This is a genomic window from Granulicella sp. S156, assembly GCF_009766105.1.
Taxonomy (GTDB): domain Bacteria; phylum Acidobacteriota; class Terriglobia; order Terriglobales; family Acidobacteriaceae; genus Granulicella.
The window spans coordinates 137,746-195,416 of the sequence record NZ_LMUH01000018.1 but is presented as its reverse complement, the minus strand read 5'-3'; the positions used below and the strand labels follow the sequence as shown (position 1 = coordinate 195,416).

At 55.4% G+C, this 57,671-nt stretch carries 41 protein-coding genes (2 of these 41 only partly in view); 32 read left to right on the top strand and 9 right to left on the bottom strand.

The features are described 5' to 3' along the window. Nucleotides 1–600 carry the 5' end (the start) of a hypothetical protein gene (locus GSQ91_RS14565; RefSeq protein ID WP_158822494.1) on the bottom strand. 654 nt of this gene lie to the left of the window's left edge, so 600 of the gene's 1,254 nt are visible here — the first part of the coding sequence; its start codon is at nucleotides 598–600; the stop codon falls past the left edge of the window. Between the two features lie 413 nt (nucleotides 601–1,013). On the opposite strand from GSQ91_RS14565, the gene GSQ91_RS14560 reads away from it, so the two are divergent. The 4 genes from GSQ91_RS14560 (at nucleotide 1,014) to GSQ91_RS14545 (ending at nucleotide 8,186) form a co-directional block, all read left to right on the top strand. Next, a complete protein-coding gene (locus GSQ91_RS14560; protein ID WP_158822493.1) occupies nucleotides 1,014–4,505 on the top strand; it encodes a TonB-dependent receptor in 3,492 nt (1,163 codons plus the stop codon). 54 nt (nucleotides 4,506–4,559) lie between these two features. Then, nucleotides 4,560–6,065 carry a hypothetical protein gene (locus tag GSQ91_RS14555; RefSeq protein ID WP_158822492.1) on the top strand — a complete coding sequence of 502 codons (1,506 nt, stop codon included), beginning with the start codon at nucleotides 4,560–4,562 and terminating at the stop codon, nucleotides 6,063–6,065. Between the two features lie 16 nt (nucleotides 6,066–6,081). Then, nucleotides 6,082–7,218, top strand: coding sequence for an endo-1,4-beta-xylanase (locus GSQ91_RS14550; protein WP_158822491.1), 1,137 nt, complete (start codon nucleotides 6,082–6,084; stop codon nucleotides 7,216–7,218). Between the two features lie 158 nt (nucleotides 7,219–7,376). Further along, the gene (locus GSQ91_RS14545; protein WP_158822490.1) at nucleotides 7,377–8,186 is read left to right on the top strand and encodes a glycoside hydrolase; all 810 of its coding nucleotides are present in this window, start codon (nucleotides 7,377–7,379) and stop codon (nucleotides 8,184–8,186) included. Between the two features lie 414 nt (nucleotides 8,187–8,600). On the opposite strand, the gene GSQ91_RS14540 is transcribed toward GSQ91_RS14545, so the two are convergent. After that, nucleotides 8,601–9,029: a DUF6640 family protein gene (locus tag GSQ91_RS14540; protein ID WP_158822489.1), complete on the bottom strand. Its 429-nt coding sequence runs from the start codon at nucleotides 9,027–9,029 to the stop codon at nucleotides 8,601–8,603. 86 nt (nucleotides 9,030–9,115) lie between these two features. After that, a complete protein-coding gene (locus GSQ91_RS26255) occupies nucleotides 9,116–9,373 on the bottom strand; it encodes a helix-turn-helix transcriptional regulator (protein ID WP_371417116.1) in 258 nt (85 codons plus the stop codon). On the opposite strand from GSQ91_RS26255, the gene GSQ91_RS25930 reads away from it, so the two are divergent. From GSQ91_RS25930 to GSQ91_RS14510, 6 genes are all read left to right on the top strand, one after another. Then, nucleotides 9,269–9,538: a hypothetical protein gene (locus GSQ91_RS25930; RefSeq protein WP_254064597.1), complete on the top strand. Its 270-nt coding sequence runs from the start codon at nucleotides 9,269–9,271 to the stop codon at nucleotides 9,536–9,538. The genes GSQ91_RS26255 and GSQ91_RS25930 overlap by 105 nt on opposite strands. A 493-nt stretch (nucleotides 9,539–10,031) precedes the next feature. Then, a complete protein-coding gene (locus GSQ91_RS14530) occupies nucleotides 10,032–13,430 on the top strand; it encodes a glycoside hydrolase family 6 protein (protein WP_158822487.1) in 3,399 nt (1,132 codons plus the stop codon). A gap of 664 nt (nucleotides 13,431–14,094) precedes the next feature. Further along, on the top strand, nucleotides 14,095–14,637 hold the full coding sequence (locus GSQ91_RS14525) for an RNA polymerase sigma factor (protein WP_158822486.1): 543 nt from the start codon (nucleotides 14,095–14,097) through the stop codon (nucleotides 14,635–14,637). Continuing rightward, entirely contained in the window at nucleotides 14,634–16,484 is a 1,851-nt protein-coding gene (locus GSQ91_RS14520; protein WP_158822485.1) for a hypothetical protein, read from the top strand. The genes GSQ91_RS14525 and GSQ91_RS14520 overlap by 4 nt, the downstream gene beginning before the upstream one ends. A 14-nt stretch (nucleotides 16,485–16,498) precedes the next feature. After that, nucleotides 16,499–19,828, top strand: a complete 3,330-nt coding sequence (locus GSQ91_RS14515; protein WP_158822484.1) for a TonB-dependent receptor — start codon at nucleotides 16,499–16,501, stop codon at nucleotides 19,826–19,828. A gap of 241 nt (nucleotides 19,829–20,069) precedes the next feature. Further along, complete coding sequence (locus GSQ91_RS14510; protein WP_158822483.1) at nucleotides 20,070–21,791, top strand: hypothetical protein; 1,722 nt, start codon at nucleotides 20,070–20,072, stop codon at nucleotides 21,789–21,791. 427 nt (nucleotides 21,792–22,218) lie between these two features. Here GSQ91_RS14510 and GSQ91_RS25925 read toward each other — a convergent pair whose 3' ends face one another. Beyond that, on the bottom strand, nucleotides 22,219–22,809 hold the full coding sequence (locus tag GSQ91_RS25925) for a TetR/AcrR family transcriptional regulator (RefSeq protein ID WP_254064596.1): 591 nt from the start codon (nucleotides 22,807–22,809) through the stop codon (nucleotides 22,219–22,221). Between the two features lie 168 nt (nucleotides 22,810–22,977). Between GSQ91_RS25925 and GSQ91_RS14495 the strand changes: the two genes are divergently transcribed. The 9 genes from GSQ91_RS14495 to GSQ91_RS14455 all read left to right on the top strand — a co-directional run bounded on the left by GSQ91_RS14495 (nucleotide 22,978) and on the right by GSQ91_RS14455 (nucleotide 34,421). After that, entirely contained in the window at nucleotides 22,978–24,522 is a 1,545-nt protein-coding gene (locus tag GSQ91_RS14495) for an FAD-dependent monooxygenase (protein ID WP_158822482.1), read from the top strand. Between the two features lie 387 nt (nucleotides 24,523–24,909). Next, nucleotides 24,910–25,926 carry a carboxypeptidase-like regulatory domain-containing protein gene (locus GSQ91_RS14490; protein ID WP_158822481.1) on the top strand — a complete coding sequence of 339 codons (1,017 nt, stop codon included), beginning with the start codon at nucleotides 24,910–24,912 and terminating at the stop codon, nucleotides 25,924–25,926. A gap of 707 nt (nucleotides 25,927–26,633) precedes the next feature. After that, complete coding sequence (locus GSQ91_RS14485) at nucleotides 26,634–29,015, top strand: sigma 54-interacting transcriptional regulator (RefSeq protein ID WP_158822480.1); 2,382 nt, start codon at nucleotides 26,634–26,636, stop codon at nucleotides 29,013–29,015. Nucleotides 29,016–29,443: 428 nt separating this feature from the next. After that, nucleotides 29,444–29,896 carry a response regulator transcription factor gene (locus GSQ91_RS14480; RefSeq protein WP_158822479.1) on the top strand — a complete coding sequence of 151 codons (453 nt, stop codon included), beginning with the start codon at nucleotides 29,444–29,446 and terminating at the stop codon, nucleotides 29,894–29,896. Between the two features lie 277 nt (nucleotides 29,897–30,173). After that, on the top strand, nucleotides 30,174–30,428 hold the full coding sequence (locus tag GSQ91_RS14475; protein ID WP_158822478.1) for a PqqD family protein: 255 nt from the start codon (nucleotides 30,174–30,176) through the stop codon (nucleotides 30,426–30,428). A 28-nt stretch (nucleotides 30,429–30,456) separates the two neighbouring features. Then, nucleotides 30,457–31,836, top strand: coding sequence for a phosphotransferase (locus GSQ91_RS14470; RefSeq protein ID WP_158822477.1), 1,380 nt, complete (start codon nucleotides 30,457–30,459; stop codon nucleotides 31,834–31,836). Next, complete coding sequence (locus GSQ91_RS14465; protein WP_158822476.1) at nucleotides 31,821–32,285, top strand: lasso peptide biosynthesis B2 protein; 465 nt, start codon at nucleotides 31,821–31,823, stop codon at nucleotides 32,283–32,285. Before GSQ91_RS14470 ends, GSQ91_RS14465 begins: the two co-directional genes overlap by 16 nt. Nucleotides 32,286–32,298: 13 nt before the next feature. Next, entirely contained in the window at nucleotides 32,299–34,242 is a 1,944-nt protein-coding gene (locus tag GSQ91_RS14460) for an asparagine synthetase B (protein ID WP_158822475.1), read from the top strand. A gap of 41 nt (nucleotides 34,243–34,283) precedes the next feature. Continuing rightward, nucleotides 34,284–34,421 (top strand): hypothetical protein, encoded by a 138-nt coding sequence (locus GSQ91_RS14455; protein ID WP_158822474.1) that lies wholly within the window; start codon nucleotides 34,284–34,286, stop codon nucleotides 34,419–34,421. A 456-nt stretch (nucleotides 34,422–34,877) separates the two neighbouring features. Here GSQ91_RS14455 and GSQ91_RS14450 read toward each other — a convergent pair whose 3' ends face one another. The 4 genes from GSQ91_RS14450 to GSQ91_RS14435 all read right to left on the bottom strand — a co-directional run bounded on the left by GSQ91_RS14450 (nucleotide 34,878) and on the right by GSQ91_RS14435 (nucleotide 42,585). Then, nucleotides 34,878–37,232 carry a hypothetical protein gene (locus GSQ91_RS14450; protein ID WP_158822473.1) on the bottom strand — a complete coding sequence of 785 codons (2,355 nt, stop codon included), beginning with the start codon at nucleotides 37,230–37,232 and terminating at the stop codon, nucleotides 34,878–34,880. A gap of 74 nt (nucleotides 37,233–37,306) precedes the next feature. Next, on the bottom strand, nucleotides 37,307–40,423 hold the full coding sequence (locus tag GSQ91_RS14445) for a TonB-dependent receptor (protein WP_254064594.1): 3,117 nt from the start codon (nucleotides 40,421–40,423) through the stop codon (nucleotides 37,307–37,309). A gap of 123 nt (nucleotides 40,424–40,546) precedes the next feature. Then, on the bottom strand, nucleotides 40,547–41,857 hold the full coding sequence (locus GSQ91_RS14440; RefSeq protein ID WP_158822471.1) for a hypothetical protein: 1,311 nt from the start codon (nucleotides 41,855–41,857) through the stop codon (nucleotides 40,547–40,549). Next, nucleotides 41,854–42,585 (bottom strand): RNA polymerase sigma factor, encoded by a 732-nt coding sequence (locus GSQ91_RS14435; protein WP_158822470.1) that lies wholly within the window; start codon nucleotides 42,583–42,585, stop codon nucleotides 41,854–41,856. Before GSQ91_RS14435 ends, GSQ91_RS14440 begins: the two co-directional genes overlap by 4 nt. A gap of 157 nt (nucleotides 42,586–42,742) precedes the next feature. On the opposite strand from GSQ91_RS14435, the gene GSQ91_RS14430 reads away from it, so the two are divergent. The 7 genes from GSQ91_RS14430 (at nucleotide 42,743) to dinB (ending at nucleotide 48,725) form a co-directional block, all read left to right on the top strand. Further along, entirely contained in the window at nucleotides 42,743–43,057 is a 315-nt protein-coding gene (locus GSQ91_RS14430; RefSeq protein WP_158822469.1) for a helix-turn-helix transcriptional regulator, read from the top strand. 112 nt (nucleotides 43,058–43,169) lie between these two features. Next, nucleotides 43,170–43,451, top strand: a complete 282-nt coding sequence (locus GSQ91_RS14425) for a helix-turn-helix domain-containing protein (protein WP_158822468.1) — start codon at nucleotides 43,170–43,172, stop codon at nucleotides 43,449–43,451. Between the two features lie 436 nt (nucleotides 43,452–43,887). Beyond that, nucleotides 43,888–44,766, top strand: coding sequence for a helix-turn-helix domain-containing protein (locus GSQ91_RS14420; protein WP_158822467.1), 879 nt, complete (start codon nucleotides 43,888–43,890; stop codon nucleotides 44,764–44,766). A gap of 229 nt (nucleotides 44,767–44,995) precedes the next feature. Further along, nucleotides 44,996–45,919, top strand: coding sequence for a LysR family transcriptional regulator (locus GSQ91_RS14415; RefSeq protein WP_158822466.1), 924 nt, complete (start codon nucleotides 44,996–44,998; stop codon nucleotides 45,917–45,919). After that, a complete protein-coding gene (locus GSQ91_RS14410) occupies nucleotides 45,873–46,601 on the top strand; it encodes a hypothetical protein (RefSeq protein ID WP_174240691.1) in 729 nt (242 codons plus the stop codon). Before GSQ91_RS14415 ends, GSQ91_RS14410 begins: the two co-directional genes overlap by 47 nt. A 347-nt stretch (nucleotides 46,602–46,948) precedes the next feature. Then, entirely contained in the window at nucleotides 46,949–47,419 is a 471-nt protein-coding gene (locus tag GSQ91_RS14405) for a DUF3085 domain-containing protein (RefSeq protein ID WP_158822464.1), read from the top strand. Nucleotides 47,420–47,630: 211 nt separating this feature from the next. Then, complete coding sequence (gene dinB / locus GSQ91_RS14400) at nucleotides 47,631–48,725, top strand: DNA polymerase IV (RefSeq protein WP_174240694.1); 1,095 nt, start codon at nucleotides 47,631–47,633, stop codon at nucleotides 48,723–48,725. A 38-nt stretch (nucleotides 48,726–48,763) separates the two neighbouring features. Here dinB and GSQ91_RS14395 read toward each other — a convergent pair whose 3' ends face one another. Further along, nucleotides 48,764–49,429 carry an SOS response-associated peptidase gene (locus GSQ91_RS14395; RefSeq protein WP_158822462.1) on the bottom strand — a complete coding sequence of 222 codons (666 nt, stop codon included), beginning with the start codon at nucleotides 49,427–49,429 and terminating at the stop codon, nucleotides 48,764–48,766. A 266-nt stretch (nucleotides 49,430–49,695) separates the two neighbouring features. Here GSQ91_RS14395 and GSQ91_RS14390 point away from each other — a divergent pair, with 266 nt between their 5' ends. The 6 genes from GSQ91_RS14390 to GSQ91_RS14365 all read left to right on the top strand — a co-directional run. Beyond that, the gene (locus tag GSQ91_RS14390) at nucleotides 49,696–50,733 is read left to right on the top strand and encodes a recombinase RecA (RefSeq protein WP_158822461.1); all 1,038 of its coding nucleotides are present in this window, start codon (nucleotides 49,696–49,698) and stop codon (nucleotides 50,731–50,733) included. Beyond that, complete coding sequence (locus GSQ91_RS14385; RefSeq protein WP_158822460.1) at nucleotides 50,730–52,238, top strand: DNA polymerase Y family protein; 1,509 nt, start codon at nucleotides 50,730–50,732, stop codon at nucleotides 52,236–52,238. The genes GSQ91_RS14390 and GSQ91_RS14385 overlap by 4 nt, the downstream gene beginning before the upstream one ends. Further along, entirely contained in the window at nucleotides 52,231–55,446 is a 3,216-nt protein-coding gene (locus tag GSQ91_RS14380) for a DNA polymerase III subunit alpha (RefSeq protein WP_158822459.1), read from the top strand. The genes GSQ91_RS14385 and GSQ91_RS14380 overlap by 8 nt, the downstream gene beginning before the upstream one ends. 289 nt (nucleotides 55,447–55,735) lie before the next feature. After that, complete coding sequence (locus tag GSQ91_RS14375; RefSeq protein ID WP_158822458.1) at nucleotides 55,736–56,494, top strand: hypothetical protein; 759 nt, start codon at nucleotides 55,736–55,738, stop codon at nucleotides 56,492–56,494. Continuing rightward, nucleotides 56,494–57,057: a hypothetical protein gene (locus tag GSQ91_RS14370; RefSeq protein ID WP_158822457.1), complete on the top strand. Its 564-nt coding sequence runs from the start codon at nucleotides 56,494–56,496 to the stop codon at nucleotides 57,055–57,057. Before GSQ91_RS14375 ends, GSQ91_RS14370 begins: the two co-directional genes overlap by 1 nt. After that, nucleotides 57,057–57,671, top strand: the 5' end (the start) of a protein-coding gene (locus GSQ91_RS14365; RefSeq protein ID WP_158822456.1) for a 7-cyano-7-deazaguanine synthase. The gene runs 666 nt beyond the window's last position; 615 of the gene's 1,281 nt are visible here — the first part of the coding sequence; the start codon lies at nucleotides 57,057–57,059; the stop codon falls past the right edge of the window. Before GSQ91_RS14370 ends, GSQ91_RS14365 begins: the two co-directional genes overlap by 1 nt.

The window sequence follows — 57,671 nt, the reverse complement described above, 5'->3', positions numbered from 1 at the left end:
AGGAGAGCGTGGCTGCTTCCAGATTCGCTGTATCAAGAAGCCGGCTGCCACGACCAAAAGAGCGCAAAGCACCCCAGCAATCAAGGGCCAAGGCATGGCTCGGCGGCTGGAGGGTGCCTGGGGCTCCGGCGTGTTCTCCACAACAGCGTCAAGTGGTATCTCCTCCGTGGTGACGACGATCTCGGGTAGTGCTGACTCTAAACTCTGGGCTTGATCAGCTACCTCAGCATCCTCCTTCAGCGACCTGCGGAATCTGGGCAGGTAGGAACCGGGCGGCAATTCAATGCGAATCTCGTCGCTGTGACCATCCTCGTAATAGTACTGGGCCAGTTTCTTGCGTAACTCGGTTGCGGTGACACGAACGATTGGGTCCGAATTGTTGTCATAGTCCGGCTTGCGACCGAAGACCTCAATTCCGACAGTTCGCTCCTTCGTCGATCCCTGACCGCCCTGGTTGAGGGAAGTGTCGACGATGTAGCGCAGAAAGATGGGAAGACGCTTGCTCTGGTGGAAGAGCGGGTGTTGCAAGATGCGCTCCACCTGCCGGTCGATATCGTGCCGGTCCTTCGTACTGATCTGTTCCAACTCGACCGCCATCATCGCCGCTATCCTCCTGCTCCCCAGAATCATTCAGCTTATGTTGAAGCTGCTTACCTTGTATCCGACATATGGATATCAAGCACGCAGTCAGTCGACACTGTCATGGCCTGAACTATCAATGCACTGGAACGAACTCTGCGTTTCAGCGCTTGAAGGACGTATTATACAGGCCCTTGCCACCCACTCGTCGCCGCAAAAAGTCTTTGAGAATGAGCAGCTTGCTGGGAGTTGAGGGGGGCTGGCGGGGTACGTACTGTAACGCACGCTTCGCGTCGTTATTTCCAACGCGTAGAGTGTGTCGCGTTGCTTAACCAAACCGAAACGCTTCAGCGAAAGGCACCGGCCTGAGCTAAGAGCGAACGAATAGAACCGCTGGCATGTGTGAAGCGCGCTGGCACCCTTGGAGGCTTTTTGTGAGAGAAATCGTTTGGAGTTTACTGCGGCAGGCTCGTGGCCCGCTCAAGTTGCATGCAGTTGCAATGGTGCTGATTGGAAGTCTCTGGTTCGTGACCGGCTTCCTTACCGGTACCGGAATTGCCTTGGCACAGAACACGAATGCGACGATCCGGGGCCAGGTATTGGACCCATCGGGAGCATTGGTTCCGAACGCTGCCGTCGTCATCGTGAACAAGAACACCGGAGTCATCGCGTTTCGTGGTCCTACGGACTCGGCAGGCGCCTTTGTCGCTCCACAAGTCATCCCGGGAACCTACAAGATCACCGTGACCGCCAACGGACTCAAGGAGGCGGTCATCGACAATTTGGTCGCGAGCGTTGCTCAGGTTGCTGCGGTGAACGTCAATATGCAGATTGGAGAGGCCTCCGAAGTCGTCACCGTCCAAGCTAAGGGCGAACAGTTGGACCGTAGCACGTCGGATATCTCGACCGCGATCTCGCCCGAAGACATCCAGAACATTCCGCTTATCGGTCGCACCCCGGAGTATCTTTTCGCGTTGGTCCCTGGCGTCACCCACGGTGGTTCGGCCGACACACCGTCGAGTTCGGCGCTCTCCTTCAATGGCAGCCGTTCTCTCAACTCGGAGATACTGCTGAACGGTGTTTCGACCATCATCGCGTCTACAGGTGCGCCAGTCACCCTTCCATCGCCGGACGGTATCGACCAAATCCGCATCTTCACCTCGAATGCCCCGGCAGAATATGGTCGCACCTCAGGTGGTGTGGTGACGGTGAACACTATCTCGGGCACTAATGTCTATCACGGCAATGCTTACTTCCTCATTCAAAATGAGGCCCTCAATGCCAACTCTTACTTCAACAAGCTAACTGTCAACTCCTCGACGGGCCAGGTGACTCCCCGCGGCCGCGATCGATTCTTCCAGGCAGGCGGCTCCCTCGGCGGTCCGGTGTGGATTCCGCACGTCTACGATGGGCATAACAAAACCTTCTTCTTCGTCAACTACGACTACACCATCACCAATACCCCAACGTTGCTGAGTCTGACGGTTCCTACGACCGCCCAGCGTACTGGCGATCTCTCGAACGCACTCGCCACGACGGACGCGACCGGCAAGGCCCGTAAGGCACAGCAGATTTACCAGGCAACCGGGGTATCTTCTCCAGCGTTTACCAATGATCAGGTTGGTCCGATCGATCCTGCGGCAGCCAAGATCCTGGCTCTCTTACCTCTACCGAACACGACTGGAACGTATGATGCCGCGGACAACCGCTACACCGGGAACTGGACCTCACAACAGGCGCCGGTGAGCGACACCCTTCGCCTGGTGGTTCGCCTCGACCAGGAGATTACGGCTAGTGACCGCGTCAGTCTGAACCTCTACCGCTACAATCAGTCGGCACCGAACCCGATCTATTACAGCAGCCCGCTGCTCAACTCAACCTACGATTGCACGTGCACCAATGCCTGGTTGCCTTCTATCGAATACACCCGTGTCTGGAGTCCCTCCTTGGTGATGGATCTGAACATGGGCTACTTCCGGAATGTGGTCATCCGAAACCCGCCGGGTGCAGGCATGAATGCCTCCCAGCAGACGGGCATTGCTTCGTTGCCGTTGGATCAGATGCCCGAGTTGACGTCTCCGGGTTTCAGCAACATCGGATCGGATGAAAACACAGATCAACTCAACATCACCAACACATTCACGCCTTTCGGCTCCATTACAAAGACAGTGGGGCCGCATACCTTCAAGTTCGGCGTGTCGCTGCGCCGAAATCAGTTCAACTCGTTCAATCCATCCGGTAATCCGGAAGGAACCCTCGCCTTCAGCGGAACTCTGACAAATCACGGCACCACGGGCAATGCCAACACGGGCCTTGCCGATTTCCTTCTGGGCAAGATCACGACCGGCAACTATCAGTTGCCAATGCCCGAGACTGGTCGGCGCAACTTCAACGTTGGTGTATTTGCCCAGGACGATTGGAAGGCCACTCCCAGGCTAACGATCAACGCGGGGCTGCGCTATGAGTACGAGTCCCCGATGACGGTCGCGAACAACATCTACACCCGCTTTGACCCGAATACAGGCGGGTTGCTCGCCGCAGGCATCAATGCGTCCCCATCGTTGGACATCGTGACACCCAAGGCCGATATTTCGCCGCGCGTCGGACTGGCCTTCAGTATTGACGACAAGACCGTCATCCGCGCCGCGTTCGGCACCTTTTACGGGACCTTGTTTCAGAATCTGGGCGGACAGGTCGCCTTTCCCGGATATGACGTGGTGGACACCTATAACAGCCCAGGCACAGCAATCCCTCAGCCGTTTTCGCTCTCCCAGGGTTTTCCTCTCAACGCAGTTCGTGATCTAAGCAATCCATTCGCTGCGCTAGTAGGCGCATCAGCTAAAAACCCTTTCACGATTTCAGGCGTTTCATTCGATAAACAGAGCCCGCTGTCCCTGGTCCAGCAGTGGAATTTCGGCATACAGAGGAGACTTCCGCTCGCTCTGACTCTGGAGGTCAACTATGTCGGCAACCACGCTCTTCACCTTCCGTATGTAATACCGGTGAACATCGTGCCGTTGTCGCAGTCCGATGCGGTCACCCAGGCGAACACAACATCGGCTTCGCAAAACGCCAAGCCGTTCCCGACGCTAGGCAGTTTTACTGTCACTGATAATGTGGGCAGCGCGAATTACAACGGTCTTCAGGTGACGTTGAGGCGTCAGTTCAACACCCAGCTTGCGGTGCTTTCGAACTACACGTTTTCCAAAAGCCTCGATGATGGCAGCAGTATCTTCGCCAATGGAGTTCCGAACGGAACTGCAAACGCCCAATACGCCGCGGTTCCGTCGCTGCGCGAGCAGGACTATGCGGTCAGCAACTTCGATACAAAGCATGTTCTGAACATCGCCCTGGTATACACAACCCCAGGTCCCAAGTGGCTGCACAGCATCGTGATCTCTCCCATCTTTTACGGCCATACCGGTCTGCCGTTGAACATCACGCAGAGCAATGAAATTCCAAACGTCTCGCAGCAACGGCCTAACGGAGACAGCACGCATCTGAAGCTGACCCACCCAACCGTGAATGGCTCTGCTCTTCAATATCTGGACAGCCCGGTCACGGACACTACCGCGTTTCCCCTCACGCCTTCCGGCCCCATCTACTCCACCATCAGCGGGGTTCGGACCCGCATCGTCGAGACAGGTCTGGGCGATGTTCCACGCGACTCGATCCGTGCTCCAGGAGAGGTTGAATTCGACGCAACTGTTTCAAGGTCCTTCACGCTCTACAAAGCGCTCAAGTTCCAGCTCCGCATGGACGCCTTCAATGTCATCAATCACACGAACCTCTCTCCGCCCAATACGGCGCTTTCGGTCACTGCGGTGGGTACAGCGGCTAGTTTCACGAACAGTTCGAGCTTCGGCCAAATTACAGGCGCGCGTCCGAATCGCAGACTGCAGGCGCTAGCACGGTTCACGTTCTAGCCGCGCAGCCTCCAACAAATACTCAGAGCAAGTTCATCCAAACAGGAGATAGTGTTGACGGGAAAATCATTGAAGCCAACGATCACGATGTGCGGCACGCCGAGTCGCCGAACAGCCGTAAAACAAATGTTAGGTGCCGGTATGGCGCTTGCATCGCCAGGCATCCTCTTTGCCAAGAGCCCGATCCCAACCATTCGCGTGACTTCTGAGGAGGTGACGCGACTCCCCGATGATTTCACCGGCCTAAGCTACGAATCCTCGCAGCTCTCTCACCCCGAATTCTTCAAGGCCGACAATCACGATCTGGTCCAGTTCTTCCGCACTTTAGGGGATCGTGGCGTTCTTCGGCTTGGCGGGAACATGAGTGAGTACACCGTATGGGACCCGATGAGTTCGGCCGTTGTTGCACTGGGCGAGACGGAAGGCCCCGACCCAGGAAACGGATCGGATCGGGTTTTTCCTGTCACTCCTCGCTCCATCGATAACCTTGTGGGCTTTCTAGATGCCACAGGCTGGCGACTGATCTACGGTCTGAATCTTGCCCGGGGCAAAGTGGACTCCGTTGTAGAGGAAGCGGAATATGTTGTGAAGGCCGTTGGCGATCGACTCATCGCCCTGCAGTTTGGGAACGAGCCTGATCTCTTCAAGCACTCTGACAATCACAACCAGAAATGGACTTACGAGGAGTTCATCACGAGGTGGAACGAGTTCTACGCAGCAATTCGCGCCAAGCTTCCCGACGTGCCGATCGCCGGTCCTGACACCTCCAATCCAAAGTGGAATGCACAATTCGCCGAAGACGTAGGCCACAAGACTGTCCTCGAAACTAGTCATTTCTACGCCGAGGGTCCGCCTAGCGATCCGCGCATGACGATCGATTACCTGCTTTATCCAGGGGAACGTCTCCAGTCCTACGTGATGCAGGCAATCGCGGTATCAAAACGAAGTGGTATCCCATACCGGATGGCGGAGGGAAACACTTGCTATGCCGCCGGGAAGGCCGGAGTCAGCGATACATTCGCCGCAGCTCTCTGGGTTGTCGATTTCATGCTGACTGTCGCTCAGGCCGGTGCGACGGGCGTCAATCTACATGGCGGAGGGAATGGACTCTATACGCCGATAGCAGGCTCTATGAGCGAAGGCTACACCGCCCGCCCTATCTATTACGGCATGCTTCTGCTCAAACCACTCCTCGACAGCACTCTTCTTCGTACAGATGTCGAACACGCAGATAAGAATTTAGCGGCCTACGCTGTGCGAACAGATCATGCATATCAGGTCGTTGTAATCAACCGTGATTCCCAAGCGCTCGCATGCCAGATTCTTGTCCCGACTCCGCAGCCGGTTACAAGCGGAAGTGTGTGGCGGCTAGAGGCACCCTCCGTTTCGAGCACCAGTGGGGTAACACTCGCGAATGCAACCATCACGCCGGATGGACGATTTCGGCCGGCTGCGACTGAGTTGCTGCGACTTCGGAAGAACAGCGCAACGTTACAGCTTGGTCCCTACAGTGCCGCCCTCGTCACAATCCCGACTATAGCCAACAATCCTGTTATGTAGCACGACCGGAGACACGATGTTCATTCCTCAGCCCACCCTCGATCGGCGAAATTTTCTGCTGCATGCAGGCGCTGGACTTCTTGGATCTACCCTGCCTTCCCCACTCCTTGCGCTCGGTGGAGACGAGCACACATTGAACTGGACACCGCTCGGCCACCTGGCCAAAGAGAAGAACATAGCGTTCGGCTTTGCCCTGAACTACAGTCTGCTTTCCACCAACGCGGACTATGATGCCCTGGTCGCACGCGAGTGCACCATCGTTACGCCCGAAAATGCCATGAAATGGGAAGCAGTGCATCCAGAACCTGATCGCTACTCGTTCACGCAGGCCGACGCGATTGTGGCGTTCGCGGGGCAACACTCGATGAAGGTGCGGGGCCATGCGTTTTGCTGGCATCGTGCGTTGCCGCCCTGGGTGACTCGCGATGTGACCAAGGGCAGTGCGGAAGCCGTGCTGCGACAGCACATCGCCACGGTAGCCGGTCGCTACAAGGGAAGACTGCACTCTTGGGACGTAGTGAACGAAGCGATACAGCTAAAGGACGGTCTGCCCGACGGCTGGAGAAACTCTTTCTGGTATGGTCTGCTTGGACCAGTTTATGTAGATATTGCATTCGATGCTGCGAAGCAGGCCGATCCGTCCGCGATCCTCACCTACAACGATTTTGGTCTGGAATACGAGAATCAGTCTGACACTGCCAAACGAAAAGCTGTACTCACAATGCTGCGAGATCTTAAGCGACGAGGCGTGCCGATCCATGCGCTGGGTCTTCAGTCTCATCTGCGAGCAGGCACGGGAGAGAGCTTCGGCGCTGACTTGCCAAAATTCATAGCGGAGGTGCGCGATCTCGGCTTGGAAGTTTTTGTCACCGAATTGGATGTGGACGACAGTCACCTTACGGTAGAGGGAGGCGCGCGGGACGAGGCGATCGCCGACGTTTACAAACGATATCTGGACCTTGTCCTTGCAACGGCCTCGGTCTCTGTCGTCATCACGTGGGGAGCATGGGACATCGCGAAAGTTACAGGAGCAGTGGCGACAACCGGTCCAAACGCGGAGCGACCCCTGCTGTTTGCGCCAGGCGGATCTCCGAAGCCCGATGCCATTTCAGCTGCCCGGAGTTTTCAACGTGCGCCGCTGCGACTCAACTAGCCCGTGCAGATTGCATCGGCGTGTCAAATTCACGCGCTTGGAGACAGCTTTCTCCGGGGGAATCGCTACGCGCTTGCGCGCTCTCCAGATTGCGCCTAACCCGGTTACACCAAAAGCGGCGCCGCATTGACAACCCAACAGGTAAGAAAGAGAGAAGTATGAGAGAAAAATATCTTCGCTTCACGTTCGGGACTAAGTTTGGATCAGCCCTGGTCTTGTCGGTCATTCTTGTGGCTGTTGTCTCTTGCACCTCGGCGGTCCGTGCTCAGACGTGTCTCGACGGGCAATACAGCAACCTGTCTCAGGGATACTACACTCTGCAAAACGACGAATGGGGCCTGGCCGGCGATCCAGGCGGATGGCAGGAAATATGCTCCGGCAACTCCAGCCCAACAATAAATAGTTGGAGTTCCACCTGGTTCTGGTCTACAGGGACCGGTGCGATCAAGGCGTACCCCAGCATCTATCGGGGATGGCAGGACGGGGGCAGTTGGTCCCCCAGTGCCGGCGGTTTTCCCCAGCAGATTTCAGCGCAGGGATCGATGCCGACTAGCGTCACATTCGCTATGACTGGAGACAATAAGTACGATTGCGCCTACGATCTTTTCTTCAGTCCCAGTGGTAACCCAACCTCTCCGTCGGAGGAGATGATGGTGTGGCTCAGCTACTCGGGAAATCAACCCGCCGGTACGAAGATCGCTTCCGGAATCAGCTTGGCCGGAGTGAGCGGAACATGGGACGTTTGGTCGGGAAATGTTGGCTGGCCTGTCTATAGCTTTGTGCGAGATACACAAGTGACAAGCTTCACCAGCAACCTTCAACCGTTTGTCTACTATCTGAGCTACACGAACGCGTGGCTGGACAGTAGCTGGTATGAACTTGGCATCCAATTCGGCGCTGAGATCACTCAGAGCAACAGCGCCAATGGGTCCATCACGGTTTCGGGCTTCACCGCAGCGGCCAATTGAGATTCGACACTTCATGCCCCGCGCTCAACGAGTGTTTTGTCCTTCTGCGGCTCACCGAACCTGTCAGCACTCAATCAGTGACTCGGCATGTTCGCTATCCGTGTTTTCTTTGAACGTCCACAGCACAGTTGCCATCTCGAACTTCACAGGCGCTGCTGCCAGTGGTTTTATTGGAAATGCATACCTCCCATCCGGTTTTGTCGATGTAACCCACTCGGGACAGAGATCAGTAATAGTTTTCGGAGGCATGGCCGCCCAAAATATTGCCCAGGAGTTCGCACCAGAACTAGGACGATTTCTGGAGAAAATACATCTGATACATATACCGTTGCCCCCGTTTGGTGGACAAGAGACAAGTAGCAAAACGAGTGCTGAGGATGAAACCGGTCTCGGATGCCGATATAGCGGGACTTGTCACCCGCCCGTCGAACGAACGGCAATAACGACCGCAACGATCAGAAGTAGGCAAAGCATATACGTCAGGAGCTGTTGCGGACTGAATCCAAGCGGGCGCTTCGTTTCGTGCTGAAATTCCGGGTCGAACCAAGCAGTCCCGGGAAAGAACGGCGAGAACACCATCGAGACCCAATACATTCCTGCAACGGCTGCTGCGATGAGCAGGAGCGGAAGCGTGAGCGGACGGAAGTAGAACAAGATGAACAAAGAGAGAAAGCCGCCCAGAATACCCATCGTCATTGTCCGCCCATTATGAAACTTGGCGTGGGGCGGCCATCTTGGATTCCAAAGGTGTTGCTTCGATACCGATGGAGCAATGGCGTCCGCGACAAATCCGCCGAAGCCGTATAGCGCGACGAAAGCGACGATCCACTTTGCGATAACCATAAAGCACCTCTTCCACAGAGGGTATGGGCTTGAGTCGTCTTACCGGTATCAAGAAATAGCGATTTTTGTGCACCGTCCGTGCGGCGTTAGTTCCGCAAGAGCGCCGCATCCCGGACGGCGCCAGGAGTTACTCCGAGATGCTTTCGAAAAACACTGACGAAATGTGAAGGTGACGAGAAACCAGTCTCCTCCGAGGCCTGATCGACTCTGACATTGCGGCCAAGCATCAGGTCCAGCGCATGCGCAAGACGGAGACCGAGAAGGTGTGCGTGGGGCATTTGCCCCGCTGCTCGCCGAAAAGCCTTGATAAAGTGATGCAGGCTGAAACCAGCTCCGGCAGCCAACTCATCGAGTTTCGGAGCCGGTTTCGAGCAATCGCGAATCCGCTCCTCCATGCGCGCGCAAAAGCGTCGCAGCCGAAAGAATGGTTCGACGATCTGCTTGGGACGGATAGAGCCCGCGCGAAGGAGTACGCTCGTCGCGATGAAGGTGACGAGCGATCATTTTAGGAGAAGTGCGATGGCGAACAGCTCCTCTCTTTCTGGCGTGAATCTCTACGACGCCTAAGAGTGGTCCGTTACGTCACCATCCGAGGATTTATTGGGCGTGACGGCCCGAGCTCTCCAAACTAGATGAAGCCTCCTACCCTCAAGGACTGTACAGTACAGGCCCTTTGATCCAATCGGACGCTTCAGAAGTCTTTCCAGATGAGTTGATTGACGAAATCGGTTTCCGCCAACTCACGTTTATACCGTTCAATACGCTTCGCATGGACAACTTCGATGATTAGAGTTCTCGGCGCTGATCGGTTGAGCTATTTTCGGTCTTCCAAAAACGCTCCACTGAATCGCCCGTTGCAAAGAACCTCTCAGAGAGAAACGAGCTGATCGCTGCATCTAGCGATAACTGCAAGAACTTCCGCAGCAACAAACATCCCGGCTTTCACAACGGCCAGCGTGTGGCCCATATGCAAAGAACGGAACAGATTTTAGGAGGCACACAATGCCGGAAATCTCATCGAACTACCCATCCATTCGACGTGTCCTCACCAGTCTCGTCGCGGTAGTGGCCCTGCTGTCAAGCATCACTCCAGGCAAATTCGCGAATGCGCAGACATCAACAGACAGAACCATCTCCACCTCCACCCTCTTGTTCGTCCCACAGCCCCAGGCAGGTGCTGTCCAGCAGGAGGTCGGTCTGCTCCAGAGTGGTCAGTCCAGCAACGCTCTTCTGATCAACGCGATGGAGTTTACCCCACAGTCCGTGTGGCTTGCCAGCAAGACTCCCAGCGAAACCGCCGCCATCGTTACCCAGACTCTTCTCGCAGCCAACGCCCAAACTGCAGTCCCCGTCTTTGTCCTGTACAACATTCCTGGCCGTGACTGCGGTAGCTATTCTGCCGGCGGGGCCCAGAATACCCCCGATTACGAGGCTTGGATCAACGCTATAGCTGGCGCGATCGGCAACGAGCAAGTCGTCGTCCTTGTGGAGCCAGACTCCCTTGCCCTTCTGCCGAGCGACTGTGGATATGACCCTACCGTGGTTGATATTCCCACTGCCGTGACTAACCGGTATTCCCAGATCAACTATGCCATCACTCAACTCGAACAGCAGCCCCAAGCCAGCGTCTACATTGATGCTGGCAACAGCCACTGGCAGGCCGTCCCCGTCATAACCCAGCGATTGATAACCGCCGGCGTCCAACAGGCCCAAGGATACTTCTCGAATGTTTCGAACTTCCACCTCTCCACCTATGAATCCAAATATGACACCTGGATTTCCGAATGCATCGCCTTTGGCACGAATTCGGCTAACGGCGGCTGGCGCCTCGGCCATTACTCCTACTGCGCTAGTCAGTATTACTCGCAATACGGCACGGTGAATCCTGACGACATCACCACCTGGAGCTACACCGACGAGTGGTTCGAAAACAATTTGGGTACCGCAGTCCCGACGACCCACTTCGTCATCGATACCAGCCGCAACGGATTAGGCCCCTTTGACGCCTCCAGCTACGCAAATTCTCCCTATAACCAGCCCGCTTCCGTGATCACCACCCTGGACGGTGGAGATTGGTGTAATCCGCCCGCACGCGGACTTGGCGTCCTCCCAACGGTGAACACCGGCACACCACTACTCGACGCCTACCTCTGGGTCAAAACGCCCGGCCTGTCCGATGGCACTTGCGATTCGGCCGGCGGCGCACGCGCATGGGACTATGCCGACTACCAACCAACCGGATGGCCCACCACCACTCTGCAGGCCACCTTCGATCCGCTCTGGAGTACTTATGATCCCACAGCAGGGGTTTGGTTCTCGAACGAGGCGCTCGACCTTGTTCAACGCGCGAATCCTGCAATCACTGGAATCGTTCCCGCAGGGACGAACACTCCTGCAATTACCACGCAGCCCACGAGCGAATCCGTGGCTCTCGGAACAACGGCTACCTTCGTAGCCACGGCTACGGGCAGCTCTCCGTTAGCCTATCAGTGGTTTGAAAATGGCGTTGCCATTCAGGGCGCCACCTCCGCGTCCTTTACCACCCCCGTGCTTGCCGTTACCGACAACGGAGAACAATATAGTGTCGCGGTGACTAATGCGGCCGGCATCACCATCTCGACGATGGCGACACTCACGGTCTCTGCCCCTGCAGTCAATAACACCAACGTCAGCGACACCGCGATACCAGGCTATGGTTCGGGTCCCGTCCCGGCAGGAGCGAACCTTGTTATTGGCCAGACTGCCACATCAAGCAGCAACCAGGCCGGGTGGCTTGGCGTTTCCAACGCTGTGGATGCTAACCTCACCACGCGGTGGTCCTCGGCGTTTATAGATCCTTCTTGGGTTCAGGTCGATCTCGGTTCTGTCCAATCGATAGGACAGGTTGTCTTGCGCTGGGAACGCGCCTTCGGCATTGTCTACCAGATTCAGGTTTCATCCGATGCGGTGAACTGGACCACTGTATTCACACAAACGAACGGTTCAGGCGGTACTGAAAATCTGGTTTTCTCTCCGATAAGTGGACGCTATGTTCGCATGTATGGAACGCAGCGTGCTACGCAATACGGCTATTCACTGTGGGAGTTCGAGGTATACGGCCCCGGTGCAACCGCTGCCTCTACACCGACCGCCCCCACAATCGACATTCAGCCGGGCAGCATGACCTCAACTGTCAGTTCCACAGCGATCTTCTCGGTCACTGCCTCGGGGACTGCACCCTTCACTTACCAATGGTTTGAAAACGGCGTCGCCATTCCAGGCGCTACCAACGCCATCTTCACTACGTCTGTGCTGGCCGCTACGGACAACGGAGACCAGTTCGACGTTACTGTGAGCAATGCGTTGGGTACGGCCAATTCGACTGTGGCTTCGCTTACCGTGAACCCCGCCGTTGCCGGTGAGTCGTCGGCTCCAGTGATCACCATTCCGCCCAGCAGCCAATCGGTGGCAGTCGGAGCGACCGCCACGTTTACTGTCAGTCAAGCTGGTACAGCTCCTTTCAACTACCAGTGGCTTGAGAACGGTCTCGCCATCTCGGGGGCGACCTCGGCGATCTTCACCACGCCTGTACTGGCTACCTCGGACAATGGGGAACAATACAGCGTCACAGTCAGCAACGCGACTGGAAGCACTACTTCGGTCGCAGCTATTCTCACGGTGAACGCCAGCGGGTCATCCGCTCCTGCGTTTACGACTCAGCCTACAAGTCAATCTGTGGCTATCGGAACGGCAGCCACCTTCACGGTCACCTTCACAGGCACACCTCCGTTCACCTACCAGTGGTTCGAAAACGGGGTAGCCATTTCTGGCGCTACTTCTGCCTTCTTCACCACACCTGTACTAGCTGCGGCCGACAATGGCGAGGAGTTTAGCGTCACCGTCAGCAATGGTGCCGGCGTCGCCAGTTCGACTACGGCCTTCCTCACTGTCTCCGTCACTGGAACGGACAACACCAACGGCAGCGATACTGCGATATCGGGATATGGCACAGGCCCCCTTCCAGGCGGATCAAACTTGGCTCTCGGCCAATCTGCGACCTCAAGTGGCAACGAGTCTGGAGGGCTTAGCGCATCCAACGCTGTGGATGGTGATCTCACCACGCGGTGGTCGTCGGCTTTTGTCGATCCTTCCTGGATTCAGATCGATCTTGGCTCTGTGCAGACGATCGGACAGGTAGTTTTGCGCTGGGAGCGCGCGTTCGGGGTTGTCTACCAGATCCAGGTTTCATCCGATGGGCTGAACTGGACCACTGTCTTCACCCAAACCAATGGCTCGGGAGGGTCTGAGAATTTGGTCTTCTCCCCAATAAACGGTCGCTATGTCCGTATGTGTGGGACACAACGCGCCACGCAATACGGGTATTCGCTGTGGGAATTCGAAGTATATGGTCAAGTAATCTGACCTTGGACTTGCCGTTTTGTCTCACAACATCTGGCCAGCCCGTACCAGTTGGACGGGCTGGCGCTACGCCGTACTAAAGGGCCCAGTTCTGCCGTAGCAAAACTCGCTGCGCTAAACAAACAAGCTAGCTCGTACAAAAAATCGGGTAGAGCACTTTCAGCAGAAAGTCACGGCTGTCAGGCTTTGACACGCACGACACGGCCGATACGCGTCTTTAGGTTTGCTCCCAGATGAGCCGGATTATGCGCTGTCGGCTGCGTCGAGAGAGGAAGAACGCTCAAATCCGAGAACAATTACGAGAATTGTGCTCTCCGTTTTTGGCAATGCATGCAGAAATCCGGACCAAGAGCGAACTGTGGGTGAAATCAGTCCGCCGCGCGGGGACAGCGACACGGGTATTGATACCCAATGCCCTCTTCCGATCTCACCCGTCCGAGCACCTGGACGGATGATCAGACAATATCTGAAATATTTTTCCAGAACTAAGCACAAAAGGAGGTGCTGAGTTGTTTTACATACAGCAGGAAGATTGGTCTCTCCGGGATAGGACATATCGCTGGAACAGCTGGGTACAACACGAGACGCTTGGAATCGATCCCAGCAGGGGTGTCTCTGTTTTTCGGCGCACTTAAATGCAACCTCGAGCGGCTTTGTTGGACTACGTTTGAACATCGCGAGGGAAGACGCCGCCAACCGGAATGCGGATGGTTCGGAGCAAAGGATCGTTCAGCTATACGACACGCTTCGCCCGTCACTGTACCGATACCTGATCAATATCGGCATATCACCACAGGACGTCGAAGAGGTCGTTCAGGAAACTTTTCTTCGACTCTATCGCCATATGCGCGGTGGAGGCGACGAAGAGAACCTTCGTGCCTGGATTTACCAAGTGGCTCACAATCTGTCTTCTAACTTCCACAAGAGCAGGCGTCGTCTTGTCGACTCCACGCCCGAATTGTGGGAGCAGTTGAGCCAGTCTACCGTTGACAGCGCCCCCGATCCTGAGAAGCAACTACTCCACCAGGAACGGCTCCTTCGCGTCCATGACGGCCTCGCCAAACTGACGCAGTTACAGCGGGACTGTCTCTACCTCCGCGTGGAGGGATTCCGCTACAAAGAGATCGGCAAAATGTTGAATGTCGGAACCTCAACCGTTTCCGGTTCACTGAGAAATGCAATCAACAGACTCATAAAGGGGTGCGCATGAGGAAGAGATACATCAACCCCACAGACGCCGTGCATGAAAAGCTCTTTTTAAGGAGCCATCTGACCGATGAAGCTATCCTTCTGGCGCTCGACGGGGAACTCTCAGCCAAGGAAGCGACGGAGGTTGATACACACGTTCAATCCTGTTGGTCTTGTCGCGGCCGAAAGCAAGCGACCGAACAAGGTATTGCAGATTTAGTCGACTATCAGAATGCAGTAACGGCGCCGTATCTCCCGCCACCCTCGGACAAAAGAGCAATCTTCCTTACCCGACTGGATGCGTTGGCTGTTGAGATGGGCCAGCCGTCGCACCTGAATCGGCTACGCAATGGAGCAATCAGGCTTCTTAGGTTGGCTCGAATAGACCAATTAGTCTGGATCACAGGTGCCATAGCGCTGATCGCTTTAGTCCCCTTCTACTACTTCCTGCGCACTCCTCCCGTTGTATCCGCAGACGAGCTGCTGAATCTCACAGCTGCATCCGAGGTCAGATCGACAAAAACAACCATCGAGCCGGTTGTCGTCCAGAAGGTTCGCATCACCTTCGGCAAAACATCGCTGACGCGAACCATGTATCGCGATGTTGCGCATAACCGGATTACGAGTCGAACGGATGCGAACAGGCTTGGAGAGGCACAAGTTAAAGCAGCCTACTTCAAATCTTCGCTCGACTGGGATTCTCTGCTGGATGCGAATACATACCGTCGCTGGCGAGCGACCCGCCCGGCAAGCAGCAATAGAGTAGTGCGGCTCGGAAAGGATGAACTCAAGGTGGAAACAACATCCTCCGCAAGTCCGGTCACCGAGGCAGATATAACCGTTCGCGTTGCCGACTATCATGCGGTTTCGGAGAGTTTTCGCCTACAGGATCAGAGCGAAATCGAGATTACAGAACTCTCGTATGACGTCATTCCCTTCGCGTCTCTATCAGCAGACATCTTCGGAGCGCCAACCCAGATTGCGGTAGTCCAGCTTCCCTTAACCGCCATACTGCGACCCACGCTACCGAGCGGCGCCGAATTGGCTGAGGCAGAAGTCGAGGCAGACTCTATACTTCATAGACTCGGCGCAGACCTTGGCGAACAAATCAGTCTCACCAGTCAAGATGGGCATGAAGTATCTATTGACGGTATTGTTGACGACGACACTCGCAAGCAGCAGGTGGTTTCGGCCCTGCAAAACATTCCGCATACGCGACTGCATATATTGACGATCGAGGAGGCACAGCGAGTGCCATCTTCTATCCCTAGTCATGTGGATTCTTCGGCCCCCTCCGTCGCGGCTATGGTTGCAACTCCGCCTCTGCTTGAGGCCGAGCTTAATGCTCGCTTTACGGACAGAGACCAGCGGATCTCGTATGTCAACCAGACCCTATCGCTGGCACAATTAGCCTCGGCGCGCGCGTGGGCTTTGAATCGGCTGGCTGATCGCTACCCGCCTAAAGGAGTTGCCGTACTCGACAACGAAGCACGGCGAAAGTTACAGGTGCTGCTCACAGATCACGTATCCGCCCTACGTGAAGACCTCAGTTCCCTACAGAATTTGGTGGCTGAAATTCTCCCTGGATCTTCGAACACTCCCGCTGCCAACACGTCAGTCGCGACACGGGTGGAACCTAAGACCACTAACGCGCTTGAATCGTCAGAAGACTGGAGAGACCGAATCCGTCGGATTCACTCCTCAACAGAAGCTGTTCACGAGTCCGTGGTTGCCCTGCTTAGCAGTTCACAGCCAAGCGATCAGAACGATGCGAACGCTATAGAAGTCAACGTTCGAACGTCTTTGACCCAGTTACAAAATGAGCTGCAGGCCCTTGATCAAAAGGTACATGAAACAGATTTGAGATGAGGAGAACCATTCTTATGAGGCTATCAACGAAGCGTTTTCTACTATACGGACTTTGCGCGGGCGCACTGCTCGCAAGTTCCGCTTCTCCCGTTCACGCGCAAGAGTCCTCTGCACAGATTACCGGCACAGTCACAGATGCCTCGGGTGCAGTGCTCCCGAACGCGAGTGCATTAATAGTCAGTCAGGATACGGGCACAACTCGTCAGGTAAAGACGGACAAATCTGGAGAATTTCTTGCTCCGGCACTCGAGCCGGGACACTACCGCATCACGATTGCTTCCCCTGGATTTGAAACCTTCGTTACTGAGGGCGTTGTGCTGAGCATCGGAGAAAAAAAAGGTCTCAGCTTTCGGCTAACCGTTGGCGAGTCCAAGCAAACCGTAACCGTCTCCGGAGACTCAGAGTTAATCAACACGACATCTGGAGAGGTCAGTGAGGTTATTAATCAGCAAGCTATTACTGAGCTGCCTATAAACGGAAGAGACCCGGCGAGCCTAATATTCTTGAGTGCCGGTGTCACGAACGTCTTGCAATCTCCAATCGGGCTCGCTCCGGGAGGGACGGCGCTTCCTACGGAAATCAATGCTTCGGCAGGAGGTGGACGCCAAGGAAGCACTTTTTTCCTACTGGATGGCTCGCCCAACATGGATACCTACATGCCGGAGACGGCACCGTTTCCGAATGCAGACGCGACTGAGCAGTTTCGGGTGAGCACTAACTTCGACGCCCAGTATGGATATGCGCCCGGCGCAGTCGTAAGCATCAAGACGAGGTCCGGAAGCAATCAGTTTCATGGCGGGCTCTTCGAATTTATTCGAAACAATGATCTGAATGCTAAGGACTATTTCGCCCAGACCGTTGACACGCTGAAGCGGAATCAGTTCGGCGGCTACCTTGGCGGCCCGATCGTGAGGGACAAGTTGTTCTTTTTCACTAACTATCAGGGCACCAGACAGCACTATGCGGCTCAGTATAACCAACAGTCGACTCCTACACAGGCCATGTTGAACGGCGACTTTAGCGCGGTAGGTGCGGCCCTTCCTGCGGGCCAAACATTGAGTACGACTCCGTATACCAATAAACCGAATTTGTTTACGACCATCAATGGAGTACCAGACCAAATCAATCCCGCGCTCTTTTCTCCCGCAGCAGTCAAGATCGCAACGACAGCTTTGCCTCTCGGCCAGGTCGCTGCTACCGGGCAGGTAAATTTTGCGAGTCCCGTGTTGGTCCAAAACTATGACGAAGGAACGGCACGACTCGACTTCACACTCAACGACAGTCAGCGGTTCTACCTGCGCAGTTTCACGCTTTGGGAAGAAGAGCCCGCATCCTCTATTAACGGCAATCTCATGGCGATCCAGGATGCTCAGCAGGGCAGAGACTACAACGTCGTTCTGGGGCACGACTGGATCATCAATAAATCGACGGTGAATGAGGCTACCGTGTTCTGGACTGAGGTTTATGTGACCTCCTATGCAGAGCCCAAAGATATAAACGGTAATCCGGTCTGCATGTCGAAGTACATCGCCGTAAATGAGATCCCAGGCCACTGTTATTTAGAGGGCTTGAGCACCAGCGGTTTCGGTTCTGGATACAACGCGCTTCAGACTGAAAATCGCCATTCCTACGGATTGAACGATACCCTGAGTAAAACCATAGGCCTACACACCATCAGTGTAGGCGGTAATATTTGGAAGCAATTCGCGCAAGAGAATGCCGATTATCCGGCCGCGCCGATTGCAGGATTCTCGAATTACACAGGTTTTGGCCTGGCGGATTATTTGCTGGGTTACTTAAACAACTTCACGCAAGGCGGTGGAGAAATCGCCAGCGTAAAGGGATGGCAACTCGGACTCTTCGCACAGGACGAATATCGGGTACTACCGAATCTCACCATTACAGCCGGGCTACGTTGGGATCCCAATCTTCCACCCTCTACTCCCGGAGAGGGGAGAGGTGCTGCATTTCGTCCTGGCCAGCAGAGCCAAAGATTCCCGAATGCACCACTAGGGCTTGTCTTTCCAGGGGATGCCGGCGTCAACGCTGCGCTTATGCCAACGAGCTACGGATACTTTCAACCGCGAGTCGGTTTCAGTTGGCAGCCTAAGAGCCTCCCGCGGACTGCTATACGAGGCGCATTTGGGATGTTTACCGGACCTCTGCCCTATTCAACTTATAACCACACAGCCGATATTGCGCCGTTCAGTCCCGTGTACAACCTGAACGCGGCCCCAGGTGCCGGATATACGATCCCCTTCGACAGTCCATGGTCGACCTATGCGACAACGAATTATGCAAGCCCGTTTCCGCCATTTGCAACGACCGGCTATAAGCCTCCGGCGAATTCCCCATTTTTGCTGCCGGTAAGCGTCGAGGCCGTCTTTGCCAGCAACTTTCGTGCGATCATGACCCAAAGCTGGGATTTAGCGGTCGACCAGCAACTCTCAAAAGATATAGCTCTGCACATTGCCTATGTCGGCAAAGAGTCCTACCATCTTGGAACCATCCTCGATCGGAACCCTGGAATTTACTCGACAAACCCTGCCCTTAGTGGGCAACGCTTGACCTATCCGAACTTCAACCAAATCGAAGAAGAGACAAGCCTCGGAACCTCTCCTTATCAGTCCCTGCAGATTGGATTGGAGAAGCGGATGTCGCATGGCTTTCAAGCCAGGTCAAACTTCACATGGTCCAAGGTACTTGATCTATCAGCCACCGGAAATATTGCTGTTCAGGGTGGTCTCCCCAATCCATTCAACATTCGATACAACAGGGGTGTCTCACAACTCAACGTTCCTTATGTGTCGACCTCTTACTTTGTATACACCGTGCCCTCTCTCGAGAACTGGAATGCTATTGGAAGAAATACCCTTGGAGGCTGGGAAATCAGCGCAATCATCAATGCTTATAGTGGTTCTCCGTTTGGCATCTGCGGATGCGGGAACGGGCAGAATGCCTCAGGTTCTGACCAGTATGGTGATCGTGCTGACGTAGTGCCCGGCGTGCCACTCCATGTGCATCAGGGTAGTCAGCAAAATTGGCTGACTCACTACATCAATCCGGCGGCATTTGTGACGAATGCTCTTGGTACGTTCGGCAATTCGGGGCGGAACCCGTTTATTACTCCTACGGTCAACACCACTGATGCCGCGTTAATGAAGAACTGGACCTTGAAGGAGCGATATGGCGTTCAGTTTCGTTGGGAGATGTTCAATGCCTTCAACCATCCCAGCTTCGGAGGCCCAAACACTGATCCGACCTCTGCAACATTCGGGCAGATCACGAGCACCGGGGCAATCCCTCCTCGGGTGATGCAAGCAGCACTGAAGCTGAAGTTCTAATTTAGATGCCCTCTCGCGCTGCCAAGACCAGGCTCTACGATGGTATTTCCCGGCAGAACGAGTGGGCGTTGTTTTTTACGATATACGAGTCGCAACGTGAGCATTTGGAACTTGTCTGTTGCTTCTCATCTCCGCTCGAGACATGATTCGGTGGTTCTGGTGTATCCAAATAACAAGTGCACGTGTTGCAACTGCTGATTCTTGGATATAGGGAGAAAGGCGCGCAGGGAGAAAGATTTATATGACGAAGATATTGGCTGCGACGGGTGGGATTGGTTTTACTAGGCGAAAGGTTATCGCTGGCGCCGTGAAGATGATGGTTGTTTCGAATGTCCTATCGTCTCTTCCGGCAGAAGCGCTTGGGGCAAGTGCCTCTCAACGTGTTATCAACATCATGAATTTTATTCGCGCGGAGGAGCCGCGCGAGAGCATGGATCTGATCCTGCCGGTGCGAGAGCAGATGGCGCTGATCAAGGCACACAAATGCCCTGCTACGTGGCTGCTGCAATATGACGCGCTGGTCGAGGGGCCGTTTGTTGAGTTCCTTAAAGCCGAGATGCCACCCGATCATGAAACGGGCATCTGGTTTGAGATGAATCGGAGGATCTGCGACGATGCGGGAGTTGCGTGGCGCGGGAAACCCAACTGGGAGTGGGATTATCATGTGCCGGCGGCTTATGCCATAGGCTATACACCAGATGAGCGTCGCAAGCTTGCCGACACTGCTATGGCGACCTTCAAGCGTGTCTTCGGCCACGATGCAAAAACAGTGGCTTCATGGAATCTCGATGCGGTTTCGATTGCGCATCTCTCAGACCACTATGGCATCGATGCCTTTGGCAATTGCCGTGATCAGCTGGCTACGGACGGCTTCACCATTTGGGGTGCGCCTATTGCTGCTTACTATCCGAGCCGGAAGAACGCATGGAGCCCAGCGTTGGAGGCTAAGAATCAGATTGCTTCTCCGATGTTTCGCCTGTTGGGGCAGGACCCGGTCTACTACTATGACAATCAGCTTCCGTATCCGGATACCATGGAACCGGTCTGGACGTCGGGCCAGTCGCCGATATTTGTCGATAGATTCTTCGACATGATGACTCATGGACCGGCGCAATCTCTTGCGTATGCGCAGCTCGGCCAGGAAAACAGCTTTGGATGGCCGATGATGAGCAAAGCGTATTCGATGCAGATGAATAAGCTCACGCATGTGCAGAGCGAGGGCGGCGTGATCGTCGAAACGATGGGCGAGACGGGACGTCGCTTCAAGCGCTCCTTCAAGTCAACGCCAACACAAGCGCAAGTGATGCTGAAAGATCCATTTGACAGGGATCAGACACCACAGCGCACAGTCTGGTATCAGAGCAAGTACTTCCGCGCGAATTTACATTTTCGAGAGGCTGCGTTCTACCTGCGAGATCTACATGTTTATGATGACCGCTTTGCTCAGCCTTATCTGACGGAGCCTGTGCGGATGCATGGTATCGAGCAGCGCATGCTGGCGATACTCGACGGCTATCATTGGAGCGATGACGAAGTGCATGCTGGCCGCGACGGTATGCGTGCCATGGGGCGATTTGTCTTGATTGGAGAGGATGGTTTGGACACGCCTCTCACCATGGTTGGGACACCCACTGTCAGCGAGTCGGGACTTGCGCTACAAACGAGTGTGCCTATTGCCGGCGGCGGCAGTTTGGTGTCTGTATTTCACGAGACGGAGATAGCATTTAGCGTGGCCGGCGTAGCATCGTCTTCGCTGCTCGGTCTGAAGTTCGAATGGGTTGAAGCGCGCAGCGCACTTCGAAGCGTTTCGCTTGACCAATTGAACTATCGTTTCCGTGATTTCGATTATGCTGTTCAGGTCGTGAACGGCTATGCAAAGAAGGCAGTTGATGGTGTGCGCATTACGTCGAATCGTCGCGGCGCCTTACGATTGATCATGGCGCAGTCATTATTGGGGGGTTGAAAGTTGATTGTGGCAGAAGCCGTGGGAAGCTAAGCGTTCTTGTCCTTCGAAGAGATTTTATTCGACTGATGTGGCTTGCTGTGGGAGCATTGCCTTTCGTTGGGTTGGAAAATTGGGAAGGCAGTTCGAGTCCTGTGCGCCAGATCGCGAGCACGGATACCAGCCTCTATGAAACTTTCCGGAGCCGGCGGCGTCATGGCAATCATCGGCGAACTCGTCCGAGTCGGATTGATTGACATCAGTGTGCCTACGGTCCATGCCGCCACGCTCGGAGAGGCTCTTGAGGACTGGAACATCCTGCGAACTCACGAGGCTTCAATTCGTATGCCTTATTGCGCGGCTCCTGGCAATATTCCCACTCAGACGGCTTTTTCGCAGTCGGCTCGCTGGCCTGAACTCGGTGCGAATATGCATACACCTAAGATGCCTACTGTTGCCACCCATCCTTCAGAATTCCGAATAGTGAGACGAGAGAAGGTTTTGGATTCGATGTTTCAATGGATCGGCGGAACGCATCTAGAACGCAGTGAGAGATCATTTCGGCTTCAATCCTTGAAAGTTTTGGCTCAGATTCCTTTGAAATCGCCTGCGCCAAGGACTGCTCAGAGCGTCTCCAAAGTTCCCGGTGCTCTCTGGCAAGATCGGGAGTCGATCTTATCAGTCGGATGATATCCTCATGCTCCTTTGTATTCCTTTGAGACATAGGTAGAAGACGCAAGAAATGAGCCTGCAGAGCATCCAAAATAGAGGTTCCCTTGACTCTCGTGTGAACAGCGTTGACAAGAGCCTCCTCACGGTCGTGGCTTTCGTCGAATATTAAGGACTCTTTTGTAGGGAAATAATTGAACAGCGTTGTAACGGCAACCTCGGCGATTTCGGCGATTTCGGCGACCGTCACATTGTCGTAGCCTCTCTCAATAAAGAGCCGGGTAGCGAGATCAGAGATAGTCTTTCGGGTTTTGGCTTTTTTCCTTTCTCTGAGTCCCACAGCAAGACGCCCCTTTCCCTTGAACCACACTATAAATGGCCTTTCTATATATCGCTAGCAACAAAATTATTGTATTTACTTCATATTTGTATTGCATACGGTTTACGATTGAGAAGGCACGGATTGCGAGCAGAGGTCAGAAACGCAAACCGTGATGGAAATCGTCGCGTTGCCGCGCAGGCAAGAGAGGAAGGCACTATGAATTGTGACGTTGTCATCGCCGGTGCCGGGCCAGTGGGACTGTTGCTCGCTGCAGAGTTGAAGCTCGCGGGAGTTTCCGTGATCGTGCTGGAACGGCTGACTGAGTTGGACATGACGATCAAAGCAGGCGGGATCAGAGGCAACAGCACTAAACTGCTCGCCCGCCGTGGACTATGGCCGCTGCTTCAGGCCGAAGCGGCAAAGTATAGCAATGGGTTCGCCTCAGTTACGAGTCAGCGCAAAGACCCAGCTGACCGCTCGATGAAGCGTTTCGGAAGCGACCGCTCGGCGGGCCGCTTCGCGGGACATTTCGCGGGATTGCTCTTTCCGCTCAGTCCAAAATCTCCGATGCCATCCAATACGCCAATGCCGCAACAAGCGCTCGAGCAAGTTCTTGGCGCTTGGCTGGAAGAGCTTGACGTTACCGTACTGCGCGGTCACGAAATCACTGGCTTTGCTCAAGATCAGAAAGGGGTTGACGTATACTCAGTTACCGCCGAGGGCGCGTTCGACGTACATGCCTCCTATCTCGTCGGATGCGACGGCGGACGCAGCACAGTGCGTAAACTGGCGGGGTTCGACTTCCCTGGCACAGACCCCCTGACCACCGGGTATCAGGCGATCGTCTCAATGGACAATCCGGACCTACTTCCTCTCGGATGGAATCTGACCGAAACCGGTCTCTACCATTATGGGGCGAAGCCCGGATGGCTCTTTTTTTTGGAGTTCTGTGGCCCTCCGCCCAATCGCGATGCGCCGCTAACGACAGAAGAACTTGAAAGCAGCCTCCGGCGCGTCAGCGGTAAAGATGTGACTATCACCGGGATCGAGGCTTCGACTCGCTTCACCGACAATGCACGCCAGGCAGCAACCTACCGCATGGGGCGTGTCCTACTGGCCGGTGATGCCGCACACATTCACCCGCCCCTTGGAGGACATGGCATCAACCTCGGCTTGGAAGATGCCGCCAACCTGGGATGGAAGCTCGCTGCAGTTGTGCAAGGCTGGGCACCGGAAGGATTGCTGGACAGCTACACCACCGAACGGCATCCGGTAGCGGCAGCCGTATTGACGAACACCCGGGCGCAGATCTCGATCATGCGACCGGACGCACACAGCCGCGCAATGCGTGAGCTGTTTGGCGAGCTAATCCAGACAACACCGTGGATGCCCGTACGGCTGGGGAACATGATGCAGGGCCGCGGCATCCGTTATGAGATGGGCTCAGATCAACATCCTCTGGTCGGCAAGCCTGTGCCGGATATCTCCGGCATAGACGACGCCATGCGGCTTCCTCGTCCAGTCCTCTTCGACCTATCCGGGAGCGCCGGTCTTCGCACTGCCGTTGATGGCTGGACTGACCGGGTTGATGTCCGCGCCCTGACGGTCTTGACCAATCTCGGCGCATTGCTGGTACGCCCGGATGGATTCGTTGCTTGGGCTGTAGATGGCGAAGTAAAGGCCGGTGATCTTATTAGTCTGCGCGAAGCGCTGACTCGGTGGCTCGGAGAGCCAAAGGGTCAAAGCCTAGCGAGCGAATAAGGTGATTTCGACACGTGAAGCTATGCTCCTGCTCCACTCGGTGGACTTTTCTTAGCTACATCTGTACCGAGAACGATCTTCTCGCCGGCAACGGTCAACTGCGAACAGTGTTCTCAATTTTTTGAAAGGCGGACTATGCGACTGTTCATTTGCGGTCTCTCGATCATTGGCGTGGCTGCTCCTCTCCATATGCCTTGCGTGCTTGCCAGAAAGAGCTTCCCAGGAAGTGCTCGCCCACACGCTACTCGAAGGCATGGCCATAGGGCTCTCGCATACGCATTCATTTTGCTCTTTGTCACACCTGCGGCTATGGTCGCGCAGCCGCAAATTGCAGGACTATCTGCCGAAAGCAGTTCCCTCCCGGATGCCCCCTTACCGCAACCAGATGTGCAGAACTCAACTGACCAGGCATTCTCTGCGAAGAGAACCGCCAGCGTCTCAGGCACCGTGCAGGACACAACCGGAGCTGCCATTCCCGGTGCGAAGGTCACCCTGAAGCTAAGAGATGGAACAGAGCTGCACCAAGTACCCTCGGGGCCTAACGGCGAATTCACTTTCACCAGGTTGGTCGCCGGATCCTATTCGGTGGCTGTGCACGCCAATGGCTTCACGCCGTTCACCTCTGCAGAGTTCACCCTTACCGAACACCAGGCTTACCTGGCCACTAACATCACTTTGTCCGTTGCATCTGCAATAACGGAAGTAACCGTCCGCCCAATAGAAGTGATCGCCGCCGAGCAGATCAAACAAGAGGAGAGGCAACGCTTGCTGGGTGTCATCCCCAACTTTTACGTCAGCTATGTTCCTGACCCAGTTCCGATGACAACCAAGCAAAAATTCTCACTCGCTGCACGCGACACGCTCGATTGGACTTCCTTCGTGGGCATTAGTTTTGCGGCAGGAATTGAGCAGGCAAACAACAACTTTGCCGGATACGGTCAAGGGTCCGCAGGGTATGCGAAGCGTTGGGCAGCACAGTTCGGTGATGGGCGCTCAAGCGATTTCTTCGGCCATGCAATCTTTCCCTCGTTGTTCCATCAGGACCCGCGTTATTTTTATCAGGGAACCGGAACTAAGAAGTCGCGTCTCATGCATGCGCTAAGTCACGCCTTCATTGCGCGGGGTGACGACGGCCATACGATGCCGAACTACTCCTATCTCTTTGGCGATATGGTGTCCGGCGCACTCTCGAATGCGTACTATCCCCATGCGAATCGTGGTGCGAAGTTGGTCTTCACCAATTCTTTGCTTGGTATCGCAGGGTTAGCGGGTTCGACGGTAGCCCAGGAGTTCATCGGAAAACGCGTGACGAAAAACGCGTCTACATCGACTCAACCTGCAACACCGCCCCCGCCTCGGAACAGCGAGCCGCATGCGCCTGAGAGTGAACACCCCTCTAACTAGCGTCGAAGAGACTCTCCAAACGCCGGTCGGTAATCCGTCCCGGTAAATTCATTCCAGAAAAGACCGCATTTGAAGGAGGTCCGCCCCATGTCTATTCCATCCGCGAACGGCCCACCCTAGGTCTGACGACAAATCTCAGACAATTCTCCCTGCCTTTTGAGGGAAGATTTTGATACAGGGATTCTTTTGATCTGTCTCCGAACAAGTTGGAGACATGCAACGGTCGGATACGTCGACGGACGCAATGGCATTAACGCGCAAGAGGTGGTTCCGGTTCCCACATTCCATATGGTTTACTCCCAAGATCATACGGGACGTATGCTCTGCTGACCGGCAATACCTCCTCAAACCAAGATCAAGTCAGCGCTACGATTTCGACGTGCCAGCAGAGAACCCGTCGGACTGCAAGAGGCTCCTCTATGCTGAGATCAGTTGCCTGGTTATACGTATGTCGGCCGTTTCCCGCTATGGTCCGTTATGGAATTGCGGCCTCATCCTTTGCGGCGGCATTCGCCGTTGTGTTTTTCTTTCAAGCTCTCAAGCTGCGCGATCCCTACGCATTGATCTTCCTGGCTGCCTTGTGGGTAAGTGCTTGGTATGGAGGGAACGGCCCGGGATATCTAGGACTCGTCCTGGGTACATTGGGACTCACTGCTCTCCTTCATTCCCAGGACAGGTGGAATTTGCTCCTCCAGCATAATGTTGCGGTGTATGGAGTCTTCTTTTTCTTCGCGTTTCTGATCTTGAGATTCAGCCGGGAGCGGCGCCGCATCGAATCTTCACTGAAACAGTCGCGGGCTCGTCTTGAGGCGGAGGTACAAGCCCGCACTACCGATCTGACCAGTGTGAATGCGCAACTGGCTCGCGTGAACATTGAGTACAAGACGATTTTCGATGCGCTACCTTTCGCCATCGCGCTATTTAGGCCCGGCCGCGTGGTGCGCCGTTGCAATCCGGCGTACGAAGCGCTGACGGGTTGGAAAGCCGAAGAACTCATCGGGAAGATTGCGGCGCTTCCGGAGAGCGAAATAAGGACATGGCGAGAGCAAGAAGAAGGTCTGCGCGCCGGACGCCCATTCTTTGACTATGAAGGACCTCGTCTTCGAAGAGACGGTTCGGAGTTTCCTGCCAGCATTTCCGCTATCCCCCTCTTCGAGGAAGAAAGAGCCTACGTTGGACTGGTTGGTTGGATACTAGACACCACACAAAGTCGGCTTCAGCAGGTTGAGCGACAGATGCTTACCGTGTTGGTGCAACACACTCCAGGATTTATCGGCGTCGCCGACATGGAAGGCGCAGCCGTATTTGTGAACCCTTTCGGGCAGAAACTGTTTGGACTAGAAGGTGACGATCACGTCAAGCGCACAAACGTGCTCGAGTTTTTCGCTGACAGCGAACGTGTCCGCGGCCAAGACAAAATCATTCCAATGATAGTGAGTCTTGGACATCTGGAATTCGAGACGATTGGGAGGAATTTCACGACCGGGGAAACCTTTCCGCTCCAATGCACCGGGTTTGCGATTCCGGATGCAAAGACCGGAGCACCCGCTTTCATCGCCACCGTGGCTCAGGACATCACGGAACGCAAGAGGAGTGAGGAAGAGTTAAGTCGACGGGACGTCTACTTGACCGAAGGACAGAGCATCAGTCACACAGGCAGTTGGGCATGGCATGCGGCAAGTAAGAGAGGCTTTTGGTCCAGCGAACTCTTTCGTATTCTCGGCTATGGGCCAAATACGGTGCCTCCGACGCCTTTCACCTTTCATGAGGCGGTCCATCCTGAAGACCGAGATGGTGCCGAGGTCGCGTGGCAACAAGCCGTGACTGGCAGAACCTCTATCGATCATAAGCACCGCATTGTTCATCCCGACGGTTCTGTCCGGTATGTACATAGCCTCGGCCACCCGGTCGAAAGCGTTACTGAAGGTGTCGAGTTCATTGGCACGGTTATGGACGTGACTGAACAGCAAAAGGACCGCGAAGCTCTACGTAAGTCTCTCAAGGACAATGAATCGCTTCTTGAAGAAAACAAGGTTTTGCAGGACAAACTGCGTAGGGAAAACATCTCCCTACAGGAACTCAATCGAGCACTCCAAGGCGAACTCGCCGATATACAAAAGACTCGCTTCGAGCAGATTATCGGCGGGTCCCCTGCCCTGCAACGGACGCTCGTTCGAGTAGACCAGGTAGCCTCGACCGACGCCACTGTCTTGATTACGGGTGAAACCGGCACCGGCAAAGAGCTGATCGCTCAGGCAATTCACGAGAATTCAAAACGGGCACGCATGCCATTTCGCAGCGTGAATTGCGCGGCACTCCCTGCCACGCTCATGGCAGCAGAGTTATTCGGCTACGAGAAAGGAGCCTTCACTGGAGCCGATCGGCAACGGGTGGGCCAGTTTGAACTAGCTGCCGGCGGCACCCTCTTTCTCGACGAGATCGGGGAACTTCCAATCGACACTCAAGCTATGTTGCTCCGAGTGCTTGAGGAACGCACCTTCGAGCGCCTCGGCGGGTCAAAACCGATTTCGGCCGATGTACGTGTCATTGCCGCCACCAATCGGGATCTTCAGGTGGCGATGCGAGCGGGCGACTTCCGTCCCGATCTCTTCTATCGGCTCAGCGCATTTCCCATCGAGGTGCCACCGCTCCGAGAACGGAGGGATGACATTCCCATGCTGGTCACTCACTTCATTGCACTCTCGGCGGCCCGGCACGGAAGAACGATACGGAACATTGAAAAGCGCGGAATGGAGTTACTGCGATCATATGACTGGCCAGGAAACATCCGCGAGCTGAGGAATGTCATCGATACCTCCGTGATCGTTGCAAACGGCGAGTTACTTTCAATCGACGAGGAGCAATTGTTTGCGGCTCGCTCTTCTGAGGAAGCCCCGATGGGTTCGCTCCAAAAGGACATGGCGAATCACGAGCGGATACTCATTGAACGCGCGCTGGTGGAGACGCAAGGCAAAGTCTACGGGCCGTCCGGCGCGGGTGCCATACTTCACCTTCCTCCAACTACCCTTTCCGCAAAGATGAAAGCTCTCGGCATTGATCCGTCGAAATTCAAAGAACGCTCGACCTGAATCATTCTTGACGCGATCCTCAATCCTTGAGGTGCCTTTCCGCCACAGCCACAATCTGGAAACCACGAATTGCCCTTCCACATAGCCGGGCTCGACGAGCACCAGTTGCGAACTCATCCGTCCGGAGCTGCCTCAAAGGCCCGACTTGCTTGGCCGAATGAGCGTCGTCATTGCGAACGCACCTATCGAGTATGGCCTGAATGGCTGTGGCGAATCCTCTACAGCCAGAGAAAGTTCTTGCACTCTTGCATTTCGGCCCTATGCTGCTGAGATGGTTTGCGGACTATGGCAACTCACGCCTTGTCCAACCTCAAGAGTTGCGGTGACCTCGGATGAAACACTCAGCTCTCCCTAGCCAAGCTCAGATTGGAACCGATCGAGAGGGCGAACTTCGACTGAAGACATCTGGGGCGAAAGCGGAGCATCGTATGCGGGTGCTACTGTTCGCCTGCAATGCGAGTGATGCGCAGAAAGCATTGAAGTATGGAGACCGTATGGAGATCGCCTTTCTTCCCAGCTACGATATGGAGGAAATTCGGCGGGAGATCGCACGATTCAAGCCAAAACTGGTGACCTGCCGCGCAGATGTCTTCCTCAGCGTCTCTTCCACGCGCCCTCCAGGTGTCTCCGTAGGCGACCAAGCCAGTGATGCCACCATTCCTGGCGGGATCGCAACTACTTTCGTCACGCCCAGGGAGAAGAAGCTTTTGGCGATGCTCGCGAAGGGTAAGACAAACGGTGAGATTGCGAGCACACTGCAAGTCAGCGCTCGTACCGTGAAACGCACTCTGAGTGGCCTATTCGAGCGACTGAGAGCGGCCAACCGGACAGAATTGGCGAGCCGTGCGGCTCAGTTGCGCTTGCTTAATAATGATCGCTGATCTTCCTCCGCGTCATTGTTACGATCCCATACTCTCCGTGAAACTCACGGACCCTACGGAACCTTGGGTGTTGTGTTATTTCGTGTGCCGCAACTTCGGCCCTGGGAGATTCATCGGCCTTAGAGGGACATAAAAAATAATGGTCCATCCGGACCTTGTTGTGCGGTCTGAATTCACTCATCCTTGAACACATTCTGTAGGGGGCGGACACCTCTTTCTCCTGCACAGAAGGAATCAGGCCCGTGTTAGGCGATATGAGGTTTCCTGAGGTACCAAAATGTCGTTACCCCTCTCCGAACTCAGCACCGTCGTGAATCAGGATGGCGCCGCCATTCTCGATGTCTCACGCAATCAGATCACAACCCTGAACTCCACCGGGGGCTTTATCTGGGACAGACTCCAGAAAGGGCTGACGGCAGAACAGGCTATTCAGGAGCTCGCGACCGAGACCCAGACCGATCCGGCCATCGTGGAACGAGGAGTCCGCGCGTTCCTGGAGCAGTTGAAGTCGGAAGGTCTGTTGTCGCGCTGAACCGGCAAGACCAGGATTGGAGGATGTGATGATGAGCGTGAACGGTCAAAACGCGGAACAAGAAGAGTTTCGAGTGGCTCTGGTTTTGCCGTGGTCGCGGATGGTGTTGGTCGACAAGCATGGCGAAACGAACCGATTGCCGCGCATCAGCATCCCTAAGCAGTTTCGCGTCGCGGAACAACTCACCGGAGTTCTCCAAGCGATTTGGGCCGTGCGACTGATCGTGCTTGATCTTTTGCCCAAATCTGAGGAACTGCCTTCATGCGCAGTGATCGAGGTCCGCGGGCTAGAGTCGCGCGTTCTTCCTGAAGGCTTGATGGCTGTATCCGTCGAAGATGTGACTGCGCAGGACCTGACCCAGTTGGAGCGTTCCACGGTGCGGAGCATCCTGGCAGGTGATCCGCAAGACCGCGGTCCTTTCTCAAGAGTTGGATGGATTGAGGAAGCTCAAGCATGGATTCGAGAGAGCGTCGTCGATCGTGACGTTGAGTTCAACGGGAACATCCAGCAACTGAGCGCCGGCCGCTCCTCCGCACTGGTGTGCTTTGAGACGATGGACGGTCCTACCTATTGGCTTAAGGCGACAAGTGGTCGAAACACTCATGAGCTTTCGACTACTCGACTTCTTTCTCGTTACTGTCCTCAATGTCTGCCTCCTTTCATCGCAGCAAGAGCGGATTGGAATGCCTGGATTACGGAAGAAGCGGGCCAGCCACTCTATGACGCTCTCAGCTTCAATGCATTCGAACAAGCGACGCACTGTCTAGCTGAACTTCAGCTCACTAGCGCCGCCCAGGTCGAGGACCTGCTTGCCTGCGGCTGTTTTGATCAGAGGATGCCTATTCTTCGATCGCATCTGCCCGCAACGATGCAGTACCTCGAAGATGCGATGGCGAGACAGACTTCAACGAAGGTCCCGCCCCTGAGCACCATACGGCTCCGAGAACTTCGACGCCTCATCGAAGAGGCTACGTTCGCTCTAGAGGCGCTCGGCATTCCCGATGCCCTCGTTCATAACGACCTCAATCCAGGCAACATTCTCGTTGACGGAACGAGAGCTGTCTTTACGGATTGGTCCGAGGCATGCATCGGTTGCCCTTTTCTCACGTTTCGGAACCTGCAGGTTCAAGCGTTCGAGGCCGATGAAACACAAACCTGGGCGCGCCGGATTCGAGAGATCTACAAAAAACATTGGGAAGCCTGCCTCAGCGAGTCGCAGATCGAGAGGGCGTTCGCTCTGAGCCCTCCTTTGGCCATCGTCTCCTATCTGTGTGGTCGCGATCCGTCGTTCACTTCCATGCACCGCGGCCTCGATTCCGTTCAGAGCTACGCTCGGAGTTTAGCTCGCCACCTGGATCGCTTCGCACAGTATCCGGAGTTTCTGGAGGCTCTATGCAGTTACGTCTAATTGCTCAACAGGTCTCCTCGCTGTCACATCCGATCCGCGTGCGATGGCAGTCGGTCCGTTTGCTTGTCGAGCGCACGCATCCTGTGATGCACAGCTGGCTGATGTTATTTCGTATGGAACTCATCATGCGTTTTCGCAGTTCGGCGGCGTTGCGTCGGGCCGTGCGCAATCAACCTGTCAATCTTTCCCAGCGTTCGAGGCTCGCTACCGCTGAAGAGTTGTCACATGCGATGGACCTCGCATGCGTCTTCTATTTCAAGAGAGTGTTGTGCCTGCAGCGCTCCGCGGCAACAGCCATTTTGCTGCGACGACATGGATGGAAGCCAGAGATGGTGACCGGTGCACAGTTGCTGCCTTACGAGTTCCACGCGTGGGTCGAGATCGACGGCGTTGTCGTCAACGACAAACCCTACATGCAGGAGATCTATCAGGTGCTGGAACGCTGCTGAAAGGGAGGCTACCTTGAGCATCATCTTTGGAATTCGAAAACCGCTGGGGGCCTCGGCTCGGGAGGAAGAACTCCTTCACCTGGCGAACGCCACGGAACGCTATGCCCTCGACGGGGTGACTGTTCAAGTGGAGGGACGGGTAGGAATGGGATTCCAACCCTGCCACACACATCTGCGGTCCGAACTCGAATCGGGTCCTGCGAGCGATGCGCAGGGAAACCTGTTGGTTGTCGACGGCCGGATTGATAACTATCGAGATTTATGCCGAGAGCTTGAGCTGGACGAAGTTTATACGGCGGACTCGCAGTTGATATTGGCTGCCTATCGACAGTGGGACGAGGCGTGCTTCTCGCGGTTCGTTGGTGATTGGGCGCTGGCACTGTGGTCGACGAGAGATCAAGTGCTCTACCTGGCTCGAGATCACGCTGGTGCGAGGACGCTCTATTTCGAGAACAAGAAGGGCACCCTTCGTTGGTCGACATACCTCGACAGTTTCTTTACTGACCCCAGAAGCCTAGATGTCGATCAGGACTATGTGGCCTGCTACCTAGCGGCTCAACCGCTGCGAGACCTAACGCCGCATAATGGCATCCGTGCCATCCTCCCGGCACACTACGTTGCCGCAAGGGAACGGACACTCCATCAAAAACCACATTGGCAATGGGTGAGCAAAGCAAAGACGCGATATCAATCGGACCAAGACTACGAAGACCATTTTTTCGAGCTATTCCGACAATCGGTCGAGCGCCGGACCGGTCCTGGCACCCCGATTCTTGCCCAACTCAGTGGAGGCATGGACTCGAGCTCCATCGTGTGTATGTCGGACCATATTCGCAGATCGCAAAACCAATCGACTGAGCTCCTGGATACGATCTCTTTCTACGACGATGCAGAGCCCAATTGGAACGAAAAGCCCTACTTCTCGACAGTGGAAGCCAAGCGGGGAAAAGCGGGTACGCATGTTCGCGTGTCGTCCCTGCAGCAGACGTTTGAGCTCCCTGGGGCCGAAGCGGGAATGCAGTTGCTTCCAGGCCTTGATCATTCCAGATTCGAACGCGAGAAAGGCATTTATGAAGCAACGAGTCACCAAGGATATCGCTCCATCCTTTCGGGCATTGGGGGCGATGAGGTACTGGGAGGCATTCCGACCCCCCTTCCGGAATTGGCCGACCATCTCGTGTCCGGCGAACTCGGGCGGTTGTTAGAGCGCACCACTCGTTGGTGTCTCATCGACCGAAGTCCTCTCTTGCACACGCTGTACGCCACCGCCAACTACGCGTTCAGTCTCTATCGATCTCCCCAGCTTGACCAGGAGTCGGTTCCTCCCTGGATTCAGGATCCTCTGCGGCGAGCGTGCAGATCGGCGGGAAGAGAACAGTTTCGGTCCGGACACGATAGAACGTCGAGCCCAACCGCCATCGCCAACGGGCTTGCGTGGTGGTCCATCATGGAGACGCTGCCACACATCTTCCCGGCTTCATTGACTCGCCTCGAGTATCGCTATCCGTTCTTGGACAAACAACTCGTTGACTATCTCTTCAGCATTCCTCGCGAACAACTGGTTCGTCCTGGGCGGCGACGGTCCCTGATGAGGCGGGCGCTGGCAGGCATTGTTCCTACAGAGATCCTGGAACGCAGGCGCAAGGCCTACCTGATCCGGGGACCGCTATCGGCGCTGCGTGGAACTCAAAGCAAGATCAGCTCTCTGTTCGACAGCTCACACATCGGTGATCGGGGTTTTGTTTTCGTTCCGAAACTCCAGGCGTCCTTGGAAGAAATAGCCGCAGGTCGAGATCTCCGATGGGTTCACGCTCTCATGAGGGCGATTGCCTTCGAGCTTTGGCTCCAGGGACGCGACGGTACCCATCCCCTCAGTCCTGCCAGGCCCACTGGCCTGTCGACCTTTGCTCCGGAACAAGGGGCAGATAAGATCCGTATGTTTCGGGTTGCTGGCTAACCCGATGATGCGGAAATTCCGAAAGAATGAGGTACAACACCATGCAATATACCGAACCGAAAGTGACAAATACCCTGAAAGCAGACTCTGCCATCCAAAGCCTTGCCAAGACCGGCAACTCGTTGGACAGCCCTGAAGAGCAGTTCACTCCCTCGGCGGGATACCAGGCAGACGAGTAGTTCCATTGCAACTTGCAATGGACGTTGGACCGCACGTGGCAGCTGGCTACGAGTTAGCCCTGTAGTCGGCTGCTCGTGACTTGTTCGAAGCGGTTTAGAGAAGTAACAACGTCCACGCGACCCGGATTGTTCGTTGTCTCGATCGTGTGGGGCTTCCGAAAGAATGAGGTATCACACCATACAGTACGTCGAACCGAAGGTAACGAGCACTCTGAAAGCAGATTCGGCCATTCAAGGGCTCGCTAAAATGAGCGGACCGTTGGATAACCTTGAAGAGCAACCCAGCTCAACCGTAGGGTACAGGGCGGACGAGTAACTCCTGTGACACTCTCGAAATGTAGCTGGATAACCAACAGCCGCTGGCTAACGTCACGAGCACTGCCAGCGGCCGTTTTACCCTTCCTTGCGCCGAATGTCTTGTTCGAAGTGATGAAAACAGCCTAGGGTTGGATTTGATCATTTCTCCGCCGCATTGCCCTGTCTCAGAGCCCTCCATTGTTCATACTCCCCGCGTTGTACGGGATCTCGATCCTCATATCCTTGCAACCAGAATCGGAACCAGTCCACGTTCCCTTGCTGGGAGGCAAGTCTTTCGAGAGGCTTTTGCAGGATATGCTGTCCGCTGGGAATATAGATCAGATCTACGGGTTTCCCTTGCATCTTCAGAGACGAATAGATCTCCCACTCCGATAGAACCGAGATGGGCGCAATCGCTTCGATCCTGAGGGGAGCAACGATCCGGTCCAAATTGAATCCCAGGGCATTGTCGGTCCATTGTTTGAGTCCGGCGCTGCCAATCGGTTTCACACCAATCATGGCATCGTATTGTTTCTCGACGTCTGAAGACGCTACCCCGAACACGTGATATTGCATATAGCTGTAGTCAACTCCGTCCGCTATGGTCGCTGCCTTGAAGACGCGGGGGGCGTTGATGAGGGCGTACTCAACATACCAACAGGTAGCACTGAACCCGACTAAGCCCACTTTGCTTGGGTCAATCAACCCGTCCTTCGTCAAATGCTCGATGGCGCTCTCAAGGCCGGTAAGTTGCGCCTGTCCCTCAGCCAGATTGAACGTGTGAGGCAGACGCCGTTGGACCTGCAGCGCCACGATTCCGGCACTGGCCAGTTGCCTGGCTGCCATTGCGGTTGGGAACAGTCCGTCGGTCAGGAACTTGCTTTCGTCAAAGTTGTAGATCTGGATCACGAGTGGATAGAGCTTCCCAGGAACATACCCCACGGGTTTGACCAAGCCTCCTTGCCATTCGTAGCCGCTGTTGTCCCGCCAGCGATACACGGAAGCTTTACCGAACAAAAGATGGTCGAGTTGCGGATTGGGGTCCCAGACCATCTTGCTCAGCCCTGTCACGGTGTTGGTTGCCCAGAGCTTCGGCCGCTCATTCAAACTTTGCTTTATCGTCACCCGCAGATGAGTGCGAACGATCAGCCTATCTCGTTCTGCTTCGTCATCAGGGGTCTTCTCTTTCAGCCATCGCCTTCCATCAAACGTGTACCGACGTACCTCGCCGTTTGAGCTGGAGCCTTTGAGCCTGAAGACAACTTCGTTGTCATCTCTCCCGAACGACAGACTGTCTTCAAGGATGCCGCCAGACGAGCCGGCGGTCAGATCGGAGACGGCGATAACGCAGTGGGCCTGTCGTGAGGGCAACTGAACGTCAGCAATCGCACATGGCTTGAGACGCCCACTCCTCTCCTCGTCATCGATCGGACCGAGGGGTAAGAAGGTGTTGGTGAGGAGGACCCGCCGCTGATCCGGGGACCAGATAGCCTGGCTGCCATAGGGATACTTCAGTGCGTAATCGTGCGGAGCATCGATCAACGGTGTGCTGACTCCATCGTCGAGATTCACCAGAGAATATTGTTTTAGCCTCCACACGCTGTTAGGGGCAACGAGCGTGGCATTCCCGCTTTGTATTCGCGACCACTCATATCCGGGAGCGGGATCATAGCCGCTCCAGTCATCTGGAATTCTGTCCACCGGGTTCATCTGGATCAGCTGGTGACCCGTAGGGGAAAGGGCAAAAGCCTCGGGAAACCAGCTGATATCGCGTTGCGATGGGGAGGGAGTTCGCGCAGCCACGGGACGACCTTGTCGATTGTGCACTATCCAAAGCTCGCGGTCTGTTGGTGCCGGCTGACTGTGCGGGAAGAGAATCGCCTTCAGACGCTCCCCGGTGACGTCACGCACGTCTGAGTCGGTATCTCCCCGTTTCTCGAGTCCAGCTGTACCGGGCTGTTCGGAATGCCAAAGACTGCAGACGATTGCGTTCCCGGCTACATCGTATCTCGCGACGTTGTAAGCCTCCGGGGTCAAGGCAAGCGCCGTTCCCCCGCGGATACTGATACGAAATAATCTGCGGTCATTCTTCCGGCCATCTCCCAAAAAATAAAGATAGCGGGAATCGGAGGACCACCGAAGATCGGAGATGACCGCGCCGTATGCGTCGAACTGTTCGTCGGTCAACACAGCGGCAATCTTGGTTCGTGTTCGTGGTTGGGGTGAGGTCGCGGAACCGGGAGCCAATAGATAGGTATCGATGTCATCTGCTCGAAAGACGGAAAGGGTAGATTCGATCTCGTTGGTTTCGATGAGTCCCCGGGACGTAATGATGGCGAAGTATCTCCCGTCCGGAGAAAACTTTGCTGCATCATCATTGACCTGTGCAGACGGACTGCTAAAGCGAACCATAGCGATGTCATCGCGTACCGTGAATCCTCTGCTCTGCGCCATACCATTCATCACGGCGATACCCAGTGCAAGCATGGCGAAACAACCTGAATAACTCTTCATTGTGTTCTCTCTCTCGTTGTGGTCTGGCGTGTTTGCGGAGCCCATTGGCCGGGGCAGTTCCCGAGTTCCTCCACCTAGAAGAGGACCTTCAGTGCAAATTGCATGGAACGAGCGCCGCCTTGCTGATATTGAGCTGCGACGGTTCCCAGGCTCTGATTCAACATCTGCGTTGCCTGGCCAAATGTTGCATCGGTATAGGTGGGGTCTACCAAACCGAAGTTGGGGTGGTTGAGGAGATTGAACGTTTCGGCGCGAAACTGCATTCGAAGGCCTTCGTGCAAGTGGAACTCGCGACGGGCGGCGAGATTGATCTGAGCTTCACCGAAACCACGTACGAAGTTGCGTGGCGCATTGCCGGCGACACCCGTCACTGGGAGGCTGAACGCTGCCGGATTGATCGCCCTACCACCTGGATATTGCGGTCCATGGAGGTAAAGGGGCTGATTCGCAACAACATTCAATCCCAAGTAGGTGACTGTTCCATCTGCGGGATTCACATACGAGGAGCCTTGTAACGGCACGGGAAATGCTCCACGCGCGATCAATCGTCCATCGACACCCCAATTGTCCAGAAGCGCCGCGAGAATGCGGTTGCCGTTGACGGGCGGGATATCCCAGGTCAGGCCACCTTGAAAGCTGTTTCGAACATCGAAATCCGAGTCGCCGCGCTGAAGCGGTAGTGCTGTGTCCGCCGATCCCAGATCGAGAGAATGAGACCAGGTGTAGGAAGCGAGTGCCTGGACTCCATGGGCAACCGACCGTTGGAACTGAACCTGGAGAGCTTCATAATTTGAAGTCACACCGCCGGGAAAGTAGTAGATATTGGAGAAGGTCTGATTGAGCGCAGACAGCGAGCGTTGCTGTTGCCCAATAAGGCGCCGGCCGGCCGACCCGACGTAAGAGAGCGTCAGTGACTGCTGCTTGCCGAGGGCCTGTTGAAGGCTTGTGTTCCATTCGAGCGTATAGGGAAGTTGAAGATGTTGGGGGAACACATAGATCGACGCTCCGGTATACGGAGGCGTGACCGTGATGGGAAACGTGAGTTGGTCTGAGGTATATGGAATCGATGCTCCGCTATAAATCCTGAAGGCGATAAACCCCAAGCCACCGTATCCGAGAGCCCCCACCCGGTTGAGCGTGTCATAGAACACTCCGCCTCCGCCACGAAGGACTGTCTCCCAGCCGGTTCGATCGTGAACCGTCCAGGCAGCACCCAGGCGGGGAGCAAAGTTATACCAGGCCGTTTTCCAGAGAGGAGTTCCTTGGGGCGCAAGAGACAGTGAGGCTGGATTATCTATGTCGCCAGATAGGGTGTAGGCGTCGTCCCCGCTTGCTTCAGTCGGTGGCGGATTTACTTCCCAGCGCACGCCCATGGAGAGATTGATATGGGAGGAAACATGCCATTCGTCCTGGGCAAACAATGCCGTGTCGTTGAAGATCGGCGTCGCTGATTTGAAGCGTGCGACTTCGGACTCATCCGGCGCATTGTTGAGGATGGAAGCGGGGCTTGCAAAGTACGCGAATATCTCGGCATAACTATGATCGAGTGTGGATCGAATGCGCCGGTAGTCTGCACCAACTTTGATCTGGTGCCGACCCAGCGAGAGACTAAAGTTGTCGATCAGATTCCATTGCCGGTTCACGTTTCCTGAGTCTGGAACCGCGAAATCGGAGGTCCCGATCCCGGCGATGTTGAAGTACATCACAGGGTAGGGTGCTGTAATACCTCCGGCTCCCATGGCAGCGGCCAGATTGACTGGGGTGGCACCGCCGAAGCTATCGACAGCGCCCTTTACCGTGGCATCGTTGCTGGCGTAGCCCAACCGAAACTCGTTGTTGATGTTGCTCGACAGTTGGCTCGTGGCACCCAGCGTGTAGGTTTGTGTATTGCTTTGAAAAGTCTGGCGCGCGAAGAAGGGACGGGACGATGTGTAACTCGGGGTCGTGCTGTATCGAAAGAAGACGGCCAACTTCGGTGTGAAGCTCTGGTCGATACGGAAGCTGGTCGAGTCGATGGAGCTGGGCAAGGAGAATGGGGCAATGAACTGAGCAAGACTCGGGTTCGCCGAAGTCCCATAGTCGATCCCATTCGGTAGAGGATAGGCATTGAGGATCGGCTGCAGAACCGAGGATGCCTGCTGCCGCATCGACAGGTCAGGGACATACTGAATCGTCGCCGCTGTCGGTTGTGTGAGACGCAATCCCTCGTAGGAAACGAAGAAGAATGTGCGGTTCCTGCCATCATAGAGCCGCGGTATAAAAACGGGTCCCCCGAGTGTTCCACCAAAATCATTCTGACGCAGTGCCGGCGTCGGTTTGCCGTAGTAGTCGTTGAACCAATCGTTCGCATCGAAGAAATTATTGCGGAGATAGTCAAACACGCTGCCGTGAAGGCTATTCGTTCCAGACCGGGTCAGCAGTGAGAACTGGCCACCGGGTGAGTTTCCATACTCGGCCGAATACGTGGAGCTTTGCACTCGAAACTCCTGGAGCGCATCCACAGAGACAAGGCTCTGCGTCGTACCCAGAGCCGTCGAACCGCCAAGTGCCCCACCGGTTCCATTCTGAGCCTGACCGAAGCCATTTCCTGCACCGACATTTCCGCTTACGCCGTCCACCATGTAGTTGTTGCTTTCGGTTCGCTGCCCGTTGACGCTGAAATCACCGTTGAAGCCGAGGCTGGAGCCCGCCTGCGGGCTCTGCGTGACAACTCCAGGCGTCATCGAGATCAAATCTTGAAAGCTTCGGCCATTGAGCGGAATATTGGCTACGAACTTGCGATCCACGACAGTTCCGACGGTAGCGTCGGTTGTATTGAGCATTGATGATCCGGCTTCTACGGTGACGCTCTCGGAAGTCGCCCCGACGGGTAGAGTGAAGTTGATAGCCACTGCGCTTTGAACATTCAGAACAATGCCGGGCTTGATCAGAGTCTTGAACCCAATCTTTGATACCTGCACACGATACTGCCCCGACGGGAGGATCGAGACGGTATAGATACCCGTTTTGTTTGTCTTATTGCTGTAGTGAACGCCAGTTGCTTCGTTCAAAATCTCGATGTCAGCATCGGGGATCACTCTTCCGGAAGGATCGATAACCTGACCGCTGATGGTTGCGTCAGTGGACTGAGCAATGGAATATGTTGGGACGCAGAGGGTCAACAACAGCAGACGAAGGCATAGCTGTTTCAAGGGAAACTCCTTGGACAGGCGGGGATGAAAGCGTGTCACTCTGTTTACGGAAGCCGCGAGTATTTCTTCCCAGAAAAGTTTGTGCTCGATCATGGGAAGAAAAGGCGGAACTCTTGTGGAGAGCTATGGATGGTTCGGCGTCAGGCGGAGATATGTAAACAGGAGCGGCTTTCCGCTCGGTTTGGTACTTTCACCATGGGGCTCAACTGTGACAAAGACCGCATCAATCTGCGCGAGCGTCGTTGAATCACTCGACTTTAGTACCCATCTCTTCTTGTTCTCGTCATCTTGATAGAAGATACCGAGATTGATATCGTGTTGCTGGTCAATCCCTCTACGTCCCCATGCCTGAAAGGTGCTCGCAAGCTTCACGCCTGGCTGTTGATCGAGGTCGTAGGCATAGAAGACCAGGGATTGTCCTTTGGTATAAAACACTCTGCCATAGGGCTTCTGGGTCTTGCCCGTCTTAGCGACATCGTAGATCTCCCCGATGTAGAGATCGCGTGCTCCCATAAGGTCTCGGATATCTCGATCATGCTCGAGCAGTTCTTCGCGTTGGGCGATCTGCTGGTCCTTCTCTCGCATCGCAGCGGTCAGTTCGTTCACCTGTGCTTGCAGAGCTGGTGATTTCGTGTCCCTTTGGCTGGCTTGGTTTGCGGCGGCATTGAGTTCGTCTTGCAAAGTCTGGGCGTTCGACTGGGTGAGCGCCAGCTTTTGTTCCAGCTCAGCACGATCCTGAGTGCCGCGATCCTGGGCCGAAGTGCGTTCTGCAAGGTCGCCTTGCAATTTCCTTAGCTGTTCCTTGAGTTGGTCTACTTCGAGAGAGCTCGCCTGAAGTTGCTTGCGCAAATCCGCTGTTCTGTCGGCTTGCAGTTCGCGCTCTTGGCGAACAGGCGACGGGGACACGCTGGAGTTATTGAGATCATGATGGGGATTGTCTACATGTTGTGCCGGCAGCGCGGCGGCCATCTGTGAGCTGCGTTCCCTGAGAACGCCTATTCGATACCCGATGAAGAGAGAAGCGACAATAAAGACTGCGGCTCCGGCATAAGACCAGGGCAGCCCGCGCCATCCGGAAGCCTGTAGGGAGGGTTCTGCGGGTTTTTCAGGGACGATATTCTCCCTGTCGATCCGCTCCATCAGTGAGGCTTCGGCCTGCTCAATCGACCAGGAGCCCGGAGTATGGTCGATACCCTCCTGTGCCAGTTCCGCCGCCATCGCCGGAAGCGTCGTAGCGATCAGGGCATCGTACTGATCTTTGATCTCTCTGCAATTGGCGCAGACAGACAAGTGCAGTTCAAGCTGACGCCGTTGCTCCAGCGTCAAAGCGTCAGTGGTCGAGAGCGCGCAGAGCTCGATGAAGTAGTCATCGCAACGATCTGCCGCAAATGGCCTGACGTTTTGCTTAGGGGCATTGTCCACTGTTCTGTTCACTTGGAGCGCAATTTTCTGGCAACGGCGGACTTGCGCAGCTTCTCAAGTCCCCGATAGTAGTGGTGGTAAGTATTACTCAACGTCTGTCCCAAGCGTTCGGCAATCTCATCAAAGCCATATCCCTCAAAAAAGTGCAGTTCGATGGTTGAGAGCTGAGAGGGCGAAAGAAGCGCCCTGAGGCTCTCGGCCCAATCCCTTCCCCAGACAGCTTCCATAGACCACTCAGAAAAGAGAATCTCATATCGACGGTCCGCAAGGTTCAACACGGCATCGTCGAGTTCTTGGTTCATATAAAAGTGACGCGTGACGAGATGGCGGCGGCGATCGTAGGCTCGGTGGTAGGTGACCTGCACAATCCATGAGCGGGCTGTACCGCCCGATTCGTTGAAGAGCGCGGCCTTGCGACAGATGAAGATGAAGACGTCCTGAACAAGATCGTCGGCCTCTGCTTCGTTTCTTAGAATGCGGTAGGCGACATTGCGCACTGTGCGGGCGTGGCGGCGAAATAGGATGCCGAGAGCTTCTCTCGATCCTTGGCACACTTGTTCCAGCAGCGCCTCATCCGTGATTTCCGCGATTGGGATGACATTGCTGGCCGAAGCTTCGGATGGATTGTGTCCGACGCTTTCGGGATGATCTGGAGGAATCGCTGCCGCACCTTGCACGGTTCCGCGAACTTCCGATGTGGTCGCCAGAGCGTCCGGGAAATAGGCGGCATCCGAAGTCATGCGGCTCCTTTGGCAACTTGGAGGCTTTGGGCTGAATTGGCTGCCACCAGCACTAATTTGCAGCCCAAACAGGTTCTATTTGCACTGTCTCTGACCGTGTTCTCAAGTCGGAGCATCAGCAACTATAGTTGTCGTGTGTGAGTATACGAAACTATAGTTGCTGTTTCAAATCAAAACTGACGGCCACGATCAGTTTGTGGCCAAGTCCATCGGGGCGGACAACACGCGAAAATCCGGTACGCCAAGGGAAGTGTTTGGATTGGCGATCACGGAGCTACGCGTGAGGCGGGGTCAATCTCAGGCCGCTGTCGCGCCACGTGTGGGTTGTGAGGAGTTCCATCTCCGCAACATTGAACAGGGCAAAGAGAATCTATCTTTCGACCTGATGTACGCCATCGTGGATTATTTCGACATGCTTCCTTTGAGTAAATTCTGGCTTTTCGCCGAAGGTCTTGCCGAAGCTGCACGTTGACAAGACATCGCACGCCATTTTGGGGAATGAGACCCTCAGCTTTGCCGTAACCCTTTTATATCCAAAGCTATAGTTGCTATTTCAGAACGCCTTAGTCTTCGACGATGGCATAGTGACCAAGCCTATCGGAGCGGATCTCAAGCGAAAATCGAAAACGCCCAATGAGGTATTCGGCCGCGCGGTGACGGAGATGCGCACTGCAAAACAGCTCTCCCAGGTTTCCTTGGCTGAGGCGCTTGGCTACAGTACGTTTTATTTGGGGAGAATCGAGCGGGGCCTGGCCAATGTTTCCTGCGATGTAATGGCAGCAGTGAGTAATTATTTTGGTATGTCTATCGGTCAGTTCTGGACCTACGCGGAAAAGCTTCCCAAACAACAGAGCCAAAAACGGTGATGCCGACATTGGCGGAAGCTCCGGACGTAGGGCGCTGGACATCATTAACAATGCCAAACGGTTGCCATTCCCCATCAAACTCGCATTGGCCCCGCAGGCGGTGAGCCGAGGACAATGTGAAGATCTCCCGTGGCACCAATATCATTCCATAGCGGACCTATATTGACGTTCTGGTGGGCCAACACCCAGTCCAAAACCACAGGATCTTGTGGAACCACAGAAACTCGTGGCAATAGACGCGCCCTTTGCTCTTCTTATCAATAACTTACAAATGGAACGGTGATTGCTATCTATGGAGGCATCGTGACCTGAAGGTGTCGGCGACACCACAGGCCGCAGCCGTACTTCCCGCTTCAGGAAGAAGGGTTCCGTGCCATAGCGACCGTCAGGCCACGAGGGCACCAGGGGCCGGACAAGCGGGGTGGGAAGAGAGGACTTGCTCCCCTATAGGAGCGATGCCCAGCTTCACGCGGTCGAGTATCAAGCGGAGGCCAATCCGATGAACGAGATCGGGCAGAAGCTACTGATCATCCGTAAACGTCGCGGGTTTTCCCTGCGGCAAGTGGAACGGCTTGCCACGATCATTGCGGACAGGCACAACGACAAGGCGCGGCGGGTTTCAGCCAGTTGGCTCGGCAGGATCGAACGGGAGAACCACTCGATCGCGCACAAGAAGCTGGAATCGCTGGAAGAGGTCTATGACATCCCACACGAAGAGTTGATCGAGACGCCCAAGCCTGAGAACGAACCTGCCACGTCCCCGCACTTCCATTTCCCCGACGTTCCGGCCGCGGTCCTGAAAGGGCTGACCTGCCCTGAAGAACCATTATTGCCGCCCGAGAGCTGGCTGGCATATTTTCCGGATACCACGCTCCTGCCTCCTCTCGTGACGACCGATCCAAACTGCAGTCGGACAGTTCGAAGACGTTTCCGTGGTGCTGAGCCGCTATACGGCATATTGGGAGCGAACGATATGACGCTTATGCCCTTTGCACAACCGGGGGCAGTTGTGGAGATCAATCCTTCCATTCGCACCATCGCCCCGAAGAGAATCCATCGCTCGATCTTCGAACGCCCCATCTACTTTCTCCGGACGCATGATGGCTACTACTGCGGTTGGTGCCAACTGGATGCTGAAAAGAACTGGCTCACCCTCGTGCCTTCCGCTATGACCGTGGTGTCACACCGAAGATGGAGATACAGGCAGGAGGTGGAGGTCGTCGGTGTAGTAAATCGTGTCCTGACCCGGTTGGGGTTTCCCAAAAACCTCAGCTTCGGCTATGTCTCTCCAGACGAGCATTCGAACTCGACCTGAGATTGGCCATTCTGCAGCAAGTGAACGTCGCGAGGCGATCTGTGGCCGTCGCTGACGCCGGGAATCGAAGCCGCCTGATTTGACCTGCCAATCAAATCGGAGCTGTCTTCTCCCACGGTGTTGAACTGGGCCGGACGATCACCGCGAACTCCACAAACATCGCAGAGAATACGAACGTTGAAGGCGAATTACGGCGCGTCGCAGATCCATCCAACAAAGGCAGGTTCTCATGCAGAGCAAGAATCCACTGGAAGTCAACATATTGATCGTCGTTATTGCTCAGGAAGGCAATTTCATCCGGGCCTCGAAGAAGCTGGGCATTACCCCACCGTCACTCACCAGAAGGGTCTCCTCTCTTGAAAGGAGTATCGGGGTTAAGCTGTTTGATCGATCGACACGGAACGTACAACTGACCACCGCAGGAAGACTCTTTGTCCAGGAGTCATCTATCTCCATCATGCATGCCGAACGTGCCTGGGATCTTGCCAGATTTCAGGCACAGATCGAAATCGGCCCTTACCGCATAGGTTATTCCCCGTACACCCACAGTGCATTTTTACCGCTCCTGAACGGGCTGAGTCCGGTGCGTCATCCTCCCACTGATGAGCCTTCCGGGATCGTGCTTGAGACCGCGAACACGTTGGAGCTGGTGGAGCGTGTTCTGCGAGGGAAACTTCACGCCGCATTGGGTGTCGGTCCAATCTCGGATCGGGATCTATGGGTAGAGCGGGTTGGGCGAGAAGGATTCTCGGTTTGTCTGCCCAGGAACCACCGGCTGGCCCAAAAGGTTGGCGTGACCGCACACGATCTTGATCGTGAGATGGTTTTCTGGATGCCACGATCATTGCAGCCTCGCTACTACGGGCGGGTCATGAAATATATCGGCACTCTGGGAGTGCAGCCCCTCTTCAGAGAAGTGAAGAGCGAGGCTCACGCTCTTGAGTTTGTGGCCCACGGCTTCGGCCTTGCGTTGCTTCCCCGTTCCGCCGCCCACATCACTCATGCGGGCACAGTCTTCAAGCCGCTGACTGATCGCTACCTTGGAATTGAGACCGTCCTCTTCATGCGTCGAGATCAAAGATATGGCGATCTCAAAGACCTGGTCGATGATCTTTTCTCTCGACTCTTGGCTCTCAAGATCGAAATCAACTAGAGCCGACGACGCCATGGGACCGAATCTTGTCCTGATCGACAAACTGCTAAGGAGGATTTCTATGCGCAAATTCTTTCTCATCTCCCTGACAGGCGCTGTATTCCTCATCGCCTGCAACGACGTCAAAAAAACCAGCGACGGCAATTTCAGAAAAGCGATCAGCCAGTATCTTGAGAAGCATGGAAAAGCCTGTACATGGATAGGTCCTCCATTTCCAATCGATGTTTCCGAGCCAGAGCAGAGGCTCCAGTCGGGTGCCGCCGGCCAGATGGCAGTTTTGGAGGCGGCCGGTCTGGTTCATTCTTCAGACACTGTAGCTCCCACTCCTAGCATCTTCGGTCCGGGTGCGCCTCGGCGTGTGAAGCGATATGAACCAACCGAGGCAGGAAAGAAATATCTTCAGCAAGTCCCCGGAGTTCTTGGCCAGAGTGCCGGATTCTGCTACGGCGATAGGACGGTCGATTCAATTGTGAAGTGGACGGAGCCTGTAACGATGGGAGCGGGTTCGCAGAGCGAGGTTACCTACACCTATAAGATCGCAAACCTCGCGCCCTGGGCGATACGGCCCGATGTACAGCGAGAATTCGGGGACGTTCGAACCACAGTAGCCGGAATATCGAAGGCAAATGAAATTGCGGGACTACAGTTGACCAATCACGGCTGGGAAGTCCCGAGCCGATGAAACGATGAACAGTCGAAAGCGATTACCGTTGTCCATCCCAGCAGCGTCTGCTATGTCCTGAAGTGCCCGCTGCTGCGCGAAGCTGCAATGACGAAGATTTCTAACTTTATTTCTTCGTCAAGTGCCCCGCTTCAGGTGATGTGCTCGCAGTGCCGGGAGGACCTGTCAAGGCTCTTCGCTACGCTTCGACCGCTGCGCGGCGCCTTGGCGACCTTGACAGAACCTCCGCGCCACCGCCCTAACGAGGGCATGAAGCGGGAGCACTCGACGAAAGAAACTGTGGTTCGATGTACTGCTCCCCTCATGCAAGCAAATCGCCCCACAGCGGGCACATCAGGAGCACACAGATGCAAAATATAGAACGAGAGAAGCAAACGATAGCCAAATTCGTGTTTGATGGAATAGCCGTGTTGGAACTGCTCGCACATGCGAAGGCAGCTCCTCGAACCGTCTCGCCATATGGTCTGACAGAAGATCCCGGTCCAGGGTTGATGCTCGTCAAAGATGACGGCGTCTATCTCATGTCGAATGGAGAGCCCGGTCTATGCGGTACCGAGACAACCAACAAGGTTGTTTACGCTCAAGGTTACGAAGGACTGCCCGTCACAGCGAGTATGGAAGAGCGGATGACGAGGTATGAAAAAATTCGGGATGCTGCGGGCGGTGACGACTTCGCAGAGTTTATACCCGAGAAGGGCTTTACAGCACTCGAAGCAGGAGGCTCGCTTCAAGTTGAACTGAGCGCAGACGAAATGACAATCGGCATCATCAGGCCGCCTCTGGGGCCAATCACCAACAAGAAAAGAAAGCGGGTGTAGTCGGAGCCATCACCTTCATCATTTCAAGCGGAGCCTCTAATTACAGGCTCCGCTTCTCATTTGCTGCTTACTTGCTTCTCGCAACCGAGACTCTCCAACTGATGCCACTCGAAAGATCACAAATACATTGCACTCCACTCCGCACGCTCCCTATAATAGGCGAATATAAGGCGAACATTTAATATCCCACCTCGGATAGCTTATGAGCGAAATGGCAACACAGCGAAAGATCGTTCATGTGGACATGGACGCGTTTTATGCTTCTGTTGAACAGCGCGATGACCCGCATCTGCGCGGCAAACCTGTTGTTGTCGCATGGAAAGGCAATCGATCTGTCGTATGCGCCGCCTCTTATGAGGCAAGGAAGTTCGGTGTGCGCTCAGCGATGCCAGCAATCACTGCCGAACGGCTATGCCCTGAGGCTATCTTCGTTCCGCCTGATTTCGTGCGTTACAAAGATGCGTCCCGAGGAGCACGAGAGATCTTCCATCGACATACCGATCTCATTGAACCGTTGTCGCTGGACGAAGCCTATCTGGACGTCACCGAGAATAAAACTGGTCTGCCCACTGCGACCCGTGTCGCGAAGACCATCCGTGAGCAAATCCGCGAAGAACTGAATCTGACCGCTTCGGCGGGGGTTGCTCCAAATAAGTTCCTCGCAAAGATTGCATCCGACTGGCGCAAACCGGACGGACTCTTCGTCATTCAACCCCATGAAATACAGGGCTTTCTTCTGCCTCTTCCGGTAGGTCGCATTCCTGGGGTCGGTCGAGTCACGGAGAGCCGCATGAAAGCAGTCGGTATTGCCACAGTTCGTGATCTATATCGAATGGAGCTATCCGATCTCGAAGGTCACTTCGGCAGCTACGGCACTCGTCTCTACCAACTCGCCCGCGGCATCGACCACAACCCTGTTGTGGCAAACCGAGTGAGCAAATCAATCTCTGCCGAAGATACCTTTCAGTTAGATATACCCCTTGCTGAAACCGAGCAGCAGATTCGGCGGCTTGCAGAAAAGGTATGGCGGGCGTCCCGAGATAACGCTCGTGGAGCGAAGACAGTCGTACTCAAGCTCAAGACGAAGCAATTCAATTCGCTGACACGAAGTGTCACACCTTCTGTGCCACCATCAACGTGTGACGAACTGACTACGATTGCGCTCGCGTTACGAGAACGAATCGAACTTGGACCGCAACAGCTCTTCCGTTTGGTCGGCGTCGGACTCAGCAATTTTCAACTTGATGCGGAGTCCCCACTTTTTGAGGACGAAAGCGCCGCTGCGAGTGCCGAGCCATCGATTTAGTTCACAACGGGATCGCTTACCTCAATGAGGCTCGGAGATCACTCCGAACCGAAAAGGGATATCTGAGGATCTACTTTCAGCTTCGACTTCGGTGTTAGCGCAGGCTTCTCTAGACGCCTCGCACGCAATTCATTGGACGGCAGAATACGTAGCAGATGGATGGGCGGCCTCTCAGCGAACGCGAGATACTCCGTATGGTCCCGTGGCTCCAACACAGTCGCCAGACGCTTGTGAATCGGCATCATAACTTCGTTCGGTTCTCGAGTGAGAACTGCGAATGTAGATTCCCATTGACCGGTCCCCGGATGTTGCCAGGGCTTCCATATACCTGCCATTCCGAAAATTTCTCGACCGGGAATATCGAACTCGTACTTGTCGCCCTTCTTCCCATCGGGCAGGTCTTGCGATTCCTGAATGGCACTCGCCGGAATGATGCAGCGACGCTTCTGGAAGGAGTCCGCCCAGAACTTTGATTTCGTGATTCCTTCGGAACGAGCATTGAATAGGAGTCTATCCGGTAACCTAAACGCCCAGCGCATCAGTTCCATCTGACGCTCTCCATTCGCATTCAAATGGATGACGGGCTGAAAAGATTGAGGACAGGCATTGTCATCAGCTTCGAGATCAAACGCCTCCAGCCCCTCACTTACGGCAAAGGCCTCCGCGATTTTCTGCTTGCCTGGTCTCTTGTAGCGCCCGCACATTCGTTTACGCCTCCTCTACGACCTTATGGGGATCTTCGTCATCACGAATCTGCACTGTAGATATCCGCCACGCATGGAGGCCAGTGTAGAAGCCTTGGCGCATCTTGTGAAATACCTAACCTCTCAAAGTGGCCCCCCACAAGTCACAGGCCTTGGAAAAATAAACCTCTTATTTTCATGGGGATTAGAGCCGATTGCACCGTGAACGAGGCAGAGACCGGTTGACAGCCCTAACCCACAAGGCGAACATAAGGCGAACATACCTCGTGCCCACCGCCGCCACAATCCGACTCCAGATCGAAGCTAAACTCGCTCGCAAGATTCCCTCAGCGCTCACCCCGGTTCCACGAGTGATTCGCCCCGTCGTGCCGACTGGCGTGAGTGAGGTCGATGTTCTGCTAGCGGGCGGACTGCCGGTCGGAGCCATCACCGAGATGGCCGGAGTGGAATCGACCGGTCGCACAGGAATTGCACTCTCATTCCTGCGTCACCTTGTCCATGCAGGAAGAGCCTGTGCGTGGGTAGACGTTTCCGACACGCTCTGTCCCGAATCCGCAGCAGAAGCGGGGGTCGATCTTGCCCGCCTGCTATGGGTGCGGTGCGGGGTTTCTAAATCGCAAGCTAAACCATCTACCGAATACAAGTTCTCGTTACCCGACAGGTTTTTTATTCCAGCCTCCATCAAGAAGGGCTTGCACGGCGGTGGCTGCGGGGGACATCCGCGCAACGAAGTCAAAGGACTCCCGGATGCCGTGAGTGGCCTGCTTCGGCCGGAGGCCATAGCGCCACGCTGCGCCGAGCCCCAACACAAGATACGAGCGGAGCGGGAAGTCTTTATGCCGCAGCCACAGGCCATTGCGACGCGCTCGAATTTGCGCATGAACCCCACCAAACCGTGGGCGCGCATCGAGCAGGCTCTCCGAGTCACAGATCTTCTTTTGCAGGCCGGGGGCTTCAGTGCGATTGTCCTCGACATGGCGAGCATCGCCCCGGAGTACGCCTCGCGCGTCCCGCTGTCTACATGGTTCCGCTACCGCACGGCTGCAGAGCGGACGCAGGCTGTGTTCCTTCTCCTCACGCAGCATTCGTGCGCCAAGAGCAGCAGTGAGCTTCTGCTGCGGTTCCAGCCAGGCGAGGCGCGCGATAACGAAACTACCTTATTCACGGGAATCGAACACCGCCTGCAAGTCGAGCGTAGACGCTTCGCGCAGGAACCGACAAATGTAATCCCGCTACGCAAGCCTCCCCACAGCGTGAACGCCGCGCGCTGGAGAAGCCAGAGCACCTGGGCAGGTGAACGATGACAAAGCACGAAATCTACGCCTGCCTCTATGCAAAGGAGTTTCCGGCACAGGCATTGCTTCGTCTGCGGCCAGAACTACGGAGCAAACCATGTGTGGTGATGGAGGGGGAGCCGCCTCTCGAAGAGATATGCTCCCTCACACGCAAGGCGCGAAGTCTCGGTATGAGTCGCGGCATGACGCGAGTAGAAGTTGACACCTTTTCCGAAGTCATTGTGCTGCAACGATCCTTGAAGGATGAGGCCACAGCAAGGGCAGTTCTGCTCGAATGCGCAGGCTGTTATTCGCCGCGTGTCGAGAATTGGGACTACGAACGCTCGTTTCTGTGCGCGATCGACATTGCGGGAACGACAGGGCTATTCGGCCCACCGGCAACGCTCGCTCGGAATCTACTTACCCGCGTCGGCACTCTGGGGCTCACTGCCTGCGTTGCAGTGAGCAGTAATTTCCATGCAGCAGTCGCAGTTGCCAAGGGACCATTGCCGATATCGGTGCGGATCATACCCACAGGCGAAGAGAGCAAGGCACTGGCAGCCTTGCCGCTCACGGTACTCGATCTTACCGAAGAACAGGCTCAGACCTTTGCGCTCTGGGGTATTAACACACTGGGAATGCTGGCCGCGTTGCCGGAGAAGGAACTCATCTCCCGAATAGGACAGGCTGGCAAGCGGCTCCGCCAGATGGCGCGCGGCGAGATGCCGCACCTCTTTCAGCCTGTAGAACCGGTGTTCACCCTCGTGGAGCGAATGGAGTTGGACTCGCCTGTAGAGTTACTCGATGCCCTGATGTTCGTGGTGAACGTGATGCTGGAGCAGATCATTTTGCGCGCTACTGCGCGAGTGCTCGCCTTGGCCTCTGTCAGCGTCACTCTTGCTCTCGAAGGCGGCACAACATACACGCGTACGGTTCAGCCCGCACTGCCCACCAACGATCGGCAAGTCTGGCTCAAGCTGCTGCATCTAGACCTCGAATCCCATCCTCCCCAAGCTGCGATCCTGGCTGTTGAACTCGACGCCGAATCAGGAAGCACGAGCCAGATACAACTTGGACTGTTCTCTCCGCAGTTGCCAGAGTCTTCCCGTCTCGATGTCACGCTCGCACGCATCCGCGCCATCGTCGGTGATGAGAACGTTGGCCGTGCTGTTCTTACGGACACGCATCAGCTTGACGGCTTCCGCATCGAACCCTTCAGCATCTCCTCAGCAGATCCCTCGGCGCTCTCATCCGCCCCGATGCGGCCAGCCATGCGGCGGTTACGTCCGGCAGAGACAGTGTTTGTCACATTGCAGAGCGAACGACCCAAGGCGTTCACGTTTCGAGAGAGGCGCTATTCGGTCGAAAGCGCGTACGGTCCGTGGCTGACGGGTGGCGAGTGGTGGACAGCAACGCTATGGGGATCTGAGCAGTGGGACCTTGCGGTCCGTACTCATGATGGCGTCATGCTTTGTGTCTGCCTGATTCGCGACCTGTTGCGCAACCAATGGCAGATCGTTGGGCTGTATGACTGACTATGTTGAACTGCACGCGTCCAGCGCCTTCAGCTTCCTTCAGGCTGCGTCACAACCGGAAAGCTTAATCGAGCGCGCAGTTGAATTGAAGATGCCATCAATGGCGCTACTCGACCATAACGGCGTCTACGGCTCTGCCCGTTTCCACACCAGCGCGCAGCGCAATAGCATCCGTGCGCACATCGGAGCGGAGATCTCCATATCGAGTTTTGGTCCGCGATTGACACCACCGGCGTGGCTCCCGCACCAACATAAGACCGAGCCCGCACGAATTCCATTACTCTGCGAGTCGCGCCAGGGCTACCAGAATCTCTGCCAGCTCATCACGAAATTCAAGATGCGTGAACTCACGAAGGGCGATGGGGCAGCGACCTTCGATGACCTCCAGCAATACGCCACAGGCCTGATATGTCTTACCGGGGGAGACGAGGGACCATTGGCTGCGGCGCTCGCGTGCGGCGGTGAGTCGGCTGGCCGCGAAACCGTCCAGCAACTGATTCACATCTTTGGTTCTAAGAACGTCTATGTCGAATTGCAGCGACACCAGGAGCGAGAGGAGGAATGGCGCAATCAGGCCGCGATCCGCATTGCACGCTCTTTGAATCTCCCGGTGATAGCCACCAATGGTGTTCGCTACGCGACTGCGTATGACCGCGAGATTCAGGATCTATTGACGGCCATCCGCAATCATGTCGAACTCGACCAGGCTGGCCGCCTTCTAGCTGTCAACAGCCACCGTCACCTTCGCGCCGCGCATGAGATGGCTGCATTATTCCGCGATGTTCCAGGAGCAATCGAGAATACCGTCAGTCTTTCTGCGCGACTTGGCTTTCAGCTCAGTGATCTGGGGTACGAATTCCCACGTTACGCCGTTGCCGATGAAGAGACGATGGACAGCTTCCTCCGCAAGCGAGTCATGGAAGGCGTCGAGAGCAGGTATGCTCCCAAGAACGACCGCAACCTCATGGATAAAGCCAGGAAGCAGGTGGAGCGCGAACTGGCGCTCATTGCGAAGCTCGGATTTGCTGGATACTTTTTAATCGTCTGGGACATCATCCGTTTTTGCAAACAGAACGATATCTTGGTGCAGGGTCGCGGCAGTGCGGCAAATTCTGCGGTGTGCTACTGCCTTGAAATCACGGCTATCGACCCGGTTGGAATGGATCTGCTCTTCGAGCGTTTCCTAAGCGAGAGCCGCAACGAATGGCCGGACATCGATCTCGATCTTCCTTCGGAAGATAAACGCGAACAAGCGATCCAGTATGTGTACCAACGCTATGGCGAGCTTGGCGCAGCCATGACTGCAAATGTCATCACTTACCGCGGCAAATCTGCCGCCCGCGAGACAGGCAAGGCAATGGGCTTTGACGAAGATACTCTTGGACGATTGTCGAGCCTCGTGGGGCAGTGGGAGTGGCGAGGCAAGACGGATACGATGGCCCACTCCTTTCACCATGCCGGCTTCGACATTCGGCATCCGCGCATTGCCAAATACCTTGAGCTGTCAATGCGGATTCAGGACTTACCCCGTCATCTCGGACAGCACAGCGGTGGCATGGTCATCTGCCAGGGACAGTTGAATCATGTCGTGCCGCTCGAACGCGCCTCGATGGTGGGACGAACGGTTGTCCAGTGGGATAAGGAGGATTGCGCCGATCTCGGTATTATCAAAGTTGATCTGCTCGGCCTTGGCATGATGGCTGTTATCAAGGATTGCCTGGAACTGATCCCGCAACACTACGGCGACAGTGTCGATCTCGCACAGCTACCTGAAGACGACGAAATCTATAGCGTTCTCCAGAAGGCCGATACGGTGGGTATGTTCCAGATCGAGTCCAGGGCGCAGATGGCCTCGCTACCGCGCAATTATCCGCGCAAATTTTACGACTTGGTTGTTCAGGTCGCGATCATTCGTCCGGGCCCCATCGTTGGTCAGATGATGCACCCGTATATGCGGAGGCGCCAGGGAAAAGAAGCCGTGAGTTACCCTCACCCTTCGCTAGAACCTGTTCTGAAGCGCACGCTTGGAGTGCCACTATTTCAAGAGCAACTGCTGCGTATCGCCATGACGGTCGCCGATTTTTCTGGCGCGGAGGCCGATGAGCTAAGACGTGCCGTAGGGATGCGCCGTTCATGGGAGCGCATGAAGTCTCTTGAAAGCAAGCTGCGTTCAGGCATGACTACCAAAGGCATTGACGCGAAGACCCAGGACACTATTGTTCAGCACATCAGCTCATTTTCCTTGTACGGCTTCCCCGAATCGCACGCGGCCAGCTTTGCTCTCATTGCCTATGCTTCTGCGTACTTCAAGGTGAAATACCTGGCAGCGTTCACAGCCGCGATCCTCAATAACCAGCCGATGGGCTTTTACAGCGCTGCGGTCCTCGTCAAGGACGCGCAGCGGCATGGGCTGCGTGTGAAACCCATCGATGTGCAGGTATCGAACTGGCCCTGCACTGTCGAACACGAGAGTGACGGCACTCTCTCTTTGCGAATCGGACTCGGCTACGCAAAGAGCATAGCGAAGCGATCGGTGGAGGCGCTAGTCTTATCACGCCAACATGACGGTCCTTTCCGTTCCGCGGAAGACCTTACACAGCGTGTGCCATCACTCAATCGGAGAGAACTGACGAGGCTCGCGCAAATCGGCGCCCTGAACCAACTCGACGGCATCCAGCATCGCCGCGATGCGCTATGGCAGGTCGAGCGCGCCGGGAAGCTCGAAGGACCATTACTCCGACAGGCCAGCGAATCATTGAGCGAAGACTCCGCCGCGCGTCCTCTGCAGCAGATGAACGTCGAAGAGCGCCTCGTCGCGGACTATGCAGGCACGGGACTCACGGTTGGAAAGCATCCCATGTACTACCGTCGGCCCGCGCTGCGACGCAGCAATATCCTCTCTGCCGAAGAACTGCGAACCCGCCGCGACGGTGAGTTTGTCCGCGTGGCCGGCTGCATCATTGCACGGCAGAGGCCAGGCACGGCCAAGGGATTCATCTTCATTTCAATGGAAGACGAGACTGGCATCGCCAACGTCATCGTGACACCCGATCTCTACGACCGGGACCGCCTGGTGGTCACCCGCAGCAAGTTTCTACTTGTAGAAGGCCCACTCCAGAACCAGGACAACGTGATCCATGTGAAGGCAACGCGCCTGACAGCTCTTTCCGACCGTGCTCTCGAAGTACGGTCGCATGACTTTCATTAAGGTAGAATGCAGCCGTTGTGAAGCCAATATCCAGTCAATCGCCACCGAATTAGGAGCGATCAGGTACAGGCACTTTGTGTGGTTTCAGGAGCTCGCGTGTGCCAGAGGAGGAAACTGAACTACAATTGCTCCTCAAATGCCCCTGACCCAGCTCAGCAGTCGCCCGAATTTGCAAACGGCTATCCGGACGCTGCTACTTTCCGGGTTCAGGATCGAAAACAACGAGAGGCAGCCTACCCACACGGAGATTTACTGTTCAGCGCCAATGCTTGGCGCCAGCGTTCCCTTGATGATTGTCCTGACGGACGAAGATCAACTTCCGCCCGACATTTGGCCTCAGGTCCACCTGGCGGCCCGGCGCTCCAATCGAACCCTCGTTGCTATCGCCAACTTATCGGGCACAGACCAGCTCGGCTGGGTCGACTTCCTGGAATCCTTCGGCGGAGCCGTGCCATCCTGGCGCGCATTGGATGACTCGTACCTCAGCAAGCTGGAGATTGCGGCAAAGAACGCCAACCCCGAAGGGGTCGACGGGGAGGCATGGCGGCTGTTCGAATCACTGGTGGCCGACGGCTTGGAGTTCTGTTTCGGCAGATCTGTCAGGCGGCTCGGTGCCGCCAAGCGCGGTCAAAAGGTCTCAGACATGATTGCCCAGATTCCAGACGGAAGTGTATTGGTCTTGGACGCGAAAGCAACTTCCACATCGTTCAATGCCGCTATCTCCAAGCTTCGCGCACTGGCCGAATATACCGAGACCGAACGCATCCGGCAACGAGGATTCGCAGAAGTCTTCGGCGCGGCAGTCGTCTCAAAGGCCTTCGACCAGAGCGAAGCCTCGCTGTTGCAAATCTCCCGCGAATTCATGTCTCAGGCTGGAGTTCCGGCCGCGTTTCTCGAGGTCAGCACGCTGGCCCACTTCGTAACTTGCTTCAAGCATCAGCCCAATCTCAGGACGGGGATAAAGTGGCGGCTTCTGTTCGCCGGCGGCCTTTTGACGAGGGGCATGTTTGACAAAGAGGTGGAAGCCCTCAAAGCGGAGCGCTACTAATGGGCACATCGAAAAATGTCGCTTCTCCGGACACGCCGCCATGGAAGATGGCCTTGGCGGTACTTGGTCGGCCTGAGGTTCCGGTTTCGAGGCAGAATCGCGAAATTTGGCGTTCGGTTCAAGCCGAACGTGGCCCGGAAGCTGCCGACGACTTCTCCCAGCCGGTGCTGGCGACCGCCTGTCGCCTGGCGGCGGAGTCCTCAGATGTCCGAATCTCGCTTCATACATTTGAGGAGCATCTGGCAGACCAAAACAAGGGCGGCTTCGCGGTGGAGATTGCCAAAAGAGCTCTGGTTCGTGCCGTCCATGCCCAGCAGGGCGCAGAAGGATTCGCACGCGAGCTTTTCGCGGAAGCGACATCGTACTATGCCTCGCGGGACTTGCCGAGCTTTGTGGGCGCATCCGATCGGGTCAAAACGACATCGGCGGCAATCGCGCTCAAATCCAGCCTCAAGGAGACGACGCGGTCAATTGTCAGCTCCGCCGGAGTGCCGGCGGTTGACCCTGATGGCTGGGCGAAATATGTTGGGGGCGTGTTCCGGAAGTTGAAGGGTACACGTTAATGGCCACATTCCATTTCTATCGTGGCGCAACCCCTCAGGTCCCCTTGGGAACGCTGCTGAAGCTTGATGGCGATGTCATCACCGGCAGAAAGAGCGTCGAGGAGAACTTTGGAGAAATATCCAGTCTTGAACTGGATCTTCTGTCGATCGCATCTTCGATATTTGCCGCCGATCGCGGACAGCAACGAGGGGAGCGCGAGAGATTCGCGCGTACGCTCGAACTACATATTCCGATCGTCAATACCGGGCACCTCATCGGCCTGGTACCCATCATCGAAAAAACGTTGCGACGATTATCGAACGACACCTGGCGGATCAACCTCTATCAATGTCCTGGAACAATTTCCGATTCCAAGGGCACCAAACACGCTGCGGGCAAAGTTCTCTTATTCTCCGGCGGCCTTGACTCTCTGGCCGCCGCGGTCGAGTTTTCCCGCGGTGCCGATAGCTTAGCCCTCGTGAGTCACCACACAATGAACCGGCAGACGACGACGGCTCAATCGACGCTCTACCAAATGTTGTTGAAGAAAGGATGCAACCTAACGCATCACAGCTTTTTTGTGTCCGCCCGCGACAAGGACTCATTCGAGCACGCAATTGAAAACAGCCAGCGA

Excerpts from the sequence above, each read along its gene's own strand:
- GSQ91_RS14550 (WP_158822491.1), top strand. The coding sequence starts at position 6,082 with ATGTTCATTCCTCAGCCCACCCTCGATCGGCGAAATTTTCTGCTGCAT.
- GSQ91_RS14545 (WP_158822490.1), top strand. The coding sequence starts at position 7,377 with ATGAGAGAAAAATATCTTCGCTTCACGTTCGGGACTAAGTTTGGATCA.
- GSQ91_RS14540 (WP_158822489.1), bottom strand. The coding sequence starts at position 9,029 with ATGGTTATCGCAAAGTGGATCGTCGCTTTCGTCGCGCTATACGGCTTC.
- GSQ91_RS25930 (WP_254064597.1), top strand. The coding sequence starts at position 9,269 with ATGCGCAAGACGGAGACCGAGAAGGTGTGCGTGGGGCATTTGCCCCGC.
- GSQ91_RS14530 (WP_158822487.1), top strand. The coding sequence starts at position 10,032 with ATGCCGGAAATCTCATCGAACTACCCATCCATTCGACGTGTCCTCACC.
- GSQ91_RS14520 (WP_158822485.1), top strand. The coding sequence starts at position 14,634 with ATGAGGAAGAGATACATCAACCCCACAGACGCCGTGCATGAAAAGCTC.
- GSQ91_RS14515 (WP_158822484.1), top strand. The coding sequence starts at position 16,499 with ATGAGGCTATCAACGAAGCGTTTTCTACTATACGGACTTTGCGCGGGC.
- GSQ91_RS14510 (WP_158822483.1), top strand. The coding sequence starts at position 20,070 with ATGACGAAGATATTGGCTGCGACGGGTGGGATTGGTTTTACTAGGCGA.
- GSQ91_RS14495 (WP_158822482.1), top strand. The coding sequence starts at position 22,978 with ATGAATTGTGACGTTGTCATCGCCGGTGCCGGGCCAGTGGGACTGTTG.
- GSQ91_RS14480 (WP_158822479.1), top strand. The coding sequence starts at position 29,444 with ATGCGGGTGCTACTGTTCGCCTGCAATGCGAGTGATGCGCAGAAAGCA.
- GSQ91_RS14475 (WP_158822478.1), top strand. The coding sequence starts at position 30,174 with ATGTCGTTACCCCTCTCCGAACTCAGCACCGTCGTGAATCAGGATGGC.
- GSQ91_RS14470 (WP_158822477.1), top strand. The coding sequence starts at position 30,457 with ATGATGAGCGTGAACGGTCAAAACGCGGAACAAGAAGAGTTTCGAGTG.
- GSQ91_RS14465 (WP_158822476.1), top strand. The coding sequence starts at position 31,821 with ATGCAGTTACGTCTAATTGCTCAACAGGTCTCCTCGCTGTCACATCCG.
- GSQ91_RS14455 (WP_158822474.1), top strand. The coding sequence starts at position 34,284 with ATGCAATATACCGAACCGAAAGTGACAAATACCCTGAAAGCAGACTCT.
- GSQ91_RS14450 (WP_158822473.1), bottom strand. The coding sequence starts at position 37,232 with ATGAAGAGTTATTCAGGTTGTTTCGCCATGCTTGCACTGGGTATCGCC.
- GSQ91_RS14435 (WP_158822470.1), bottom strand. The coding sequence starts at position 42,585 with ATGACTTCGGATGCCGCCTATTTCCCGGACGCTCTGGCGACCACATCG.
- GSQ91_RS14415 (WP_158822466.1), top strand. The coding sequence starts at position 44,996 with ATGCAGAGCAAGAATCCACTGGAAGTCAACATATTGATCGTCGTTATT.
- GSQ91_RS14410 (WP_174240691.1), top strand. The coding sequence starts at position 45,873 with ATGATCTTTTCTCTCGACTCTTGGCTCTCAAGATCGAAATCAACTAGA.
- GSQ91_RS14405 (WP_158822464.1), top strand. The coding sequence starts at position 46,949 with ATGCAAAATATAGAACGAGAGAAGCAAACGATAGCCAAATTCGTGTTT.
- dinB (WP_174240694.1), top strand. The coding sequence starts at position 47,631 with ATGGCAACACAGCGAAAGATCGTTCATGTGGACATGGACGCGTTTTAT.
- GSQ91_RS14395 (WP_158822462.1), bottom strand. The coding sequence starts at position 49,429 with ATGTGCGGGCGCTACAAGAGACCAGGCAAGCAGAAAATCGCGGAGGCC.
- GSQ91_RS14385 (WP_158822460.1), top strand. The coding sequence starts at position 50,730 with ATGACAAAGCACGAAATCTACGCCTGCCTCTATGCAAAGGAGTTTCCG.
- GSQ91_RS14380 (WP_158822459.1), top strand. The coding sequence starts at position 52,231 with ATGACTGACTATGTTGAACTGCACGCGTCCAGCGCCTTCAGCTTCCTT.
- GSQ91_RS14375 (WP_158822458.1), top strand. The coding sequence starts at position 55,736 with ATGATTGTCCTGACGGACGAAGATCAACTTCCGCCCGACATTTGGCCT.
- GSQ91_RS14370 (WP_158822457.1), top strand. The coding sequence starts at position 56,494 with ATGGGCACATCGAAAAATGTCGCTTCTCCGGACACGCCGCCATGGAAG.